The following is a 55,013-nucleotide window of genomic DNA, read 5'->3' as shown; positions in this document are numbered from 1 at the left end:
GGCGCGCCCCGCGGATGAGGTGCTTACCGTGCGCAGGCATGTAGCCGCAACCTATTGCGGCCCGTCGCGCGCCACGGAAGACAGGACGCCGCAAACCGAAGACATGGCATTGATCGAATCGCTGCTGATCCGCTTCGGCAACCCGGCATTCGGTGTCTAGCCGGGCAATCCGGACTAGCACCATCTCCCGGGCGCTCCCCGCGCCCGTGCCATCGCCGGGACCAGCGCTGGCTCAGCCAGGAAACCGCATACGCGGCATGCTGGCGCCAACGCGAGAGCCAACCGGGCGCAATTCGCCCTCCCAAGGTTGCGCTCCCAGGTCCAGCACGTAGTCCCCTTCGCCAGCCTTGTCATAGAGGTTGTCACGAATCGCTTGCCCAATCGCCAGCCGGCACAACGCCTCGAAGCTGTCGACCATTTCCCCCGTCAAGGCCGCCTCCTTGGCCTGAACCCCAAATGAACGCCTGCCGTCGCCGACGAAGCTGGTGAAGCGCACGCCCGTCGGATGGCTGGAGTCGAGAAAGCTGACGGCTACGTGGTAGGCGATGCCCTTGCCTTGCCCCGGTAGCGTGCAGAGGAAGTTGGATGGTGTAGCAACCTTGTTCATGACGTATGCGCTCGCGGGCCGGCGCAACTGCGCACGGCAGGTTTTGACAGGTAGACCGGCGTGCGGGCATTGCACGGCGCGGCCCGATTTCCTATTGCTTCCGATTGCTTCCGATTGGCTGGCAACTGCCAGGCCGGGCTACGATACACATCTGCACCGACAGCATAACGGCACGCGCGGGCAACGCCGGGCTGTTAAGCTGGATTTCCGGCGCCGCGTTACAGCGTGGCCACAGACTCACCGGGGATCAGCCCGTTAATAATATCTTCACCAAACTTCACGGCACCCCTGCGCGCCGTGCCGATATTCTCCCACGGCGTGCTTTCCAGGCGGAACACGCGAGTGCGTTCGCTGCCGGGCCGATGGCCCTCGCGGCAGATCACCACGGACGCATTGAAGCTGCGATCCGGCTTGGTCCTCGGCCAGGATTGCGCAGGCTGGATCTTGTACACCAGCGGATAGAGGTCGAATCCCTTGTAGCTGGCGGAAGGCGTATTGTTCATGTAGTGCTCCAGGCGGCTGGATGCCGCAACTGGCCTTGTGCCGGTTCGCTTGCGATGGCCTCAGCGACGTCGTGCGCCATCTCGATTTCAAGCGTCCTGGCGGACCAGGTAAGGCTCCTGGCATCAGGGATCTGCCAGTTTGCAGTCACCACGCGTTGCCTTACCGGCCAGATCCTGACATCTTGCCCGGTAATTTCGTCAAGGACCGGCTTTACGAAGGCAACGAGATCTAGCATGACGCCACATCCGCGAACGGCCCGCGCGCCATCGGCGCGACAGACAAGCGGGACATTCCGGGAATCTCGTCAACTGGCGACGATGCAGCGGTGGCTGGCAGCTTGGCCAAGCCATGGACAGGCGAGGACATGGCAGGCGCGCCTGCGTCATCCTCGTGCAGCGACGGACATTGCCGCATATCGCTTCATGCGTCAGAGCGATACGACGGATTGCCCGGGAATCGCGCCGTTGATGATGTCCTCGGCGTAACGAACGACACCACGGCGCGCAGCGCCGACATTGTCCCACGGTACCGTGTCGAGACGGAACGTTCGGGCTTGCTCGCCCTCGGGCTCGCCGCCTTCGCGGCAGATCACGACGGCGGCATCGAAGGTTCTGTCTGGCCTGCGTTCCGGCCAGGTGCGCACCACCGCATGCTTGTACACGAGAGGGTATAAATCGAACCCTTTGTAGCTGGCAATCGGATTGACGTCCATGATGCACTCCACAGTTCCACTGAGTCCCACTCTACTCCTATTGGGAGCAGCCTCATGACCTTTATTTTGGCCGCGCGGGCGGGACTGGTGCGGTAGCGGAGGCGGCGGCCGGGGCGGCTGAAGGCGTGGCTGCAGCATTGCCGACGGCGGCGGCGGCACTGGTAGCTACGGCGGTGTTAGCCGCAGCGGTGGCAGCCGTGGCGCCAGGCGCGGTCCGCGCGGGCTTTGCCGCCGCGGGCTCGGTCAGGGTCAGCAGCATGTCCGCGTACCAGGCCGAGTTCAGCCCAAGCACTTCGTCCTCCGCCAGGTCGCGCGAGCCAACATCGAAGCGGGCGGAGTGAATGCCGAGCAGCATCCACGGCAGGTCCAGCTTGTCACCCCGTCCATCGCGCATGCGCGAGACCACAAGCGCGCCGCTGGTGCCGCGATGGGTCCTGGCATCGGTCAGGAAAAACCCCTGGCCCTGGAAACGCAATCCGTAGGCGGATGCGACCACGGCCTGGCGTGCGACCGGTAAATGATGGAGCGCGTCATGAAAACCCAGGGGAAATCCAACGATCAACAGAGAATCGCCCACCTCAACGTGATCGGAAGGCTGCGCCAGATGCTCCGGCGTAAAGGCTCGGTACAGCAGCTTTGGCGGCAACGCCTTGCGCTCGAGCTCTACCACGGCGACATCGACCGGACCACCGCCGTCCTCGCCTTCACGCCAGACAGCAAGCCCGTCCCGGTACAGCGGAATCGAAAAGCCGATCGAGTCGGCCATGTTCTCCGGCTGGCTATGCAGTTCGATCTCGATGCGGTCAGGGTGGTGCTTGCTTGGCTCGTCGAATACCACATGGCGACTGGTCACCACGAAGAGCCGGCCGTCGCGCTCGAAGAAAAACCCGCTCGCATTGGTCAACGGCTGCTGGCCCTCGAAGGACGAGACCCGGACGGCAGCAAGAAGGATGGATTCGACCATAGGCATGATGATTGGGCGCAAACGCGCCGCGATGATTCCCGGTCGGTAAAAAAAAAGCCCCGCTAAGCGGGGCTTTTTTCTAGGCGATTCGAATCGGCTCGATTAGATCGGCTCGATCTTGGTCGCTGCGGGGCCCTTTTGGCCAACGCCTGCGACGTAACGCACTTTCTGGCCTTCTTGCAGCGACTTGAAACCGCCGCCTTGAATTTCCGAGAAATGCGCGAACAGGTCGTTGCCGCCTGCGTCAGGGGTGATGAAGCCGAAGCCCTTGGAGTCGTTGAACCACTTGACGGTACCGGTTTCCATGCTGGATATCCTTTAAACCTTAAAAGTTCTGGATGAGCCTGATGCTCACCAGGCATGACGATCAAGGAAGGAACATGGAGCAAACGAATCGCCGCTTGGAGGGGACGATCCATAACATCTGAGTAACCGCTTGAAAGATCCTGCACCAACATTTATACAGGCCTGGGATAGGCATGTCAACTTGCCAACGAAAAAAGTGGCGCATCGGTTGCGAATCCGGCCTTTTCCGCGCTGCGGGCGCCCCCGCGTGCGTGAACAGACACAAGCCTTGCAACGGCGGTTTATAGCCGCATGAACGTGCTACAGTCACCCACCTCCCGCCGCCGGATTCCACTGACACGCAGCGCATCAAGGTGCCACGCCGCCCCGCGATGACGGTCAGTACCTTTGTGTGCCAGGCCTGCGGCACTGGATGGATCTACCGCGACGGGAAGAATGTCGATGCCCAGGGCTGGCAACTCGCGCCGCAACAGGCGCCGGTCCCGGACCTTCAATGATGCAGCCACGCGCCCGCAACTGCTCGGCGCTATAGCACCACACCAACAAGATGGGCCCGACGGGCCCCGCACGCCCACTAGCTGGCAATCACCACCACTGCCGCATCGTTCACGCGAGACGGCGTCGCACGTACGCCCACCTGACCACGGCGGCGCGCGTCGCTCCGCGCGGCAACCCTCCAGGAACAGGATGATCCAGCGTATCGGACTATTTTTCACCGTAAGCCTGCTGCGTCTGCTCGCCGCCTTACCCTATAGCGTGTGCGCCCGCTTCGGCATGGGTCTGGGCGCCCTGCTCTACCGCATTCCCAGCCGGCGCCGCAGCGTCGTGCAGACCAACCTGCGGCTTTGCTTTCCCGACACGAGCGAAGCGCATCGCCATACCCTGGGCCGGGCGCACTTCAGCCATGTCATCCGAAGCTACCTGGAACGCGGTGTGCAATGGTATGGCGACGCCGGCAAGCTGAATGGCCTGGTCGAACTGGACTCCGCCATCGAGCTCGGCAACGCCGAGGCCGGCCCGACCATCTTCCTGGGATTCCATTTCGTGGCGATCGAGGCCGGCTGCATGTTCTACTCGATCAAGCATCCCGTGGCCTCGCTCTACTCGAAGATGTCCAATCCGTTGCTGGAACAACTCGCCCGGCAGCAGCGCGGCAGGTTCGGCACGGAGATGATTCCGCGCAATGGCAGCGTGCGCCAGGCCTTGCGCGCGCTCAAGTCGGGCACGCCGCTGATGCTCGCGGCGGATATGGATTTTGGCTTGCGCGACTCAGTATTCGTGCCGTTCTTCAACGTCTCCGCTTGCACGCTCACCTCGGTGTCTCGCCTCGCAGCGCTCAGCGGCGCGCGCGTCGTGCCCTTCACGACCGCTGTCCTGCCCGGCTACCGCGGATACAAGCTGAAGATTTTCGAAGCGCTGGCGGGCTACCCTAGCGGCGACGAAAAGGCCGATGCGCTGCGCATGAACGAGTTCCTGGAGCGACAGGTGCGCGCCATGCCGGAGCAATACTACTGGGTGCATCGCCGCTTCAAGCACCGCCCCGAGGGCGAGGCGCCTGTCTACTGAGATACCTGGGGCAGCGTGCATGCGCCGCCCGTTCTCCCATCAGTCTTCGTAGCCGTCCAGGCCCACGCGATAGAGCGTGGCGCCCACCTTCTCCAGCAGCGCGCGCGCTGCGTCGGAAAACGGCTCGCTGGCAAGCAGCGCGGCCAGGCCAGCCACGGCATCGTCCACCGATAGCTCCACCGTGTCGTCGTTGGCAATACGCTCGAAGGTGCTGATCACTACTGTCGGATCCATCCAGATTCCCCTGCAAATGTCGAACTCTGCCGCCCGGGCCTGATGCCCAGGCTAGCAAGCTGCGCGCATGGTAGCACCACCGCGCCGCCTGTCAGCGCTTTGGGGGCAAGGCGCGCAGGCGGCGATCCACTTCCAGCAGCGTGTCGCAATCGTCGCTTCGGTTGGCGAAGCGCTCGGCGATCGCACTGCATTTTTTACAAAGCGCGGCCCGCATGCGTCGGAGACAGTGCAAGATGAAGTGTTCTTGTTCGGTAACGACTGGCCGGGAATCCGGCGGCGACCACCGCCAGCGCGTGATTCACGCGGGCAAAGCGGTCTTGTCACGTCCTCCATGCAGGATTCATTCCTTTAGCCGCGATCCTGCCAACCCGCCGGGCACGATTCCTGCCACGCATTGCGCACAACGCGGCCATCCGCGCCAATGGTGCCCAAGATGCCGAACCCACTGGAAAAGTACCACCGGAAGCGCGACTTTGTCGTCACAGCGGAGCCCAAGGGCGCGCAAAGCCGGCGTACCGGCGCACTGTCCTTCGTCGTGCAAAAACACGCCGCCAGGCGCCTGCACTACGACTTTCGCCTGGAGCTCGACGGCACCCTGAAAAGCTGGGCGGTGCCCAAGGGCCCAAGCCTGGATCCGGCCGACAAGCGCATGGCGGTGCAAGTAGAGGATCACCCGCTCGACTATGGCTCCTTCGAGGGCGTGATCCCGCCGGGGCAGTACGGCGCCGGTACGGTCATCGTGTGGGACCGTGGCACCTGGGTGCCCATCGGCGACCCGCATGCCGGCTACCGGGACGGCAAGCTCAAGTTCGCCCTGAAGGGCGAAAAGCTCCACGGGCAATGGACCCTGGTGCGCATGCGCGGCAGGCAGGACCAGGATGCGAACAAGCCAGCGTGGCTGCTGATCAAGGAGCGCGATGGCGAGGCGCGTGCGGCCTCATCGTTCGACATTGTGGAAGCGATGCCCGACAGTGTGCTCTCGGGCAGGCAAATGCATGGCGCCGCAGCGGGGAATGCCGGCATGCCTCCCGCAGCGAAGGCCGCCGGCCTGCCGCTGATGCTGGCCCCGCAACTGGCCACCCTGGCCGACGAGGCGCCGCCGGACGATGGCGAATGGCTGTACGAGGTCAAGTTCGACGGCTACCGCTTGCTCGCGCGCATCGACGGCAAGGCGGTGCGCCTGTTCACGCGCAACGGCCGCGACTGGACGGCCAGGCTGCCCGGGCTGGCCAAGGCCGTCGGCGCGCTTGGCCTGCGCTCGGGCTGGCTCGACGGCGAGATCGTGATTACCGATGAACACGGCAGGACGGATTTCCAGGCGTTGCAGAATGCCTTCGAAAACGCGAAGGTCGACGCGGTCCGGTACTTCGTGTTCGACCTGCCCTACTGCAATGGCTTCGACCTGCGCGAGGCACCGCTATCTGCCCGCCGCGACCTGTTGCGGCGCATGCTGGCCGACAAGCCATCGGAGTCCTTGCGTTTCAGCGAGAGCTTTGAAGCCAGCGCTTCCGAGCTGCTGTCGGCCGCGCACAAGCTCGGGCTCGAAGGCATCATCGGCAAGCGCGCTGATGCGCCCTACGTGTGCGCGCGCTCGCGCTCCTGGATCAAGCTCAAATGCACGCTACGCCAGGAGTTCGTGGTGGTCGGCTATACCGATCCGGCGGGTTCCCGCCAGGGCATCGGTGCGTTGCTGCTCGGCGTGCATGACGAGCGCGGGCAGCTGCGCTACGCCGGCAAGGTCGGGACCGGCTTCGACGCCGATACGCTGTCTTCCTTGCAGCGCAAGCTCGATGCGCTGCGGCAGGACGCCTCGCCGCTGCAGACAGGCGCCGCGGGCAAGCCAGCGGGCAGGATGCCATCGCACTGGGTGAAGCCCAAGCTGGTGGCCGAGGTCTCGTTCGGCAACTGGACGCAGGAAGGACGCGTGCGCCATGCGGTGTTCCATGGACTACGCGCGGACAAGTCGCCCACGGCAATTTCGGTGGAGCGCGCGGTCCGGCTCGCGCCGAAGGGCGAGGTTTCAGCACGCGCCACCACGACGACCAAAGCCAAAGAGGCAAGAACCAATGCAAGGACAGCCCCCGCATCGGGCGTGCGCATCAGCCATGCCGAGCGCGTCATTGATGACGCGACGGGACTGACCAAGGGCGACCTGGTTGCATACTACGAGGCCATCGCTACGTTGCTGCTGCCGCATTTGCGCGGGCGGCCGGTGGCGCTGGTGCGCGGGCCCGGCGGCATCGGCGGCGAGCTGTTCTTCCAGAAGCATGCGGACACCCTGCGCATGCCCGGCATCAACACGCTCGATCCCGCGCTCTGGCCAGGGCACCCGCCTTTGCTCGAGATCGCCACGCAAGCGGGCATCGTCGCGGCGGCACAGTTCAACGTGATCGAATTCCATACATGGAATGCCAACAAGCGCAGGCTCTCCAAGCCAGACCGGGTGGTGTTCGACCTTGACCCCGGCCAAGGCGTGCCGTGGGAGCATGTGCGCGAAGGCGCTGCGATGATGAGGGCCGTGCTCGACGAACTTGGCCTGCGCAGCTTCCTGAAGACCAGCGGCGGCAAGGGCCTGCACGTGGTGGTGCCGATCTCGCCGCGTCACGACTGGGAGGTCGTCAAGGCGTTCGCCAAACAGCTGGTGACGCATATGGCCCAGACCATTCCCACACGTTTCGTGGCCAAGAGCGGGCCTCGGAACCGCGTCGGCAAGACGTATATCGACTATCTGCGCAATGGCTTCGGCGCCACCACGGTCGCCGCCTTCTCCGCGCGGGCACGGCCCGGGCTAGGGGTTTCCGTGCCGCTGGCGTGGGCTGAACTTGACACCATCACATCCAGCGCGCAGTGGACCATCACCAGCCTCCACGAGCGGATCGGCAAGCAGCCAGCAGATCCCTGGGCCGACTATGCCACCACCCGCCAAACGCTCACCGAGCCGATCAAGCTGCTGATGCCCTGAGCGCCGCGTCACCGGTTCGCGGGCAATGCGGCCAGGCCATCCAGCAGCGCCTTGTGGAACGCCTTTGGATCTTGCATCTGCGGCGCGTGCCCCAACTCGGGAAACTCGACCAGCCTGGCGTTCGGCAGCGCTTTCAAGGTGCGCTGTGCCAGCACCGGATAGTTGCCGATTCTCGCGCGGACCTCCGGCGGTGCGGCGTCCTTGGCAATGGCGGTGGTGTCCTTGTCGCCGATCAGCAGCAAGGTCGGTGTCTTCAGGGCGCCCAACTCATACACGACCGGCTGGGTGAAGATCATGTCGTAGATCCGCGCGGAGTTCGCGGCCACTTGCTGCTTGCCCGCGCCGCGGTTCATGCCCGCCAGCATCTGCACCCAGGGCTCGTACTCCGGGCGCCACGTGCCGACATAGTAGGTAGCCTGTTCGTAGCTGCGGATCTTGTCGGCATTGGTGGCGAGCTCGCGGGCATACCATTGATCGACCGACAAGGAAGGCACACCCAACGCCTTCCAGTCTTCCAGGCCGATCGGGTTGACGAGCGCCAGTTGCTCCGTCTGTTGCGGGTACATCAGCGCGTAGCGCATCGCCAGCATGCCGCCCGTGGAATGCCCGATCACCGTCGCTTCCTGGACGCCGACGAAGGCATGGGTGTTGCGCGCCAGTTGCTGGAAACTGTACTGATAGTGCGCCGGCTTGCTGGATTTGCAGAAACCAATCTGGTCAGGCGCAATGACGCGGTACCCGGCCGTGCTGAGCACCTTGATCGTGTCCTCCCAGGTTGCCGCGCAGAAGTTCTTTCCATGCAGCAAGACCGCGGTGCGGCCATTGGCGTGCTCGGGCTTGATGTCCATGTAAGCCATGTGCATCGCTTCGCCTTGCGAGGTGAACGCGAACTGCTGAACCGGCGCCGGATAGTCGAAGCCTTGCAGCTCGGGCCCATACGCGGGACCATCGTCAGCGCCAGCCAGCGCGACGGGCGAGACGGCAACGGCTGCCGCGGTGAACAAGGCAAACAGGAATTGGCGATGAAACGTCATGAGCGTGGTCTCGGCTATCGAAGAAAAAACGGACGGCGGCATTACGCGGCCAGCCGAGCGCGCTCCGCCGGCGCGGCAAAGTCCAGCACAGGCCCCGCCGGCACCACGCCGCTCGGGTTGATCGAGCGGTGGCTTTCATAGTAGTGCCGCTTGATGTGATCGATATTGACCGTCGCCGCGATCCCCGGCAACTGGTAGACGTCGCGCGTAAATCCCGACAGGTTCGGGTAATCGGCGATGCGCCGCAAGTTGCACTTGAAGTGCCCCACGTAGACCGCGTCAAAGCGCACCAGCGTTGTGAACAGGCGGATATCCGCCTCGGTGATCTGGTCCCCCAGCAGGAAGCGGCGCGTGGCGAGCCGCGCTTCGAGCCAGTCGAGCGTGTCGAACAGCGGCGTCACCGCCTCCTCATACGCGCCCTGCGTGGTGGCAAAGCCGGATTTATAGACACCGTTGTTGAGGGTGTCGTAGACGCGTGCGTTGATCTCGTCGATCTGCGCGCGCAGCGCTGCCGGATAGTAATCGCCCGCCTTGGCGCCAATGCCATCGAAGGCGGTATTGAACATGCGGATGATCTCCGACGACTCGTTGCTGACGATGGTTGCCCGCTGCTTGTCCCACAGCACCGGCACGGTGACGCGCCCGGTGTAGTCAGGATCCGCGGCGCTGTAGACCTGGTGCATGAGCCGTGCGCCGTTGACCGTGTCCGGCACCACGCCCGGGCCCTCGGCAAACGTCCAGCCCTCGCCAAGCATCAGCCAGTGCACCGTGGAGACGCCGATCATCTCCTCCAGTCCCTTGAGCGCGCGCATGATCAGGGTGCGGTGTGCCCAGGGGCAGGCCAAGCTCACGTACAGGTGATAGCGCCCGGCCTCGGCCTTGAATCCGCCCGCCCCGCTCGGGCCGGCGGCCCCGTCGGGGGTCACCCAGTTGCGAAAGGCGGCATCCTTGCGGACGAAGCGTCCGCCCGTGGATGCCGTGTCGTACCAGCGGTCTTGCCATTTGCCGTTGACGAGCAGTCCCATTTCGATACTCCTTCTGATGCGGTGAGGTACGCGTTCTTATTCGGCGCCGACGGGTTGCGACGGCGCATTGATGAAATGCACGATAGCCGGAATGGTCTGCCCTGGCGCTTCTTCCATCAGCCAGTGGCCCGAGCCCTTGACAATCACGCCTTGCACATTGGTGGCGACGAGGCGCGCCTGGTCGATCAGGAAATTGCCCGAAGCCTTCTCGCCCGCCAGCACCAGCATGGGCATCGGCAGCGGGTGTTTTGCCAGCGCCGCGAAGTCTTCGGCATCCTGCGGGAAGGCACGGAAGAACTCGAATCCCGCGCGCATCCGGCCCGGCCTGGCGTAGTTGGCGGCGTAACGCTGGCGGGCGGCTTCCGGCACCGAGTGCTTGGGGTCGGCGGCGAAGTCGTTCCAGAAGTGTTCAAAGTAGGTTCGCTCGCGGCCCTGCACCAGCTTTTCAGGCGTGTCGCCATAGAAGTTGAAGTGCCACTTGTCGCGCAGCAGCCAGACCTGTTGCCAGTCGCCCACGCCAGGCAGGAACGCATCCATCAGCGTTACGCTTTCCACTTCGTCCGGGTATTGCGCGGCGTAGGCATAGGCGACCATCAGGCCGATATCATGCCCGACGATGTTGATCTTGCGGTAGCCGAGCGTCTGGACCAGGGCATGAATGTCCTGCGCCAGGGTCTTCTTGTCGTAGCCCGACTGCGTAATCGCCGACCCGCCCGCGCCGCGCAGGTCCGGCGCGATGACGGTGCGCTTGTCGCCAAGCTGTGCCATCAGCGGCAGCCACATATGGCTGGATTCCGCATAGCCGTGCAACAGCACCACAGGCGTGCCGCTGCCGCGCCCGGACTGCAGGTAGTGCAAGTCGACGCCATTCGCGTTGATCGTGTGCTGCTGGACCGCCGCGTCGCCGACAGGTTCTGCGGCATGCGCGAGCGGCGCAAGCGCGCCGAACACGCCAAACATGAGCAATGCGGCGCCGGCGTACCGTGCCATACGGTGGATGAGGGCCATGACTATTCTCCGGTGATCGTGCCATGGCAGGACAAACTCTCCTGGCCGACGGCGCTTGCAAACAAAGGGGTTTCGGGAATCGGGTGAAGCACTGTGACGAATATTGCGCCGGCGCCTGTGTTTTGCCGTACGATTTTCCCGATGAACTCGTTCGACGGAGTTGAACATGTTGTCGGAAGACGAATTGGCCTTGCTGGAAGCCATCCGCGAGAGCGGCAGCCTCTCCCGCGCGGCGGCGCGTCTGGTCAAGGCGCCGTCGACCATCTCCCATGCCGCCCGGCAGCTCGAAGGACGCTTTGACGCCCTGCTGTTCGACCGCCGCCGCTACCGCCTGCAACTCACGCCTGCCGGCCATCTGCTGGCCGACGAGGCCGCGCGGCTGATGCAGGACGTATCGCGCATGACCCAGCGCGTGCGGCAGGTCGCCAGCGGCTGGGAAGACCGCCTGTGGATCGTCACGGACGAAGTACTGGAGTTTGAACTGCTGATGCCGGTGATCCGCAGCTTCGATGCGCTGAAATCCGGTGTGGCGCTGCGCCTGACCCACGAAGTCCTCAGCGGCACCTGGGAAGCGCTGCGCGATGGCCGCGCCGATGTGATCGTCGGCGGCGACCAACGAGCCGCCGGCCATTCCCGGCCTGCGCTGGTTCGAGCTCGGCGTGGTCGAATGGGTTTTTGCCGTGGCGCCGCGCCACCCGCTTGCCAGCGTGGACGAGCCGCTCACGCGCCAGCGCATCTCGTCGCACCGGGGCGTGGCCGTGGCCGATTCATCGCGCGGTACCGCAGGGCGGGCCTACGGCCTGGTGGGCGGGCAAGCCTCGCTGGCCGTGCCGACCATGCGCGCGAAGATACTGGCGCAGCGCGAGGGGCTGGGCGTTGGCTGGTTGCCGCGCCACCGCGTGGCATCGTTGCTCAAGCGTGGGGAACTGGTGGAAAAACGCACGGCGGATCCGCGCGAGCCCAACACGCTGTATGTGGCGTGGCGGGGCGACCATGAGGGCCGTGCGCTGGAATGGTGGCTGGATCAGCTGCGCCAGCCGCGGCTGGCCAAGCGCCTGGTGCAAGGCATGGACCTGTTTGCCTGAGCGCCCGAACGGGCAGCCCGCAGGATAACCAAGATCAGCAAGGTGCCATCTGAGCGGCTAGGCCAGGAGCTGCACACCGGCTGGGCGCTGACTTTTCCCAGCCAGTCCACGGCGTTGCCGTCGAGCGCCTGCGCAATGGCGATGCGCGTCATGCCCGTGGTTGGATAGCGCAATCAGCATACGATTATGAGGTGGTTTCATCAATGGCCCGAGAGAACTTCAACGACCTGCTCGCCTTCGCCATCGTGGCGCGCGAGGGCAGCTTTACCCGCGCGGCCGCGCAACTGGGCGTATCGCAATCGGCACTCAGCCACACGATCCGCGCCCTCGAGGCGAGACTGGGCGTTCGGCTGCTGACCAGGACGACGCGCAGCGTCTCCCCCACTGAAGCGGGCGAGCGCCTGTTCCAGACGGTAGCGCCGCGTTTCGAGGAAATAGAAGCCGAACTGGCGACCATGAGCGAATTCCGGGACAAGCCCGTGGGCACCATTCGCATCACCACCGCCGAGCATGCGGCCAACACCGTGCTGTGGCCGAAGCTGGCCAAGGTCATACCGGACTATCCCGATATCAAGGTGGAAATCACCATCGACTACGGGCTCTCCGACATCGTCGCGCAACGCTACGACGCGGGCGTGCGCCTGGGGGATCAAGTCGCCAAGGACATGATTGCCGTGCGCATCGGGCCGGATTTCCGCATGGCGGTAGTCGGCTCGCCCGCCTACCTCGCAACGCGCGCGCGGCCGCTGACGCCGCAGGACCTGTCCCTCCACGCCTGCATCAATCTGCGCCTGCCGACCCATGGCGGCCTGCTGGCCTGGGACTTCGAGAAGGATGGCCATCAGCTCAATGCGCGCGTCGAGGGCCAGTGGGTGTTCAACAACAGCAGCCAGATCCTGAGGGCGGCGTTAGCGGGATGCGGCCTGGCATTTCTACCGGAGGACCTGGTGCAGGAGCACATCGCCGGCAAGCGGCTCGAACGGGTGCTTGAAGACTGGTGCCCGGTATTTCCTGGCTACCACTTGTATTACCCGAGCCGCCGCCAGTCTTCGCAGGCCATGGCCGTGGTGATCGATGCGCTGCGCTACCGGACCTGACACGGCGTAGCTACAGGTTCCTCGTCCAGAGCTCCGCCACATCGGATCGTGCCGATTCCCGGCACCCGCAAGCGCAAGCGCCTGGAGAAGAATCTGGGGGCCGCCGACATCGCGTTCACAACTGGCGACCTTCGCGAGATCGATGGCGCGTTCTCGACGATCTCGGTGCAGGGCAAGCGGCTTTCGGAGGATCATACGAAACTGATCGACCGCTGAGCGAGCGAGAGACGTGGGCACGCGGCCACGCTCGCACAAGTTGCGGGCAACATGACAACCCTTTTCCGGGCCAACACCATGTCTCCTGTCTTGACGTTCAAGCTCATCCTCTTGTCACTGGTCGCGATCATCGGGCTTGAGCTGGTTGCGCGGCGCCTGCGCCTGCCCCCGGCCGCCGCGTTGCTGGTGGGCGGCGCGGCGATGGCGTTCGTGCCCGGCCTGCCGCGCGTCGAGCTCGATCCGGAACTTGTCCTCATCGTGTTCCTGCCACCGCTCTTGATGGACGGCGCGTACTTCACCGTCTGGGACGACTTCCGGCGCAACCTGAAGGGCATCCTGCTCCTGGCGATCGGCGCAGTCGTATTCACCACCCTTGTCGTGGGCTGCGTCGTGCACTGGATCGCGCCCGGGCTGCCGTGGGGCGCGTGCTTCGCGCTCGGCGCCATCGTGTCGCCGCCGGACGCCATCGCCGCCAAGGCCGTGCTGGAGCGGGTTGCGCTGCCACGCAGGGTGATGGTCCTGCTAGAGGGCGAAAGCCTGCTCAACGATGCCGTGGGCCTGGTCCTTTACCGGTTTGCCGTCGCTGCAGCGCTGACCGGCGCATTCAGCTTCCCGCATGCCATGGGCAGCTTCACCGTGCTCAGCCTCGGCGGCGTCGTGGTGGGCGCGATCATCGGCTATGCCGTCGTCAAGCTGTTGAGGTTCCTGGAGGACACCTATCTGGTCATTGTCGCCACCGCCTTGGCCGCATGGATCTGCTATGCCGTCGGCGAGGCGCTCAACGTATCCGGCGTGATGGCAACCGTGACCTACGGCATGATGCTCGGCTGGCATCAGCACGACATCGTCTCGGCGGCCGTCCGCATACGAGGCACCGCCTTCTGGCAAGTCGTGGTGTTCCTGTTCGAATCGCTGGTGTTCATCCTGATCGGCCTGTCGCTGCGCGATGTGATCGGGCGGATCGGGGGTGCCGGTGAAGCCCTCGCCGCGTTCGTCCCTGCTGTCGCGGCCATCCTTGGCGCGGTGGTGCTCTCGCGCTTCCTATGGATATTCGGCGTCGACGGGCTGGAGGCCACCTGGCGGCGCCTCGCGCGGCGTGACACACGCCGGCCCGACTGGCGCGCGGCAACCGTGAAAAGCTGGGCGGGCATGCGCGGCGTGGTGACCCTTGCCGTCGCCCTCGCGCTCCCGGCTTCCATGCCTGGGCGCGACCTGATCCTCGTGGCGTCATTCGCCGTCATTGTCTTCACGGTGCTGGTCCAGGGCGCGACCATCGGGCCGCTCATCGAGCTACTGAAGCTCGATACGACGGAGGCGCGCGATGCACGGTACCTGACCGAGCCGCAAGCCTGGGCGCGACTCGAGGCGGTGCAATTCGCCGCCGTCAGCACGCTGGCATACGACGCTGGCGGCAGGCTCGCGCATCCGCGACTGCTTGAGCAATATGGGTACCGCGCACGAATGAGCCGCGAGCATGAGGACGAAGCCGAACTGCCGCCCGAGGCGCGCCAATCGCATTACGACATTGTGCTGGCCGCTGTCGCCGCAGGACGCAAGGAGTTGCTGCGGCTGCATCGCGGCGGGCATCTGCACGATGAACTGCTGGTCGAACTTGAGCACGACCTGGACCTGCAGGAGGTGTCCGCCCTCCATGGTCGTGGCGCGTGACGGCACGTGACGGCGCGATGGCCTGCGCGTGATCGGAAACTAGAGTCCGGCCACAATGTGGCGAATGGCCGGGACGCCGTCGATTTCAATGGCACATCCAGTACCAGACTGCCAGACGCTGCCACTGCGCAACAGGTGCGGCGACAAAAAAAGCCCCTGAAATCCAGGGGCCCATTTTTCAACATCTTGTGTAGCAGCAAGCGCTCGCTAGATCAGCCAGCGAAGTTCTTGCTGGCGAAGTCCCAGTTCACGACGTTCCAGAATGCCTCGACATACTTCGGGCGGGCATTGCGGTAGTCGATGTAGTAAGCGTGTTCCCACACGTCGCAGGTCAGCAGCGGCTTGGCGTCGGTGGTCAGCGGGGTAGCGGCGTTGGAGGTCGAGACCAGGTCCAGCGAACCGTCGGCCTTCTTCACCAGCCAGGCCCAGCCCGAACCGAAGGTGCCGACCGCGGTCTTGGTGAATTCTTCCTTGAACTTGTCGAAGGAGCCGAACTTGGCGTTAATGGCATCAGCCAGCGCGCCGGTGGGCTGGCCGCCGCCGTTGGGCTTGAGCGAGTCCCAGTAGAAGGTGTGGTTCCAGACCTGGGCGGCGTTGTTGAAAATGCCGCCGGAGGACTTCTTGACGATCTCTTCGAGCGTCGAGTTTTCGAACTCGGTGCCCTTGATCAGGTTGTTCAGGTTGGTGACGTAAGTCTGGTGGTGCTTGTCGTGGTGGAACTCCAGGGTCTCCTTGGAGATGTGCGGAGCGAGCGCATCATGCGCGTACGGCAGCGGGGGGAGAGTATGTTCCATTGTTCTGTCTCTTTCTGTGGGGTTGAAGATCAGGAATTGTCGATTGTAGGGGACTTGCCATACCCGCGCAAACGCCGCAAACAAAGCCCCTTCGATCATATTAGTTTGATCGATATGCCAGTGCTGTCGGCGCCCGCGACGCGCGCCGGACTTAGAGTTCCGCCAGGCGCGGCTGCACGCTGGCGATGCTGGCGTCGGCCACGCCTTCGGCCAGGTGGACTTCGATCACCGCGCCCGCACGCAGCTCCGACGGCGAGCGCAGCGCGCGTCCGCGCTGGTCCAGCAGCACGGCGTAGCCGCGCTCCAGGGTGCGCTGCGGCGCCAGCAGCTCGAGCGAGCCGGCGGCACGCTGCCAGCGCTGGCCAGCGCGCTCATGCTGGCGTTGCGTGGCGTCGCGCAGGCGCAGCGCGGTGCGGCGCAGTTCGGCCTGGGCCTGGGCCAGGTCGGGCCGGCCAGCCGCCCAGCGCATGGCCAGCACTTGTTGGCGATGCCGTTGGGCTGCCACGGTATCGCGCAGCGCGGAGCGCAGGTGACGCATCAGGTTGTCGACCTGCAGGCGGCGCTCCTGCAGTTGCGCTTGCGGGCTGCGCAGGCGGCGCGCCAGCCAGTCCAGGTTTTGGGCGCGCCGGTCGAGCTGGCGCTGCATGCACTGGGCCAGCGCGTCGCGCGCGCGGCTGGCTTGCAGCAGCATATGGCTGCGGTCCGGGCTGACCAGCTCGGCTGCGCCGGTGGGCGTGGGCGCGCGCACATCGGCGACGAAATCGGCGATGGTGAAATCGGTCTCATGGCCCACGCCGGAGACCACCGGCACGGCGCAGCGCGCAATGGCCTGCGCCACGCTCTCTTCATTGAACGACCACAGGTCTTCGATGCTGCCGCCGCCGCGGCACAGGATCAGCACGTCGCATTCGTTGCGCTCGCTGGCGGTGTCGATCATGGCGGCGATCCTGGCGGCCGCGCCGGCGCCCTGCACCGGCACCGGGTAAACCACGACCGGCACATGGGGCGCGCGCCGGCGCAGGGTGCTGATCACATCGCGCAAGGCCGCGGCCTGCAGCGAGGTGATCACGCCAATGGTGCGCGCGTGGACCGGCAGGGGCCGCTTGCGCTCGGGCGCGAACAGCCCGGCCTGCGAGAGCTTTTCCTTCAGCCGCAAGAATGCCTCGTAGAGATTGCCAAGGCCGGCGCGGCGCATGCCCTCCACGCCCAGCTGCAGCTCGCCACGCGCCTCATACATCGACACCAGCGCCCGCACCTCGACCGCCTCGCCCTCGCGCGGCGTGAAGTCGACATGCTGGTTGCGCCCGCGGAACATCACGCAGCGGATCTGGGCGCGCGCGTCCTTGAGCGAGAAATACCAGTGCCCGCTGGCGGCGCGTGTGAAATTTGAGATTTCGCCCCGGACCCAGGTCAGCGGAAAACTACGTTCCAGTACCTGGGCAATCGCGTGGTTCAGCTCCCCGACGGGAATCGCCTCGCGCGCCCCGGGAGTGGCCATTGGCTGGGTTTCACGCGAAAAGTTGAGCGGTTCTGACATGGAGCACGGCCGGGCAAGCGGCGTGGAATTGACATGTCCACAGCATAACCGGTCTGTCAAGTCTCTTGGGGTGGGGGATGCAATAACCCCGCAAAGCCGCATGACTTGACACAAGCCTTTGATTCTTATGCGCTTTCGGCTGTCTTATTTTTTAGGCAATGTAAGCAAACCCCTTATGCGTCAAACACTTACCGGCTGCGCCCCCGGCTTGTTCACAAAGTTATCCACAGGAACTCTGGACAACCTCAAGTCGAACCCCCAACCTGTGGATAATTTCTTGCTACCCGCGAGAATGCCGCGTGCAGTGGCCAAAAGAGATCGCAAGGCCTCCTTGACGGGACATTGCGCTGTCCTGTCCTGGCCATGCGTGCCGGGACTGGAAAGCACCACACGAGTGGCCTTTGCCTACTTTTTAATCAGCTGGTATGAAGCGCTTTTCAATCAATGACTTAAGTGGCTTCTCAGGTAGTTGTCCACAACCCGTCCACAAGACTGTCCCGGCGGAATGTGGAAAGGGAGAGACATGACGGAATTTTTCGGTTTACGGCGTGCCAAAGCCCTCCCCGACGCCCATCTGGCGTGTTCTGCACATTATTTAGGCACCCTGTATACCTGTCTTTCCAATCAATGACTTAGCGTTCTTTTCAGGGCGCTGTCCACAAACGGTCCACAGCACTGTCCTGCTTTAATGTGGATAGACCGGGCTCTGGTTTTTGGGCGGTTCGCGCCCGCCCGGAGGCTGTCTTCGCCACCCGCTGCCTGCCCGTTTTTTAAGCTATCTGCAATTTTTCCTTATCAATCAGTGACTTGACCGTCTTGTCAGCCCTCTGTCCACAATTCATCCACAGCACTGTCCCAGTTCCATGTGGACATCCCGGCAGTCACCGCCCCGCTGCCTCGCGCGCACGATGCGCGGCGGACACACCGCGACGCTGCGTCTTGCCCCGCCCGGTGCTGCGGGTTAGAGTGGCGCCTGATTTTTTCGAACATTTTTTTCGAACATAGCCAGCGCGCGCACGGCCGCGGCGCCTGGCATGAGCACACAAGCCGTTGACTCGGGGTTCCACGTGTTTTCCATCATTCAAGCTGCCGGCTGGCCGATCTGGCCCTTGTTGCTCGCCTCGGTCATCGCCCTGGCGCTGATCGTCGAGCGTTTCCTCAGCCTGAAGCGCAGCAAGGTGCTGCCGCCCAAGCTGTATGACGAAGCCCTGTCGGTGGCGCACCAGCGCCGCGCTACGCCAGAGGTGGTCAACACGCTGGAGCAGAATTCCCCGCTTGGCCGCGTGCTGGCGGCCGGCCTGCGCCATGTGGTGCTGCAGCCCCATACCTCCCGCGATGCCGCCAAGGAAGTGGTCGAGGAAGCTGGGCGCGCCGTGGCGCATGAACTGGAGCGCTACCTGAATGCACTGGGCACGATCGCCTCGGTGGCGCCGCTGATGGGCCTCCTGGGCACCGTGATCGGCATGATCGAGATCTTCGGCAGCCAGGGTGGCGCCGGCGCCAGCCCCGAGCAGCTGGCCCATGGCATCTCGGTGGCGCTCTATAACACCGCCTTCGGCCTGATCATCGCAATTCCGGCACTGATCTTCTGGCGCTACTTCCGCCGGCGCGTGGACGACTACGTGGCCGAGCTGGAATTCCGCGCCACCGCCTTCCTGGACGCCATCCTGCCGCAGCGCCGCGCCTGATACGCCATGCACTTCCGATCCCGCCAGCGGCGTGAAGAACCGGAGATCAACCTCATCCCGTTGATCGACGTCCTGCTCGTGATCCTGATCTTCCTGATGATCACGACCACGTACTCGCGCTATACCGAGTTGCAGATCCAGCTGCCGACGGCCGACGCCGAAAAGGCGCAGCAGCGCCCCGGCGAGATCGTGGTATCCGTATCGGCCAAGGGCGTCTACTCGATCAACAAGCAGGTCATGGACCAGCAGGATGTGACCAGCCTGGCCCAGCGCCTGCGCGAGGTAGCCGGCCCGGCCGAGGGCCAGCCGCCCGTGCTGATCGTCAATGCCGATGCGCAGGCCACCCATCAGTCGGTGATCAATGTGATGGAAGCCGCGCGCCTGGCCGGGCTGCCGCGCCTGACCTTCGCCACGCAAAGCGCGCAGGCGCGCTGAGCGGCCAGGCGCGGGGATGCCAATCCCCCGCTGCGAGCCGCACCTTGCGGCGGGCGCCGCAAGGTGCCCATAATGGCTGGGTGGCTGGCTTGCGCCGGCCATCCATGACGCGATGACGCCATCATGCCGGCGCGCCGTGAGCACCGCCCCCCGGCCCCAACCCTGCCTTTCAACGCAACATTACCGCCCAGCCCTGCCTGCCACGCCCATGCCCGCTCCCCGCAACACCCTTGCCGACTTCGTGACCGCCCAGTGGCAACGCCGCGGCTGGTTCGCCTGGCTGATGCTGCCGCTGTCATGGGTGTTCGGCCTGGTCAGCGGCTGGCGGCGCCTGGCATACCGGCGCGGCTGGTACCGCTCGACGCGCCTGCCGATGCCCGTGGTGGTGGTGGGCAACGTGACCGTGGGCGGCACCGGCAAGACCCCCGCGGTAATCGCGCTGGCCCATGCGCTGGCCGAGTCCGGCCTGCGCCCGGGCGTGGTCTCGCGCGGCTACGGCGTCAAGCTCAAGCACCCGCGCCGGGTCAAGCCCACCTCGCAGGCCAAGGACGTGGGCGACGAGCCGCTCTTGATCGCGCGCGCCACCGACGTGCCGGTCTGGGTCTTCCCCGACCGCGCGCTGTGCGCGCAGACCATGCTGGTCTCGCATCCTGGCGTCAACGTGCTGCTGCTCGACGACGGCCTGCAGCATTACAAGCTGCAGCGTGACTTCGAGATTGTGATGTTCGATTCGCGCATGGGCGGCAACGGCATGCTGCTGCCCGCAGGCCCGCTGCGCGAATCGCTCTCGCGACAGCGCGACGCCACCCTGATCAACGACCCCGACTTCCGCGCCAGCCCCGACAAGCCGGATGTCTACGGCATGCGCCTGGTGCTGGACGACGCCTGGCAACTGGCCGACCCGACCATGGCCAAGCCTTTGTCCGCGTTTGCCGGTCAGCGCGTGCTGGCCGCCGCCGGCATCGGCAACCCCGAGCGCTTCTTCGCCAGCCTGCGCGCAGCCGGCCTCGCGCCGGACACCATGCCGCTGCCGGACCACTACGACTTCGCCGCAGACCCCTTTGCCGGCGATCCGGTCGCGCAAGCCGCCGATGCGATCCTGATCACCGAGAAGGATGCCGTAAAATGCGAGCGCCTCAGTGACCCGCTGGACCCGCGGATCTGGGTCGTCCCCACCACGCCCGTGATCGATGCGGGCCTGATCGAGAAAATTCGCCGCGCGGTCGCCGCGCACGCCCAGGCCGCTCCCGCAGCGCCGGGCGCAGCGACCGTCGCCGGCCACACCAAGGAAACGCAAGATGGACAACCGGCTGCTTGAAATCCTGGTCTGCCCGCTGTGCAAGAGCAAGCTGGAGCATGACCGCGCCGCCCAGGAACTGATCTGCCACGTGGACAAACTGGCCTATCCGATCCGCGATGGCATTCCCATCATGCTGGCCGATGAAGCGCGCCAGACCGTGCCGGGCCGGCTGGTCTCGCCGGAATAAGCGGCTCGCACCATGTCGCTGCCCGCTTTTACCGTCGTCATCCCGGCGCGCCTGGCCTCCACCCGGCTGCCCAACAAGCCGCTGGCCGATATCGGCGGCAAGCCCATGATCGTGCGCGTGGCCGAGCGCGCCCATGCCTCGTCGGCACAGCGCACGGTGGTGGCCACCGACGCGCCCGAAGTGGCGGCAGCCTGCGCGGCGCATGGCATCGATGCCGTGATCACGCGTGCCGACCATCCATCGGGCACCGATCGCCTGGCCGAAGTGGCCACGCTGCTGGGCCTGCCGGACGATGCCATCGTGGTCAATGTGCAGGGCGACGAGCCCTTGATCGAGCCCAGCCTGATCGACGAGGTGGCGCTGCACCTGGCCCACCATGCCGATTGCGCCATCGCCACCGCCGCCCATCCGATCGGCGATATCGCCGAGGTGTTCAATCCCAATGTGGTGAAAGTGGTGTGCGATGCCGCCGGCCGCGCGCTGTATTTCTCCCGCGCGCCGATTCCCTGGGCGCGCGACGCCTGGGCCGGCGTGCCGGCCGCGGCGGCAGCCACCGCCCAGGTCGCGTTGCCGGCCATGCCGGTATTGCGCCACATTGGCCTGTACGCCTACCGCGCCGGATTCCTGCGGCGCTTCCCCACGCTGGCGCTGTCGCCGGTGGAGCAGACGGAAGCCCTGGAGCAGCTGCGCGCGATGTGGCATGGCGAGCGCATTGGCGTATTGGAAACGGCGGCAGTGCCCGCGCCGGGCGTCGATACCCAGGCCGACCTGGACCGCGTGCGTGCGCTGTGGGCGCAGGCCATGGCGCAAGAAGGCCCCTGAGCGCACTTGGCGATGGCCGCCGGCCGCTGCGCTCGTCCATGACCTGCGACATAAGTCATGACAGATGTCACCGCAGCGGCAAGCCGATTTCGCGCCGCCTCATGGCATAATGCTTGACGATACAGAGCCGTCGGGCGCCCGGGCGTCCGGCCAAGGCTCGGTGGGGAGATGAAAAGTGAGCCCGTTCGGTACCCGCCCGCCGCCAGCGGCAGAGGCGTCAGCGTGCCGACCGTCAACAGACCAGACTCCGATCCGAGGTGCGCCGTCCTGACGGCGTGGTAAGCCTCGCGTCAAGTTTCGGCGTTACCCTCCTTCCATTCCCCCTGCCATACAAGATTCAAAACTCTGAGGACCCGTAATGCGTTTGATCCTGTTGGGCGCGCCTGGCGCCGGCAAAGGCACGCAAGCCCAGTTCATCTGCGAGAAGTTTGGCATCCCCCAGATCTCCACCGGCGACATGCTGCGCGCCGCCGTGAAGGCTGGCACGCCGCTAGGCGTGGCCGCCAAGAAGGTGATGGACGCAGGTGGCCTGGTGTCGGACGACATCATCATCGGCCTGGTCAAGGACCGCCTGCAGGCGGCCGATTGCAAGGACGGCTATCTGTTCGATGGCTTCCCGCGCACCATTCCGCAGGCCGAGGCCATGAAGGAAGCGGGCGTGGCGATCGACTACGTGCTGGAAATCGACGTGCCGTTCGATGCCATCATCGAGCGCATGAGCGGGCGCCGCGTGCACGTGGCATCGGGCCGCACCTATCACGTCAAGTACAACCCGCCCAAGACCGAAGGCGTGGACGACGCCACCGGCGAAGCGCTGATCCAGCGCGACGACGACAAGGAAGAGACCGTCAAGAAGCGCCTCGACGTCTACTCCCAGCAGACCCGTCCGCTGGTGGACTACTACTCCAAGTGGGCCGCCGGTGGCGATGCGTCCGCCAAGGTCGCCCCGCCGCAGTATCGCAAGATCGCGGGCGTTGGCAGCGTGGAAGATATCACTTCGCGTGTGTTCGACGCATTGAAGTAAGCCGCGCGCATCCTGCGCTGCAGATAAAAAAAGGCGACCCTCGGGTCGCCTTTTTTATTGCCGCCGCCATCCGCAACGATAGCATCGCCGAATTGACGTTTACGTAAACGTTATGCCAACATGCCGTATCTGCAGTTCGTGCGCTGCGACGTCAGCAGCGAGGCCGACGGGCAGGCTGCCGTGGCGGCAGCCACCGCGCTGGGCCGCCTGGCCGGGCTGGTCAATTGCGCCGGCATTGCCACGGCCAACAAGACCGTGGGCAAGAACGGCCCGCACCCGCTCGACGCCTTCGACAAGACCATCCGCGTCAACCTGATCGGCACCTTCAACATGATCCGGCTGGCTGCCGCGGCCATGGTGCAGAACACGCCCGACGCGGAGGGCGAGCGCGGCGTGATCATCAATACGGCGTCGGTGGCGGCCTTTGACGGCCAGATCGGGCAGGCTGCCTACGCGGCTTCCAAGGGCGGCGTGGTCGCCATGACGCTTGCCATCGCGCGCGACCTGTCGCGCGACGGCGTGCGCTGCATGACGATTGCCCCGGGGCTGTTCGAGACGCCGATGCTGCTGGGCATGCCGCAGGAAGTGCAGGACGCGCTCGGCAAGATGGTGCCGTTCCCGCCGCGCCTGGGCCGCCCGGCCGAATATGCGAAGCTGGTGGGATCCATCATTGCCAACACCATGCTCAACGGCGAGGTGATCCGGCTCGACGGCGCCATCCGCATGCAGCCGAAGTAAAACCGTCGGCGACCCGGATGGCGGCCAAGCCGCCACCCGGGTCATCTCTCAACCCGCCACATAAGCCGTCTTCACCGTCGTATAAAACTCGGCCGCGAAGGTGCCCTGCTCGCGTGGCCCTAGGCTGGAGCCCTTGCGACCGCCGAATGGGACGTGGTAATCGACACCAGCCGTCGGCACGTTGACCATCACCATGCCAGCTTGAGCGTGCCGTTTGAAGTGCTGTACGTGTTTCAGCGACGTCGAGCAGATACCGCTGGCGAGGCCGAACTCGGTATCGTTGGCCAGTTCCAGTGCATGTTCATAGTTCCTGGCGGGGATGACGGCGGCAACCGGCCCGAAGATCTCCTCGCGGCAGATCCGCATGTCGTTGCTGCAATCGGCGAAGATCGCCGGCGTCAGGTAGAAGCCCGGCGTGGCGCGTATTACGTGTTCGCCGCCGCACACCAACCTGGCGCCCTCCTCGCGCCCGATGGCAAGGTAGCGCAAGTCCTGCTCAAGCTGGTCGCCGCTTGCCACCGGGCCGATGTCGGTGCCGGCGTCGAGGGCGTGGCCGATCCTGAGCGCGGCCGTGCGCTCCTGCATCCGTTCGACGAAACGGGCATAGACGCCCTCTTCCACGATCAGCCGGCTCGAGGCGGTGCAGCGCTGCCCGGTGGAGAAGAATGCGCTTTGCACGGCGCACTCCACCGCCACGTCGAGATCGGCATCATTGAGCACCACCATCGGGTTCTTGCCGCCCATTTCGAGCTGGACCTTGGCCAGCCGTTGGGCGGCCGCCTGGGCCACGCGCCCGCCCGTGGCCACGGAGCCGGTGAAGGAAATCGCGGCGATACGTCTGTCGTCAAGCATGGCCTGGCCCACTTGCGAGCCGCGCCCGATCGCCAGGTTGAATGCTCCCGCCGGCAATCCCGCGCGGCTGATGATCTCAGCCAGCGCCCAGGCGCAGCCCGGCACGAGCTCCGCAGGTTTGAACACGACCGTATTGCCATACGCCAGGGCTGGTGCGATCTTCCAGGCGGGAATCGCCATCGGGAAGTTCCATGGCGCGATGATGCCCACCACCCCGACCGGCTCGCGCGTGACTTCGATTTCCACGCCGGGCCGTACCGAGGCCAGCTTGTCACCGCGTTGGCGCAAAGCCTCCCCGGCGAAGAACTTGAAGATATTCCCGGCGCGGGTGACCTCGCCGATGCCTTCCGGCAGGGTCTTGCCTTCTTCGCGCGACAACAGCAGGCCGAGTTCCTCGCGCCGCGCCAGGAGCTCGGCACCGATCTTGTCAAGCGCATCGGCGCGTTGTTGCGGCGTGCTGGCGGCCCACCGCGGCACGGCGGCATGGGCGGCGGCGATGGCCTGGCCGGCCTGTGAGACATCGGCCAGCGCGTAGTGGCCGATGATGTCGGTGGTGTCGGACGGATTGACGTTGGCGTGAGTGGATGCGCCGTCGAGCCATTGGCCGTCGATATAGTTCTTATGCAGGGTCATGTCAGGTGTCTATGTGTCTAGCAATGAGAGTTCCACCTGCTTGAGGCGGTGCACGATGCCCTTGACGAATTCCAGCGTGACATTGGACAGCACACGCTGGCATGGCGTGATGATGCCAACCGTCAGCGCGTTGATATTGGGTTCGTCGAAGGGGCGCCAGACCACTTCGCCGCTTGCGATCTCATCAATGAAAGCGAGTTTGGAGAAAAAGGAAATGCCCCGCCCCGAGGCAACCAGGCGCTTGAGCAGGAGGGTGGAATTGCAGGTAACGCTGGGGGTCATCAGATCCCAGAATTCCATGAACCTGGGAGACACCACGCCCTGGATCGGCGAGCGTCCTTCCAGGCGCAGGAAGGCGTGGCTGCGGCAATCGGCAAAGCTGATCCGGTCCTTCTTCGCCAGCGGATGGGAAGAGGCCATCACTACGCCCGGCGGCAGCGCGACCTGGGCCACGACGTTCAGCCCCGCCGGCAGCTTGGCGATAAAGGTGACGCCGACATCGAACTCGCCACCCAGGACTTTTGGCGCAACATCCCAGGGGGTGATGGCGGCGATGGCGTAAGTAACTGCCGGATATAGTTCCGAATAGTCCTCCACCGCTGCAGGAAGGAAATCGACAAACAGTGAGTCCATCGCCGCAACCGATACGTGGCCCCTGCGCTCGTCCTTGAGCTCATCGAGTTCGCTGCGCATCAAGTGAAAATCGTTGAGCGTCGCTCGGATATGCTGCAGCATCCGCTCGCCCGAAGCGTTCAGCCGGATTCCGTTGGGCAGGCGGTCGAACAGCTCGGTTCCCATCTCGGCCTCGAGCTTGAGAATCTGCCGGTTGACGGCGCTGGAGGCGACATAGAGGTTCTGCGCCGCCTTGCGGATCGACCCGCACCGCGCGACCTCGACGAAGTACTTCAGGATGCTGGCGTGCATGCTCTCCTCGATCAGTTCACGGGCTACGGTTCGCTGCGCACAGGATACGCCTCGACCACGGGGTGGTCGCAGACCTGCGGCCCGACGTAGTCGGCGCCGCCCGGCGAGCCGACGCCACTCACATGCCGGGCAAAAAACTCCCTGTTCACAGCGGCGAACACGGCCTGCTCCGCCGGCAACTCCGCTTCGTCATGGATGGCTTCGGTTGGGCACACGGAAACGCAGATGCCGCAGCTGATGCATTCATCGGGGTGGATATATAGCGTGCGCACGCCCTCGTAGATGCAATCGACGGGGCAGCATTTCACGCAGGCGCCGTCCTTGACATCGATGCAGCCAGAGGCAATGACGTAGGCCATCAGCGCCCGCTCCATTGCGGCTTGCGCTTTTGCTGGAAGGCCAGCACGCCTTCGCGCGCGTCCTCGGACTGCAGCGCGTCGACCAAGGCGGGCAGCCGCAGAGCCTGGGCGTCGGCCGGCGACAAGGTCGAGGTGCGGCGCACAACCTGTTTGATCGCCTGCTGCGACCGCGGCGCGCACGCCAGCAGCGCATCGATCCAGACTTGCACCGCCGCATCCAGTTGCGCGCGTGGCACCACTTCGTTGATCAGGCCGATCTCGGCAGCTTCGCGTGCCGGCATGCGGCGCCCCGTCAGCAGCATGGCCATGGCCTTGCGGAACGGGATCTGACGCTGCAGCAGGGTCATGCCGCCGTCGAGCGGCATGCGTCCCACCAGCGCTTCGGGCAAGCCAAAGCTGGCCTCCTCGCAAGCGACCACGATGTCGCAGCCCAGCACCATCTCGAAGCCGCCGCCGAGCGCGAAACCGTTGACGCGGGCGATGACGGGTATATTCAGCGACTCGCGCAGCGCGATGCCGCCGAATCCGCCCGGCCGCGCGGCACCCCAGTATTCCAGGCCGGTGGTGGACGGGTTCTTCATATCGGCGCCCACGCAGAAGGCGCGGTCGCCCGCCCCCGTCAGCACGATAACGCGGACATCGTCGCGCCGCTCCAGCTCCGCCCAGATGCGTTGCAACTCGGCCTCGGTGGCGAGATCGACCGCGTTCATCACCTCGGGTCGCGACAAGGTCACCGTGGCGACAAAATTCTCGACTTGCAGATGGACGCTCATTCCGCCTCTCCTTGCACGGCCACCATCGCGGGCATGCCCTCTAGTTCGCGCAGCACGTCATCGTTATGCTGACCGAGCCGCGGCGGCGGGCGGCGCAGGCTGACGCGAGCGCGCGACATGGTGATAGGACTGCCGACGAACTTGACTTGCCGACCCTCGCCCGCGCCTTCCAGCAGCAGCTGGTTGTGCAACGTCTGCGGATCCACCAGTGCTTCGCGCAGGTCTCGCACCGGCGCGCAGAGAATGTCCTGCGCTTCCAGGCGGGAGAGCCAGTGGTCGCGCGTATTGGCGGAAAAACGCTCTCGCAGCACCGCTTGCAGCCCGGCCTTGTTGCTGAATTGCTGGGTCAGGTCGCAGTAGCGCGGATCGGCGGACATGTCCTCGATCCCGAGCGCCGCGCAAATGTCGCGCAGCGGGTTCTGCTTGAACGCGCCCACCATCACCAGCGGCCCCGTCTGCGTATCGAACACGCCGGACAACGGCATGGCCGCCCAGTTGACCTCGGAATCGTCCATCATGATCATGGCCGCTTCCTGCATCTGCATGGCCAGCATGGAGTTGTACAGCGACACGCTGATCTTCTGGCCCTCGCCAGTGCGGGCGCGGTCCAGCAAGGCCAGCAACACGCCCTGCACCATATGCATGCCGGCGGAGTAGTCGGCCAGTGCGGTCGGGTAGACCGAGACCGGCACCGAATCGTCGGCCCGGCGCGCCATCACGCCGGTGATGGCCTGGGCCAGCACGTCCTGGCCGCCCTTGTGCGCATACGGCCCGGACTCGCCGAAGCCGGTGCCGACCGCGTAGATGATGCGCGGGTTCAACGCGTGGCATGCCTCGTAGCTCAAGCCCATGCGATCCATCACGCCCGCACGGAAATTATTGACGACGACATCGGCGCCGGCGATCAGGGTCTTCACGTGTGCCATCTGCTCCGGATCCCGCAGGTCAAGCGCAATGCTGCGCTTGTTGCGGTTCAGGCTGCAGAAGATGGGGTTGTCCGCGCCGGCAACCGGCTCGAAGGTGGAGCGGCTGAGATCGCCGGAGCCCTTGCGCTCTACCTTGATGACGTCGGCACCGTAGTCGGCCAGCGTCTGCGTGCACACCGGGCCCATCATCACCTGGGTGAAATCGATGACCCGGATGCCGCTCAGGGGCAGGTCTTGCGCCATATTGTTGTTCTCCATGTCTTATGCTGCCTCCGCCTGCTGCACATAGGCCGCCAGCGCGGGAATATCGGCGTTGCGCCCAGTCTGGTCGCCGGGATCCGCGCCCTGTGCGCGCAAGGCCTTCTGCACGGCCCGCACGTCGACGTCGCGCACAGAAACGTTGGCGTTGAGCGCCAGCGCCGCTGCGACGCCGGCGGCTTCGCCCATCGCCATGCAGGGCGGGATCTCGCGCGAGATCTTCTGCGCCTGCGAGGTCGCCGAGTAGTGGCGGCCGGCCACCAGCAGGTTGTCCACCTGCTTGGGCAACAGCGCGCGGTACGGCATGTAGTAGTCGCGGCCGCGCGCGATGCTGTCGTCAAAGCGCACCCGCTGCGCCACGTCTTCCTTGGACATCACGTACTCGCCTTCGAGCAGCCGGGTCTGCCGCACGCCCGTCTGCGGTGCGACGTCGATCACGTAGCATTGCTCGAAGCCGGGCAGCTTCTCGCGCACGAACTCGACCACGGCGTGGATATGCTGGCGCCCCTGGATTTCGGCCCGCGTCAGGTCTTCCGCCTTGAGGCCGTCGATGCCAGCCATGTGCGGGCAGTTGCACCACACCACGCCAGGCAGCGGCGTCTTGAGCCACCACAGGCCCCACGAGCCGCCGAGGATGCGCTTGATCTGGCGGTCGAGCTGCGCGTAGGCCTCTGGCTCTTCGCGCTCGAAGCGCTCGGCGGCGTCCGTATCCACGCCGCCCAGGCGGAACACCGTGGTGGTGATGTAGCTGCCGCCGGCATGCGGCGCACCCGCGGAGGCCGCGACATCGAGGTCACCGGTGGCGTCGATCACCACGTCGGCGAGGATGGCTTCACGCCCGCTCTTCGTTTCGCAGATCACGCCCTTGACCTGGCCGTCCTCCACCAGCGTCTGCGAGAACCACGAGTGCAGCCGCAGCTTGACGCCGGCTAGCTGCACCATGTCGAGCGCGACGCGCTTGTAGGCGTCGGGGTCGAAGGCCGCGGCGAAGCACACCGGATGCGGCGTCTTCTGGCTGTGGAAATCGAACGTGCCCCAGCGGCCCCAGCGCCGATAGGCGGCCGGGTCTTCGCCCCATTCGTTCGCGCGGGGAAACTTGGCGAGGCCCAGCGCCGCCATGCGTTCGATCATGGTCATGCAGTTGCCGCGCACCGAGATCTCCTGCAGGTGGCTGTCCCACATATCGTCCAGCACCAGCACCATGCCGCCCGAAGCGAGGCCGCCCAGATGGTTGTAGCGTTCGAGCAGAATCGTCTCAGCGCCGTTCCTTGCTGCGGCTAGCGCGGCCGACAACCCGGCCGGGCCGCCGCCCACCACCACCACGTTCGCTGTGGCCGCAACGCGCACATCGCGCGCCGGTTGCTGAATCCAGTCATTGATCTTGTTCATTTGTATCCTCGGGATTGTTGTTGTCGTGCAGCGCTCAGTGCGATTGCTCAGGCTGCCACGTGATAAGCCAGCGTTCGACCAGTGCGATCACCAGGAAGAAGGTGCCGGACAGCGCCGCGCACATGATGATTGCCGCGTAGAGCAAGGCGGAGTCAAAGGCGTAAGTGGCCTGGATGATCATGGCGCCGACGCCCACCGTGGCCCCGATCCATTCGCCGACCACCGCGCCGATCACCGACATCGACGCGGCGATGCGAAGCGCAGAGAAGAGATACGGCAGCGAATTGAGCAGGCGCAGCTTGAAGAAGATCTCGCGCTTGCTGGCCGACAGGACCCGCATCAGTTCCAGCGACTGCGGATTGACGGCTTCCAGCCCGCGCACCATGTTCACCAGTGTGGGGAAAAAGCACACGATGGCAGCGATGGTGATCTTCGGCTCGATCCCGTTGCCCATGATCAGCACCAGGATCGGCGCCTTGGCCACCACCGGGATCGAGTTGATCATGACCGCCACCGGGTAGAAGATCTCCTGCAGCGTCTTGTTATGGACAAACACGGTCGCCAGCAGGATGGCGAGCAGGTTGCCCAACAGGAAGCCGCCGACCGCTTCGATGGCGGTGGGGATCAGGTTCTGCAGCAGGACGTCGCGCTTGTCGAAGAATGTCTGCAGCACCAGCCCGGGAGACGGCGCGATGAAGGGCTTGATATCGAAGCCCGCCACCACGGCCCACCAGGCAAACAGCAGCCCCGCGATGCCAAGCGCGGGCAAGACGCGGGCACGCCAGACGCGCCGCCGGCGGCTGGCATAGTAAGCGTGCGCCTCGGCATCCGCGCCGGCAACGGGCAGGTTCAGCTTCATTTCCGATGTGCTCATCAGCAAGTCTCCAGCACGCGGCGCAGATGCGCGGATAGTGTTACGAACTCGGGGGTTTCACGCACATCCAGGGTGCGCTCTTCAGGCAGCGTCACCGGGACGATTTCCTTGACCCGGCCGGGATTGGCTGCCAGCAGGAGCACGCGCTGGCCGAGGAATGCCGCTTCATGGATGCTGTGCGTGACGAACAGGATCGTCAGTCCCATTTCCTTCCAGACCCGCCGCAATTCCTCGTTCAGCCGGTCGCGCGTGATTTCATCCAGCGCACCGAAGGGCTCGTCCATCAACAGCACCTTCGGATCGCTGACCAGCGCGCGGGCGATCGCGACGCGCTGGCGCATGCCACCGGACATCTCATGAGGCAGCGCATCCTCGCGCCCCTTCAAGCCAACCAGTTCCAGCAGCTCGCGTGGCGTTGCCTTACCCGCGCGCGCCTTGCCATTGGCGACCTCAAGCGGCAGCTCGACGTTCTGCAACGCCGTGCGCCAGGGCAGCAGCGCCGCATCCTGGAACACGAAGCCAATGTCGCGGCGGGCCCGCGCGACCGCAGGCGGTTCGTTGAGCACGCGGATGGCGCCGCGACTGGGCTTGACCAGGTCCGCCACCACGCGCAGAAAGGTGGACTTGCCGCAGCCGGAGGGTCCGAGCAGCGTCAGGAATTCCCCCGTTGCCACATCGAGGCTCAGGCCCTCGATGGCCGTCGTGCTGCGGCGGTCGGTGAAGAAGCGGACATTGATATCGCGGCAGCTGATCGAGAGTCCGGTGCCGGTGGAGGCTGGAACGCCGGCGCGTGCGGCCGGGCGTGGATCGGATAACGTGGCTTGCATTGCTTACACCACCAGTCGTGACGATTTGGTGGCCTGCAGGATGTCGAGCGTCATGACATCCTCCACCTTGGGAGCGCGCGCGCGGAATTGGCCGAGCTCTGCGTACAGGGAAATCTGCTCCTGCCACACCGTGGGGTCCATGCTGCCCCAGCCCTGCGTGCCGCTCGCTTTGTTGAGGGCATAGCCCATCAGGACGTCGATCGATGCGCGCTCATCTGCGTGGTTCAGGCTCGGGAATTCCTTGAGCAGCAGGTCGATGGCCTGGTCGCGGTTCTTGTTGGCATAGAGCCAGCCGCGCGCGGTCGCGCGCAAAAAGCGCTGCAGCACTTCCGGATGCTTGCGCAGCGTATCGGTATGCGCGTAGTAGGGCAGCGCATAGAGCCGGACGCCGGAGTCCCAGAGGCTCAGGTCGACACGATCTGCACCGAGTGCCTTCAGTGCGGACAGGTTGGTCTGCCAGCCGGCTACTGCGTCGACGCGACCGCTCAGCAGGGGCATCATGTCGGCGCCGATCGGCACGACATTGACCTGGCTCTCGGCGATCTGGTGCTTGACCAGCAGCGCCTTGAGCAGCACAAGTCCGGTGGCCTGGATGCCGATGCGCTTGCCGATCATGTCCTGCGGCGTGCGGATCGGGGTCTTCTTCAGCGAGAAGAAGGCGTAGGGGTGTTGCTGCAGGCCCACGGCAAAACATTTGACCGGCAGCCCTTCCGATACCGCCAGCATGACGGACGGACTGGACGAAATCTGTCCGGCCTCGCCGCGCCCGGAGGCCACGATGGCCACCCCGTCGACATTGGGGCCGCCGGGCAGGATCTTGAAGTCGATGCCTTCCTGCTCGTAGTAGCCAAGCCGCTTGGCCACGACTTCGCCCACCTGGTTGCCGCCAGGGATCCAGCCCAATTGCATATTCACCGCCGCGCGATCGGCTGCGAACGATCTCACCGACAGCAGTGTGCCGGTGGCCAGCCCGGCGGCCAGCAGGGAAGCCTGCAGCACACGCCTGCGGCTCGGGTCGTCTAACCGTGACATCTTGATTTCCATGGGTCTCCACCTCGTTTTTCGGATCTGTCCGCCAGCGCTCAAATCTCGTGACCGCTGTATTTTGATGACGAGGGAGTGCTCGAACAAGAACCGTTTTTCGAGCATGTGCGATGCCAAAATTAGAGCGCACAACACCAGTGCGGCATGCCCGATGCGGGTGCTGGCGATGCTTTATTGCGGTGCAAAAAGACGGACACTCCTTAATGGGCAGAGCGAAAAATTCGCTCGGCGGTAGCCAAAATCTGTGCTTCCCGCGACGGTTTTCCTGCGCAGACAATCCACTCAAATCTCACCGATAAAGAGATCAATGAGGGAGCAGGCATGGATAGCCGTTGCGCAGTCGATTCGATTGGCTTACTTCACTCCGGAGCTGGCTCGCGTGTCTTTGCACGCCACGCCGGTCCCGGCGAGCACCTTGGCCGGCTAGCCATCCCAGCCAGCTTCCCGCTCCCCGCGGACATGGCCAGGTTCGTTTCCTAGCGACAGCGCCGCCCGCACCTATTCCCGTCCAGTTCTTCTCTCTTCCGGATCCCTGCGCACCCGCGGTGCGCGCGGGAGGACCGCTTTTTTACTTTTTTTCTAATGACAGGAAGGTCTCTATGAAGCGAAGTGCCATCGTCGCCACGACGGTATTGCTGGCGTGCTCGGCATCCCACGCGGAAAGCGGGGTGAATCTGTACGGGCTGATCTCGACCGGCATTGTTTATGCCAACAACCAGAACAGCCATTCCAGCTTCCAGATGGCCAACGGGCCGATGCAAACGCCTCGCTGGGGACTAAGGGGCGAGGAAGATCTGGGTGGCGGCAACAAGGCCATCTTTACGCTGGAAAGTGGTTTTTCCGTCATCAATGGCACGGCTTCGCAGGGTGGGCGGATGTTCGGCCGGCAGGCCTTCGTCGGCATGTCGTCCCAGGATCTGGGCACCGTTACATTAGGCCGGCAGTACGATCTCTCGGCGGCGACGCTGTGGTCATTCGAATCGGCAACACAGTTCGCCGCCTATGGCACGCACATCGGCGACAGCGACAACGTGTTCAACACGTTCCGCCTCAACAACACCATCGCCTACAAGAGCCCTTCATACGGTGGCCTGCAGTTTGCCGGCATGTTCAGCCTCGGCGAAAAGCCTGGGGACTTCCATTCGAATAATGCGTATAGCCTCGGCATATCCTATAAGCGCAACGATCTTTCGCTGGGCGTGGCCTATGAGGAGGTGAACACGCCGAACAGCCCGAGTAACCAGTCGGGTGCGGTGGTTGGCGACTACGGCTTCACGACCCCCTTCCTGACAAGCCTCGCTACCGGCGCAAAAGTGGACAAGCAGCGGATCCTGGGGGCGGGCGGTGCCTACCAGTTCGGTCCGGTGGGCGTATCGATGCTGTACACCAACGTGCGTTTCAACTACCTCGACAACACGCGGCTGACGGTCAACAACGGCGAAGTTTCCGTTACCGACTACATCACGCCGAACCTGATGGTTGGCGCTGCCTATATCTATACCTGGGGCGACTACCGTCCGATGGACAACAGCCCGAAATGGCACCAGGTCAACCTCGGCGCCGACTACTTCCTTAGCAAGCGCACCGACGTGTTCCTGGTCGGCATCTATCAGCACGCAGCCGGCGACGCCGCGTACGCGCAGATCTACACGCTGTCGCCGTCGTCGACCAAGACCCAGGTGTCAGCAGTGGCGGGGATACGACATAAGTTCTAAGGCGCGGCGCTTGCACGCTGGCCGCCCTTCACGCCGGCATCAGCATCACCAGCGTCAGGCCCGGCGCGGCGGCCGGCACCAGCGTGAGCTGCTCGAAATGCAGCAGCCCGCGCAACGGATGCCGAAAGCCGCGCCGCCCGCCCTGCCGCTCTTCCACATCCTGCGACAGCCAGTCGGCGCGGAACACCGGGCTCTGGGCAATCAGCCCCTCCACCAGCGCGCGCATCGGCGGATCGTCGGCATGGCGAATGCTGTGCGCGCGAAACTCCGCCACCAGCCGTGCCGCCCGGTGCGGCCAGTCCTCTACCAGTGCTTGCAAAGCCGGCGACAGAAACATGCTGCGCAGCAGGTTGCGATCCGCGCTGGCGGGGTCGAGCCAGCCCACGAACAGGTCCGCGGCGGCGGCATTCCAGGCCAGCGCGTTCCATTGCCGGTCCAGCAGGTAGGCCGGGCCGTTGATGGCCTCCACGCTGGCGAGAACGGTGGCAGGCGCGTGCTCGTCCTGCGCCTGCATCGGGTCGCGCCGGCCAGCCAGCTCGAACAGGTAGGCCCGCTCCGCGCGCGACAGCCGTAGCGCACCGGCCAGGCTGGCGAGCGCGCGGGCCGACAGCGCCACCGGCCGGCCCTGCTCCAGCCACGTTACCCAGGTAGCGCTCAGGCCAGCGAGCTGCGCCAGCTCCTCGCGCCGCAGGCCCGGCGTGCGGCGCCGCCGTCCCGGTGCCAGGCCAACCTCGGCCGGGGCGAGGCGCTCGCGATGCGCCCGCAGGAAGCGGCCAAGCACGGCTTCACGCGTGAGTTCGGGGGGCTTGGCGGGATCGGCAGGCGCGTATTCTGTCATGGAGGGCTGAGCGGTCAATGCCGGCAGCAAGGCGGAAGCTGGTGCGTTTTATACCAGGATAAAACCCTGACTTGTACCGGGAAAACAGCCTGCTACAGTACGTCGAACCCGCTACGCGGGCAAGTCCCCGGTCCCCGCTTTTTGCAGCCTCCGGTCACCAGAACCCACCAGCGGCCGTTGCCGCCAGGAGAGCCCCATGCAACAACAAGAACTCGTTGCCGCCCAGTTCGGCGCCACTGCCAGCGCCTACCTCACCAGCGCGGTCCACGCCCAGGGCGCGGACCTGCAGCAGCTTGCGCAGGAACTGGCTGCGCTGCCGGCGGCGCGGGTGCTGGACCTGGGCTGCGGCGCGGGTCATGCCAGCTTTGCCGCCGCGGGGGTCGCAGCCGAAGTGACGGCTTACGATCTGTCGACCGAGATGCTGGCGGTGGTGCAAGGCGCGGCGCGCGACAAGGGGCTGGCGAATATCCGCACCCGCCAAGGTGCCGCGGAATCGCTGCCCTTCGACGATGCCAGCTTCGATGCGGTGATCTCGCGCATGAGCGCGCACCACTGGCGCAACGTGCCGGCGGCGCTGGCGGAAATGCACCGGGTGCTCAAGCCTGGCGGCAAGGCCGTGCTGATCGATATCGCCGGCTCGGACGACCCGCTGCCGGACACCTGGCTGCAATCGGTGGAGTTGTTGCGCGACCCGTCGCATATCCGCGACTACACCGGCACCGAGTGGAAGGCGATGCTGGAGACCGCAGGCTTCACGGCTAGCGTCTCGCCGGCCTGGCGCATCGAACTGGAGTTCGCCACCTGGGTGCAGCGCATGCGCACGCCGCCGGTGGCGGTGGCTGCCATCCAGCACCTGTGGCAACTGGCGCCGGCGGAAGTACGCGACCACTACCTGGTCAAGGCCGACGGCAGCTTTGCGCTGGAAGCGGTAATGGTTACGGCGATGCGCAGCTAAGCCCGGCTGCGGCCAGCGGCTACGGCATGGCCGGTTCGGCCGGCAATGGCAGGCTCTGCACCATCTGCCACACGGCCGCCGCCGCGGGCGACAAGGAACGGTCTTCCCGGCAGACCATGACGATACGGCGCTCCTCGCGCGGCGCGAGCGGCCGCCAGACCAGCGGCGACGCCGCCGGCAGCGGCAGCGAGAACGAGGGCAGGACCGAGGCGCCGATGCCGGCTTCGACCATGCCGAACACGCTGGCCGAATGGCCCAGCTCCTGCACCACGCTGGGCGCCACGCCGTGGCTGGCGAAGATGCGATCGATCAGCGGCCGGCTGCCCGAGGCAAAATCCAGCAGCACCAGCGGCATGCCGTCCAACGCGGACCACGGCACCGAGTCGGCATTGGCCAGCGGGTGATCGCGCCGGCACACGAAGCAGAACGGATCGGTCGCCAGCGGCACGATGGTCAGGCCTTCTCGCGCCAAAGGATCGATCAATACGCCAAAGTCCACGGCCCCCGCGCGAATCTGCTCGAGACCATCGGCCTGCACGTTGTCGCGCACGCTCAGGCGAATCTCCGGGTACTGGCGCGCGCAGGTGGACACATAGAGCGGCATCAGGCGCGCAGAGATCGTGGGCGCGCTGGCAATCACGACGCGCCCCCGATAGCGCTCGCCAAGCTGGCGCGTTTCTTCCAGCGTGTCGTCCAGCTGGCCAAGCAGGCGCTCGATGGCAGGGGCCAGCGCCTGGCCCGCATCGGTCACCACCACCTCCCGCGTGGTGCGGTCGAGCAAGCGCACGCCAAGTGCCTCTTCCAGCTCGGCAACGCCCCGGCTGACCGCGGGCTGTGTCAGGCCAACGGCATCCGCGGCACGGCTGAAACTGCCATGCCCGACCACGGCGAGGAAGACGCGCAACTGGCGCAGTGTGTAATTCATGCGTCTATGAGATGAATGAATGCGATAAATGAATTTGCATTCTAGGCTTCGGTGGCGTCCAATACTAGGCGAAACCCTTATCCAACCTTGCTGTCATGTCCGCCATCCTCTCATCCTTCAAGAAAATCTACGACCTCATCGACGGCTTCGTATTGATCATGCTGAGCGCCATCGGCATCGCGCTGCTGGCCCCGCAAATCGGCGCTGGCGACGGCCCGCTGCACCTGGGCATGGTCACCAACCTGGGCGTGGCCCTGGTCTTCTTCCTGCACGGCGCCGCGCTGTCGCGCGACAAGCTGGTGGCGGGCGCGCGCCACTGGCGCCTGCACTTCGGCCTGCGCAACATGCTGCCCGCCGAGCTGCTGCTGGGCGTGTTCTACCTGTGCGCATTGCCGTCCACCGTGTCGTCGTCCGTGGCGATGACCTCGATGGCGCGCGGCAACGTGCCCGGCGCGATCTTCAATGCCACCATCTCGGGCCTGATCGGCATGGCCGTCACGCCGCTGCTGATGGGGCTGGTGATCAGCGCCAGCGGCGCCTCGATGCCGCTGGGCAAGGCGCTGACCGGCGTGGCGCTGCAGCTGCTGCTGCCATTCGCGCTGGGCCAGCTGGCCCGTCCGCTGATCGGCAGCTGGCTGGCCAAGAAGAAGCAGATCACCAACAAGATCGACCGCGGCGTGATCGTGCTGATCGTGTACTCGTCCTTCTGCGATGCCACCGCCGCCGGCCTGTGGCACAAGTACAGTTGGGAAACCATCGGTGCCGTGATGGCGCTCGCCGCCGTGCTGCTGGTGGTGATCCTGGCCACCACCACCTTCACCGCGCGCCGCCTCGGCTTCTCGGTGGAAGATGAGATCACCGCGGTGTTCTGCGGCTCCAAGAAGAGCCTGGCCAACGGCATCCCGATGGCCAAGATCTTGTTTGCCGGCCACCCGGCGCTGGGCCTGCTGGTGCTGCCGCTGATGGTCTACCACCAGCTGCAACTGATCGTGTGCTCGGTGATTGCCTCGCGTTACGCCAGCCGCGACGCACTGCCCGACGGGGCCACCGCCCGCGCCTGAGTGTCAGCGCGTCAGCGCGCTGCATGGCAAACGGCCGGCAACGATGTTGCCGGCCGTTTTGCTTTCAGGCGCCGCCTCTTACACCGACGGATTCTTCGCCAGCGGCGGATTGCGCGCGAAGTAGTTCTTGATGCCACGCAGGATGGCGTTGGCCAGTTGCTCCTGGTGGCTCTCGTCGTTGAGCTTGCGCTCTTCCTCGGGATTGCTGATGAAAGCGGTCTCGACCAGGATCGACGGGATGTCCGGCGCCTTCAGCACGGCAAAGCCCGCCTGCTCCACGCTGCCCTTGTGCAGCCGGTTGACGCCGCCGATCTCCGCCAGCACGGCCTTGCCCACCTGCAAGCTGTCGTTGATCTGCGCGGTAGTGGACAAGTCCAGCAGCACCCGCGCCACCTGCGCATCCTTGTTGCCCATGTTGGCGCCGCCGATCAGGTCGGAGGCGTTCTCCTTGTTGGCCATCCAGCGCGCCGCGGTGCTGGACGCGCCACGCTCGGACAAGGCAAACACCGAGGCGCCCTTGGCTTCCGGCGAGAGGAAGGCATCGGCATGGATCGACACGAACAGGTCGGCCTGCACCCGGCGCGCCTTCTGCACGCGTACGTTGAGCGGCACGAAGAAGTCCGCGTCGCGCGTCATCATGGCGCGCATATTGGGCTGGGAATCGATCTTGGCGCGCAGCCGCTGCGCGATCTGCAGCACCACGTCTTTCTCGCGCGAGCCGGACGCGCCGGTGGCGCCGGGATCCTCGCCGCCATGGCCGGGATCGATCGCGACGGTCAGCAGGCGGCGCATCTTGAAGGAACGGTCCGCCGGCGGGTTGTTGGCGGGCAGGGCCGCAGGCGGGTTGTTCTGTGCCAGCGGCGGTGCCGATGGTGCAGAAGGTGAGGAAGGCACGGGCGGCCTGGGCTTGACGGCTGCCATCGGCGGCAGGGCCGGCACCGGGTTGGCGCCCTTGTCCTCGAACTTGCGCACCAGTGCGCCAATGGCGTCTTCCTCGCCGGAGGCCGGTGCGCCGGACACGCCGTCCGCACCGGCCGGGGGCTGCGTGGCGGCAAACCTGCGCTGCTTGTCCTCGGTGTCGCGCACCAGCGTCCACAACGGATCCGGCGGGTTGACGGGGTATAGGTCAAACACCAGGCGGTTGCGGTAGCTGCCGATCGGCGCCAGCGTGAACACCTGCGGCGAGACGTTTTCCTTCAGGTCGAACACCAGGCGCACCACGCGCGGCCGGTTCTGGCCCACGCGCACAGTCTGGATATAGGGGTCGTTGGAGGTGATCTTTGCCACCAGCTCGCGCAGGGTGGGCGAGAGATCGAGGCCATCGATGTCCACCACCAGCCGGTCGGGGCCGTGGATCATCTGGTGGACGGCGGCCAGCGGCTCGTCGGATTCGATGGTGACGCGGGTGTATTCCTCGGCGGGCCAGACCCGCACCGCGACGATGCCGGCGCCGAAGGCGATCTGCGGCCCGGCCAGTGTGAGCACCACGGTGCCGGCGCTGGCCTTGAGGCACTGCGCCAGCCATTTGCGGCGGGCCAGCTGGATATCGTCGGGTCGGTCGGTGGCGAGTCGCTTGATCAGCATGCGCAAAGCAGGGTAAGTCCAGTCTGAGTATAGGCACGAAGCGTTACGATACGGTGTTCGGCCGCTTCGTCGGCGTCACTTGTGTCCGATTGGAGCAACAGGTGAAGGTCTGGTTCCCCGAGCAAGTGCCCGGCTTTCTCCGGCCACTCCACCAGGCTCACGGCCGGCTCGGCAAAACAATCACGAAAACCAGCATCGGCCCACTCCTCCGGATCGGCGAAGCGGTACAGGTCGAAGTGGTAAGCGGTCAGCGGTGAACCATCCGCGCGCGTGACCGAATACGGCTCGCACAGCGTGTAGGTGGGGCTGCGCACCTTGCCCGCGTGGCCAAGCGCGCGCAGGATGGCGCGCGACAGCGTGGTCTTGCCGGCGCCAAGATCGCCGGAGAGCTGCAAATGCACGGTCTGGGGCGGCAGCTTGCGCACGACGCCGGCCAGTGCCGCGCCCAGCCGGGCGGTGGCCGCTTCGTCGGGCAGGTTAAGTGTGCGTTGTTGGAGCAGGGGCATTGCGTACAATTCGGGAATGATCGACCGAGCAGCCCAGGCGCCAGCCGCCTCGCCCCCTCCTGCCAGCAGCGCCGTCCCTGGCGTGGCGCCTGGCCTTGCGCCGTCCATTGCCCATACAGGCACGGACGCCGCCGGGCTGGCAGCGCTGGTGGGCTTGATCCGGACCTGGGGCACGGAACTCGGCTTCGACGCGGTCAGCATTGCCGACGTGGATCTCAGCCGGGCTGAAGCAGGATTGTTGGCGTGGCTGGCGCAGGGCTACCACGGCGAGATGGATTATATGGCGAACCACGGCTTGCGGCGCGCCCGTCCTGCCGAACTGGTGCCCGGCACAGTGCGCGCCATCGTGGCGCGCATGCCGTATCTGCCTGCCGCGGTCCCCAACGACTGGCGCGCCCACGAACTCGCCCGGCTCGACGACCCCGCCACGGCCGTGATCTCGCACTATGCGCGGGGCCGCGATTATCACAAGGTGCTGCGCAACCGCCTGCAGCAACTCGCCAGCCGCATCGAAGCCGCCATCGGCCCGTTCGGCTATCGCGTCTTCACCGACTCGGCGCCGGTGATGGAGGTAGCGCTGGCCGCCCAGGGCGGGCTGGGCTGGCGCGGCAAGCACACGCTGCTGCTCGACCGCGATGGCGGCTCGATGTTTTTCCTTGGCGAGATCCTGGTCGATGTGCCCTTCCCCGCCGACGCACCGGTTTCCGACCATTGCGGACAATGCCGCCGCTGCATCGATATCTGCCCGACCCAGGCCATCCTGGAGCCTTACCGGATCGACGCGCGCCGCTGCATCTCCTACCTGACCATCGAACACAAGGGCGCCATCCCCGAGGCTTTGCGCGCGCCGATGGGCAACCGCGTGTACGGCTGCGACGACTGCCAGCTGGCCTGCCCGTGGAACAAGTTCGCCCACCGCGCCACGCTGCCGGACTTCGACGTGCGCAATGGCTTTGACGCGCCCGACATGGCCGAACTGTTCGGCTGGACGGAAGCGGAATTCAACCAGCGGCTGGAAGGCAGCCCGATCCGCCGCATCGGCCATGAACGCTGGCTGCGCAACCTGGCGGTGGGGCTGGGCAACAGCCTGCGCGCGGCCATCGCCAGTGGCGACGTGGCGCTGGCCACGCGCATCCGCGCCGCCCTCGGCGCGCGCCTGGCCGACGCCAGCCCGCTGGTGCGCGAGCATATCGAGTGGGCGCTGCGCCAAGCGCCAGCGCGCGCCGAAGCGCCCCTTAGCTGACCAAAGACAACCAGAACGGCGTAGTGACGATGGCCGCCACGGTCATGACCGAGATCGTCGCCGCCACCATCGGCCCGTTGCCGCCCATGCGCACGGCCAGTATGTAGGCGCTCGACGCGGTCGGCAGCGAGGCAAACAGCACCACGATCTGCGACTGCAGCTCGGTCAGCGGCAGCAAGCGCCCCACCGCCCAGGCGAAGCACGGCATGGCCACCAGCTTGACACCGCTCCACCACGCCACCGGCCCGATCGCGCCCGTCACGCCGCGCATCTGCAAGCCCGCGCCGACCGTCATCAGCCCCAGCGCGGTGGACGCGGAACCCAGCCGGGCCAGCGTCATGCCCACCACCTCGGGCGGATGCAGGCCAAGCAGGTTGGTCAGCAAGCCACCGGCGGTGGCCAGGATCAGCGGGTTGCGCGCCAGCTCGCGCCACAAGCGGGTTTCACCGTGGCGGGCCAGCGCCCATACCGCGGCCACATTGCACAGCGGCACCGTGCAGCCGACGATCACCGCCATCATGGCCAGGCCCTCGCTGCCGCCCAGGCGCGCGGCCAGCGCCAGCCCGATATAGGAATTGAAGCGGAACGCGGTCTGCAGGCCGGAAGCGAAATCGAGCGGCGCCGGGCGCATCGCCCATTTGACGGCGTAACCGCCCACCATGCCGAAGGCGGTGGTCATCAGCGCCAGGCCAAGCATGGCCGAGGTGGAGGAGAAATCGAACTTGGCGCTGTTGGTGGACTGCAGCAGCAGCGCGGGAAAGAGCACGAAGTACACCAGCCGCTCCACGCCAGCCCAGAACGCGCGGTCGAACGGGGAATAGCGCACCAGCAGCCAGCCGATCAGGATCAGGCTGAAATCGGGCACCAACAGGAGAGCAGAAGACATCGCTTGTTTTTAGTTATTGTGATGGCCCCCACGCACGCCAAGTGCAGCCTAGGGCAGATACCAATTGGTATTGTTTCAGAAATCGAGGACGATGGCACGTTCCGTCGTACCGTCCAGCCTTTATGTTTTCCCGTCGTACCCCCTTCGCGCGCGAAAGGCTCGCCCGCCGCGCAAGCCTCTTGGCGCTCACCCTCTGCATAGGCGCCGCCCTGGCCTTGCCGCCGGCACCCGCGCGCGCCAACGAAATCGAGGGCATGCGAATCGACGACGCCACCCGGGTCGGCGGCAAGGAACTACAGCTGAACGGCACCGGCCTGCGCTCGATGTTCATCATCAAGGGCTATGTGGCCGCGCTTTACCTGCCGGAGAAGGCGCGCAACGCGACCGTGGTGCTGGGCGACCACGGCCCCAAGCGCCTGCAGATCCGGCCGCTGCGCGAGGTGCCATCCGATGCCTTCATCAAGGCCCTGAACGAAGGGATCCGCGAGAACCACAGCGAGGTCCAGTTCCAGAAGCTGTCGGACCGCCTGCTCCAGCTGCGCCAGACCATGGAGCAGATGGGTACCGCCCGCAAGGGCGATGTGATCAATTTTGATTTTTCGCCCGATGGCGGCACCGTGGTCGCCATCAATGGCACGCCGCGCGGCAAGCCGATCCCGGGCGAAGATTTCTACCAGGCCGTGCTGCGCATCTTCCTTGGCGACCATCCGGTCGACCGGGATCTCAAGCGCGGGCTCCTGGGCGGTTAGCCCCCGGGCGGCCGGAAGCCGCCCGCCAGAACTCACGCCGCCGGCTTCAAGGCCCCGCCACCGCGGACGCGTCGCCGGCGTTCTTTACCTTGGGCGGATATCCCCGCCCGGTCTTTTGACGGGAGACACGATCTCATGCAGACCAGCAAAATCGCCCTGGCCCTCGGCCTGGCAACAGCGGCCTCCGTGGCGCAGGCGCAAAGCTTCCCGACCAAGCCGATCCGGCTGATCATCCCGTTCGCGCCCGGTGGCACGACGGACATCGTGGGCCGCGGCGCGGCCGACCAGATGAGCCGCATCCTTGGCCAGCCCGTGGTGGTGGAAAACCGCGCCGGCGGCGGCGGCTCGATCGGCGCCGACGCCATCGCCAAGGCCGCGCCCGACGGCTACACCATCGGCATCTCCACGGTCTCGACCATGGCGGTCAACCCGGCCTGCAACCCCAAGCTGTCATATGACCCGATCAAGGACTTCAAGCCCATCACCAACCTGGCCAACGTGGCCAACGTGATCGCGGTCAACCCGAACTTCCCCGCCAAGGACTACAAGGAATTCCTGGCGGTGCTCAAGGCCAATCCGGGCAAGTATTCGTACGCGACCTCCGGCACCTGCGCCTTCGGCCACATGCTGGGCGAGCAGTTCAAGGTCTCGACCAAGACCTTCATGGTCCATATCCCCTACCGTGGCGCGGGCCCGGCGCTGAACGACGTGCTGGCCGGCCAGGTGCCGATCATGGTCGACAACCTGCCCTCGTCGATGCCCTACATCAAGGCCGGCAAGCTGCGCCCGATCGTGGTGGCCTGGAACAAGCGCATCGATTCGCTGCCGAACGTGCCGACCTTCGGCGAACTGGGCCTGAAGGAGCCGAACGACCCGGCCTGGTACGGCCTGGTGGCCCCGGCCGGCACGCCTGACGACGTCATCAAGAAGCTGAACGAAGCCGCCGTCAAGGCATTGCATGACAAGGACTTCCAGCAGCGCCTGCGCACCGCCGGCGCCGAACCTTCGGGCAACACCCCGGCGGAGCACTCCGCCGAGATCAAGAAGGAGTTCGAGAAGATGAAGACGCTGGTGAAGGTGCAGAACATCAAGCTGGAGCAGTGATGGTGGTGTCAAGGCTGCGGCACTAGCCAAAGCCGGCGAGCGGGCCAAACCCGCGCGCCATGACGATGGTTGTCCCTCCCTCGCCCGCACGCGGGAGAGGGAGGGACAACGCAGATCCGGCTTCGTCAGGCCAAAGCCACCGCCTCGCCCAGTAACACCTTCACCTCGTCCACCGTCGGCGAATACGCACCCGCACGCGTGGCGGCCACCGCTGCCGTAGCTGCGGCCCATCGCGCTTGCCGCGCCAGCGTTGCCTCGGGGTCCCGCAGCAATCCCGCCATCCATCCGCCCATTGCAGCGTCTCCGCAGCCAACGGTATCAACCACATCGACGGCAAAGACCGGCTGTTCACAAGCCTCAAGACCATGCAATAGCGTCATGCCGTGCGCACCGCGTGTCAGCAACAAGCGCGCCTGCGGGGCCAGCGCCCTGAGCGCGGCCAGCGCGGCGGGTGCGTCCAGTGCCGGATACAGGCCGCGCAGGTCTTCGTCCGATACCTTGATGTAGTCCGCCAGGCCAGCCATGTGCGCGAACGCGGCCTGGTACTCTGGCGCGTGCATGGGTGTGCGGAAGTTCGGATCGAAGGCGATGCGTTTGCCCGCGGCCCTGGCCTGCGTGGCTTCCGTGCACAGGCGCGCGGCGAGCGGCTGGCGCGCCAGGCTAAGCGAGCCGAAGTGCACGGTGCGCGCGGCCTGGCGCCAGCCCGCCGGCAAGCGCTCGGGATCGAAGTAGAGATCGGCACTGTCATCGCCGACGAAGAAATACTGCGGCGGGTGCTGCGCGCCGACGAACGCCAGCAACGGCGAACGCTCCACGCGCTGCAGGAAACGCAGGTCCAGGCCGGCTTCGGCACTGGCTTCGGCCAGTTGGTCGCCCAGCGTATCGCAGCTGATCGCGCCGGCGAAGGCGGTTGGGATGCCCAGCCGCGCACCCACACGGGCCACGTTCCAGCACGAGCCGCCGGGCAGGCCTAGCCAGTCCTGCCCGCCCTGGTGGACCATATCGGTCAATGCCTCGCCGAAGACGACGTAGGCTGGCCATGATGTCGTTGTCATTGCATCCTCGTTCTCGTATTTCCGGATGAGCGCGGTGCCGCGCGTCAGCCTTGCCAGGCCGATGCGGCGGCCAATGCGCGCCGGATCAGGCCGGCGGTGGACGCATCATGCGGGCGGGCGGGCCCGCCGTCGAGCTCGCAGGCGATCGGCGCGGCAAGCTGCTTGCCGAGCTCCACGCCCCACTGGTCGAACGAATTGATATTCCACAGCACGCCCTGCACGAAGGTGCGGTGCTCCGAGAGCGCGATCAATGCGCCCAGGTGATACGGATCGAGCCGCTGCAGCAACAGCGTATTGCTGGGGCGGTTGCCCTCGAACACCATGTGCGGCACCAGTGCCTCGTCCTGCACGCCGAGCGCCCTGACCTCTTGCGCGGTGCGGCCGCGCAGCAGCGCCTCGCCTTGCGCAAAGCAGTTGGCGAGCAGCTTGCCGTGGTGGCCCGGCATCGGGTGCACCGGCTCCAGCGCGGCGATGAAATCCACCGGCATCCAGTGCGAGCCCTGATGCACCATCTGGAAGTAGGCGTGCTGCCCGTTGGTGCCCGTGGTGCCCCATACCACCGGCGCGGTGCCTTGCGCGGCGGCGGCGCCGTCGAGCTGCACGGACTTGCCGTTGCTCTCCATCTCGAGCTGCTGAAGGAAGGCCGGCAGCAATTCGAGCGGCTCGCAGTACGGCGCCACGCAGCGGCTCCCGGTGCCGAGGAAGCTGCGATACCACACGTCTAGCAGGCCAAGGATCATCGGCATGTTCCGCGGCGCGTCGGCCTCGGCGAAATGCCGGTCCATGGCGCGAGCGCCGTCGAGCAACTGGCGAAAGCGCGCAAAGCCAACGGCCAGCGCAATCGACAGCCCCACCGCGGACCACAGCGAAAAGCGCCCGCCCACCCAGTCCCAGAACGGGAACATGTTGACAGGGTCGATGCCAAACTCGGCCACCGCTTGCCGGTTGGTGGAGACCGCGACAAAGTGGCTGGCCAGTTGTGCCTGCGGCACGCCATGGTGCAGGAACCAGGTGCGCGCGGTGTGCGCATTGGCCACCGATATTGATCACGTCGGTGATCTGGCGCCCATTCCAGCCGCGCCACGTGCCGCCGCGCACCGCGTCGGCAAAGCGTTCCATCTGCGAGAGCACCGCGGCCACGTCGCCGGCCACCGCCACGCCCTGCGCGTGAAAGCCGTCCTCCGGCCACGCGCGCAGCGCCATATGCAGCGCGGCACGGCGCTCGGTGGTGTTGACCGCTTCGCCGCGGTACATGGCATCGCGCCGCGCGCTCACGCCGGCCTCTTCGGCCAGTGCGAAGAGCAGCGCCATGGTGGTGTCGGTGACGCGGTTCTTGGCGTAATCCAGCGTGAGGCCGGCCGCCTCGGCCACGAAACCGGCGCCGCGGTCCTCGCCCTGCGGGCCGTCGAACCAGTCGCGCAGGTGGGCATGGCGGATGACCTGCGCATGCTCTTCAAGCCGTTGCCAGGTGCTCAGGAAATCGGACTTCTGGGACATCGGGAACATTGAATCAACTCCTGTACTCGCGCGCCGCGCCGGCAACCGCCGCTGCGGCGCTATGCTTCAGACTTGCCTCACAGCTCTTCGTGCCACACCGCGCCATCGCGCGAGGGCAGCGCGCTCGACGCGGCCGGCCCCCAGGTGCCGTCGGTGTAGAGCTTGAGCGCGAGATTGCTCTGCGCCCAGGCCTGCTGGATCGGCGCGACCCAGCGCCAGGCCTGCGCCTGCTCGTCGCGCCGCACGAACAGCCCGAGCCGCCCACGGATCACGTCCAGCAGCAAGCGCTCGTAAGCCCCGGTCTTGCGCTCATTGCGATTGCCCTGGCCGCGCGGCAGCATGCGTTGCAGGTCCAGCGTGGCGGGCTGCAGCGCTTGCGTGTCGCCGGGATGCTTGACCAGGAAATGCAGGCGGATGCTCTCCTCCGGCTGCAGCGTGATCACCAGCCGGTTGCCGGGCTCGTGGTCCAGCGGGCGCGGGAACAGCGAGTAAGGCACATCGCGGAACTGGATCACGATCTCGGCCACGCGCGACTGCATGCGCTTGCCGGTACGCAGGTAGAACGGCACGCCGGCCCAGCGCCAGTTGGCAATCTCGGCCTTGATGGCGACGAAGGTCTCGGTCTGGCTGTCGGGCGAGATGGCTGGCTCGTTCACATAGCCCGGCACGGCGTCGCCGGCCGCCGCGCCACGGCAGTATTGCCCGCGCACCACCTTCTCGGCGACTTCGTTCAGCTCGATGGGCTTGAGCGCCTTGAGGATCTTCAGCTTCTCGTCGCGGATCGCGTCCTCCGACAGGCTCGCCGGCGGCTCCATCGCCACCATGCACAGCAATTGCAGCAGGTGGTTCTGCACCATGTCGCGCAGCGCGCCGATGCCGTCGTAGAACGCGCCGCGCTTTTCCACGCCGATTTCCTCGGCAATGGTGATCTGCACATCGCGTACCCATTCGCGCCGCCACAGCGGCTCGAACAGTACGTTGCCAAAGCGCATCGCCATCAGGTTCTGCACCGACTCCTTGCCCAGGTAATGGTCGATGCGGTAGATCTGGTCTTCGGCGAAGTGGCACGCCACCGCGGAGTTGATCGCATCGGACGAGGCCAGGTCGTGGCCCAGCGGTTTTTCCAGCACGATGCGCACGCCTGCGTGGTTAAGGCCGGTGCGGGCCAGTTGCTCGCAGATCGGCACGAACAGGTGCGGGCCGGTGGCCAGGTAGAACACCACCACCGGCGCGGCGCGCTCGCGCACCAGTTCGGCGAGCGCATCGAAGCCTGCCGGCGCGTTGGCGTCCACCTGCAGGTAGAGAATGCGCGCGAGAAAGGCCTGCCAGACTTCAGCCGCGGCGGCGGCGGGCAGCGCCGGACGCACCTTGGCCTCCAGCATGGCCAGGTAGGCGTCCTGGCCGAGCGGCTGGCTGCCGAGCGCGAGGATGCGCCCGCGCGGGTGCAGCGAGCCGACGCAATGCGCGTCAAACAGCGCCGGCAGCAGCTTGCGCGTGGCCAGGTCGCCGGTGCCGCCGAACAGCACGAAGTCGAACTCGGGGACTGCGCCTACAGCATTGTTTGGCATGGTTTCACCAGTCGGTTGGTCGGTTGGTCGGTTGGTCGGTTATGGGGGATTCGGTTGTAAATCGAGCGCGGACCGCTGCCCAGCTAGCGCGGCGCGGCCCAGCCCTTGTACTCGTTCACATTAGCTCGCGTAACCAGTGTGGGCGGCAGCAACACGGTGCGGTTTGCGGGCGCCTGGCCATGCATCAGCCCCACGCCGATCTCCACCGCGGTGCGGGCGATGGCCCACGGGTCCTGGCTGGCCGAGGCCTGCACCAGCGTGTTGGCCTTGAGCGCGGCCTCGATATCGGGCGCGCCGTCGACGGACGCGATCAGGATGCCGCGGCGGTTCAGCTGGCGCGCGGCCAGGTCGGCGCCGACAGCCTGCGGGTCATTGATGGTAAAGACCGCGTCAACCTTGGGAAAGCGGGTCAGGTAAAGCTGCATGACGTTGAGGGGCCACCCTCGCGCGAGCCCTTGCCATCCTGGTCATCGGAGAGCACGTGGATGCCGGGGTGCTTGCCCAGCACCGCCTTGCAGCCTTTCACGCGATCCAGCACGGCGGACACCGGCGGGCCATTCTGGATGATGAGGTTGCCGCGCCCGCCCAGCCGCTCGGCGAGGAAGGCGCAAGCCAGCTCGCCGGCTTGCGTGTTGTCCGTCTGCACCGTGGCATCGGCGCCCGCCGCCGCCACGTCCACCGCTACCACCACGATGCCGGCCTTGCGGGCCTTCTTCACCGCGGGCTCGATGGCGCGCGCGTCGGCCGCGTTGATCAGGATCAGGTCCACCTTCGACACGATAAAGCTGTCGATATGCGAGAACTGCTTGTTGAGGTCATAGTCGGCGGACAGCACCGTGACCTTGGCGTCCGGGTTGATCTTCTTGGCCGCGGCTTCGGCGCCGTGCGCCAGCGCGACGAAGTACGGGTTGCCGAGCGAGCCGAGCGTGACGCCGACTTTTTTCAGCGGCCGTTGCGCGGCTGCGCTCGCCGGTACGGCGTCCGGCGCGCTCAGTGCGGCTGCGCCGGGGCACAGCAGGCTCATTGCCGTCATCGCCAGTGCCGCCAGGTATTGCTTGGACATATCGTGTCTCCAGTAGCCGGTGGTAGCCGGGGTCAGGTCGCGCACGCCTCACGTGCGCGCCGAGCCCTTGCGGCGATAGCTGTCGAGCGCCACCGCACCGATGATCACCAGGCCCTTGATGATGTATTGCCAGATATCGGACACGCCCAGCAGCACCAGGCCGTTGGACAGCACCGCGATGATCAGCGCCCCGACCAGCGTGCCGGCGATGGAGCCGGTGCCGCCCACAAAGCTGGTGCCGCCCAGGATGACTGCGGCGATGGCATCGAGCTCGTACGACTGGCCAAGCTGCAGCCCGTTGGCCGCATACAGGCGCGCGGAGGACATCACACCGCCCAGCCCCGCCAGCAGCCCGGACACCGCGTATACGAACAGCAGCACGACCCACACCTTGATGCCGGACAGGCGCGCCGCCTCGGCATTGCCGCCCACCGCGTAGATCTGCAAACCCAGCACGGTACGGCGCAGCACGAACCACGACACCGCCACCACGGCCAAGGCGATGATCACCAGCCAGGGCACGCCCAGCACTTCGCCGTTGCCGATAAAGGCAAAGCCGATATCCGGGTTGTAGATCGTGCTGTCGTTGCCGACCAGCCGCGCCAGCCCGCGCACCGCCGTCAGCGTGCCCAGTGTGACGATGAACGGCGGCAGTTTCATGAAAGCGACCAACGCGCCATTGACGATGCCGAACATCAGGCCGCACAAGAGCGCGGCCGGCACGCTCAGCATGCCGAGCTGCGGCATCAGCGACGCCAGCATCGCCACCACCGCTGAGATCGACAGGATGGAGCCCACCGACAGATCGATGCCGCCGGTCAGGATCACGAAGGTCATGCCCGCGGCCAGCACCACGTTGATGGCGGCTTGCTGCGCGATGATCGACAGGTTCTGCCAGCCGGCGAAGTTCTCGGTCAGCACCGTGAAGCCGATGCACAGCAGCACCAGCACCGGCAGCATGCCAAGCGCACGCAGGCGCTCCTGGGTAGTGAGGCGGCCGAGGGTGGGCGCGGGCAATGAAGCGCCAGTGGAAGTGGCGGGACGTGTGATGGATTCATGCATGGTTGTCTCCTGCGCCGGCGGCTGCGGGAAGTTGCAGGCCGGTGTCGATATTTCCGTTTCTTGCGGGCGGCGCACAGGCTGCGCCCCGCCTCAATGCAGCGTGATGCCGGTTGCGTTGCCGGCGGCGGGCAGCGGCACGTCCGCCCATGCGGGCGCCGGTGGCGCGGCCGCGCCGGTGGCCAGCGCGATGATGCGTTCCTGGGTTTCGGCCGCGCTGCTGGCGGGGCGCACCTCGCCGGCCAGCGCGCCCTCGCGCATGACCAGCACGCGGTCGCACAGGCCCACCACTTCGGGCAGCTCGCTGGAGATCATCAGGATCGCCACGCCGCTCTGGGCCAGCGCGTTGATCAGCCGGTAGATTTCCGACTTGGCGCCGATGTCCACGCCACGCGTGGGCTCATCCAGGATCAGCACGCGCGGCTGGATTTCCAGCAGCCGCGACAGCATCACCTTCTGCTGGTTGCCGCCCGACAATGCGCCGACGTTGACCTGCGCATGCGCCACGCGGATGCCCAGCGTGTCGATGGCCTCGGTCGTGCGGCGGCGCGCGGCGGGCCGGTTCAGGCGGCCAAGGCCTAATGCGTCGCGCGCGGCCACGATCAGGTTGATGTTCTCGTGCACGCTCTGGTCCAGGAACAGGCCCTGCAGCTTGCGGTCCTCGGTCAGGTAGGCAATGCCGGCATCGATGGCCTGGCGCGGGCCGCCAGCTGGCAGCGTGACCAGCCCGCCGGGGCCGGCCGGGTTGGCAATCCGGACCTCGCCGCGCGTGCGCACGTCGGCGCCGAACACCAGCCGCGCCAGCTCCGTGCGGCCCGCGCCGACCAGGCCCGCCAGCCCCAGCACCTCGCCGGCACGCAGGTCGAAGCTGCAGCCCTTGACGCGCCGGCCGTCGGCCACATCGCGCACGGACAGCATCACGTCACGCTCGACCGCCTGGCCGTGCGTCTTGGTGTAGAAGCCTGACAGGTCGCGCCCCACCATCATCTTGACCAGCGCCGCCTGCGACAAGTGCGCGCGGTCCAGCGTGCCGACGAAGCAGCCGTCGCGCAGCACGGTCACGCGATCGGCCAGCTCGTCGATCTCGGCCATGCGGTGGCTGATATACAGGACCGCCATGCCTTCGCCGCGCAGCTGGCGGATCAGCGCGAACAGGCGATCCGTCTCGTGCGTGGACAGCGGCGTGGTGGGTTCGTCCATCACCAGGATGCGCGCCTCGAAGTGCACGGCCCGCGCGATTTCCACCAGTTGGCGCTGCGCGATCGACAGGCTCGCCACACTGGCAACGGGCGAGAAATCCGCGCCGAGCCTGGCCAGCGTGGGCGCGCAGGCGCGCGCCATGTCGCCTCGCGCCACCAGCCCGCGCCGCTGCAGGGCGCGGCCCAGGTAGATGTTCTCGGCCACGCTCAGGTTGGGCGCCAGGCTGAGCTCCTGGTAGATCACCGCCACGCCGAGGTCGCGCGCGGATTGCGGGCCGTCGATCAGCACCCGTTGCCCGTCGATATGACATTCGCCGCCGGGGTCCGCGGTGTAGGCGCCGGACAGGATCTTCATCAGCGTCGACTTGCCGGCGCCGTTCTCGCCCATCAGGGCGTGGACCTCGCCGGCGTAGGCTGTGAGCTCGACATTGCGCAGCGCGCGCACGCCGGGGAACGTCTTGCAGATATTGCGCAGCGCCAGCAGCGGCGCCTTGGTGGACGAAGCGGACGAAGCGGACAGATCAGACGATGGCATGGTTGGCCTCCGGAATCATGGCCGATGCGCCTTTGAGCATGTCGGCCCGCGGCGAGAAATTCATGAACATCGGCAGCGACGCGGCACCGACCGCGCCGGCGTTGGCACCAAAGCAGCCGCGCACCACGCGTGGCGCTCGCCGTGCCTCGGGCGCGCCGTCGTCCAACGCGCCTTGCAGGCGCTCGATCAGCGCCTGCACCAGGCCGCCGTCGATATCGGCGTCAAGGATGATCAGCGGCACGTCGAGCACCGCCAGGGCGGATTGCATGGCGGGCGCCAGCGCGTCGATGCAGTCGTCCAGCCACTCCGCCACCGCCGGGTGCTGGCCGCGCACCTGCGCTTCCAGGTCGGCGTGGCCGTCGATGGCCACGCCGTGGTGGCGCAGGTGGCGCGTCAGTGCGTTGAGCGAGGCACGCGCCAGCAGGATGTCGCGCCGCTTGGCCGTGCGCGGCGCGGAGGCCAGGGTGCTGGGCTGCACCGGCATCATGCCGATATCGCCGGCATTGCAAGCGGATCAGGCTGGCCGGCTGGCCGCGCTGCCCGTCCTGGCGGCGGCCGGCCACATGGATCAGGCCATCCTCCGTGAGCGTCTGCACGATGCTGCCCACCGCCGTGTTGGTAAGCTGCGCGATGCGGGCGAGATCCGCCTTGGACGCCTCCCCGGCATGCCGCAACGCCAGCAGGAGCGCGCGCTCGTTGTACAGCCGCAAACTGGCGGAATTCACGCCGCGGCCGGCCTTGGCACTGTTCATGTCGTCTCCGAATGTTGTTATGGGTGTCGCTTGCATCACACTACGCGCTGGACTGCGGCGGCGGTGCATCGGGCTTTGGCATTAATTAATTCAGTTTGAATTAAATAATGCCGAGAGGCAGAACTCAAGAAAGGGGAAACCCCAGTCAAGCGGTTGCATGGACCTCTCCGATGCGCCCTCCACGCCACAGCGCATCCCGGTGGCGCCGCCATGCTCTAAAATCCAGGCTCGCCCTTTCCATCCCTGCCATGGACTCCATCTTCGACGCCGTCCTCCAAGCCCCTTTCGGCAAGATCGGCGTGCGCACCGACGGCGAATTCGTCCGCGAGATCGTCTACCTGCCCGAGAGCATGCGGCTCGTCGAGCCGGCCAACGCGGTCACGCAAAGCCTGGCACGGCAGCTGGAGGCCTACTACGCCGATCCGGACACACGCTTCGACATTGCGCTGGCGCCAGTCGGCAGCGCCTTCCAGCGCCGGGTCTGGCAAGCGATCTCGAACGTGCCGCGCGGCAAGGTCACCACCTATGGCGCGGTGGCGCGGCAGATCGCCAGCGCGCCGCGCGCGGTCGGGCAGGCATGCGGGGCGAACTTCTTCCCGCTGGTGATTCCCTGCCATCGCGTGGTTGGCGCCAGCGGCATCGGCGGCTTTGCCAATCACGACGGCGACGGCTTCTTCCTTGACATCAAACGCTGGTTGCTGCGCCATGAAGGGGTGATGCTGGCATGAACGACATTGCGCGGATTGACGACGGCGACGACAGCGGCCAGATCGACGACGTCGAAAACGGCAACGGCACCATCGGCACCGAGGACAGCCCCGCCCTGCTCGCCGACCTGGCCCTGGTCGACCGCTTCTGCGACGCGCTGTGGCTCGAAGACGGCCTCGCGCAGAACACCATCGACGCCTACCGGCGCGACCTGGCGCTGCTGTCGCGCTGGCTGCATGCCTCGGGCACCTGCGCGCTGCTGGCGGTGGACGACACTGCCCTGAACGGCTACTTCGCCTCGCGCCACCTGGAAACCCGCGCCTCGTCGGCCAACCGGCGGCTGACGGTGTTCAAGCGCTTTTTCCAGTGGGCGCTGCGCGAGCACATGATCACGACCGATCCCTGCTTGCTGCTGCGCCCGGCCAAGCAGCCGCCGCGCTTTCCCAAGACGCTGACCGAAGCCCAGGTCGAGGCGCTGCTGGAGACACCCGACACCGCCACGCCACTTGGCCTGCGCGACCGCACCATGCTGGAACTGATGTATGCCAGCGGCCTGCGCGTGTCCGAGCTGACGCAGATGAAGACCATCGAGATCGGCCTGAACGAGGGCGTGGCGCGCGTGGTGAGCGGCAAGGGCAACAAGGAACGCCTGGTGCCGTTTGGCACGGAGGCCGGCGACTGGCTGCGCCGCTACCTGGCCGAAGGCCGTCCCGCGCTATTGGGCGAGCGTGCCTGCGAAGCGCTGTTCGTCACCCAGCGCGGCGAGGGCATGACGCGCCAGGCCTTCTGGCACCTGATCAAGCGCCACGCGCGCGAAGCCGAAATCTACGCACCGCTGTCACCACACACCTTGCGGCATGCCTTTGCCACCCATCTGCTCAACCACGGCGCGGACCTGCGCGTGGTGCAGTTGCTGCTGGGGCACGCCGATATCTCCACCACGCAGATCTACACGCACGTGGCGCGCGAGCGCCTGCGCGAACTGCACCAGCACCACCATCCGCGCGGCTAGGTTGACCGCGCGGTCATTGCGACCTGTCATCCATCATGAGCAAGACCAAACACGTTTCGGAAACCCCCGCCACCCAGTTCCTCAAGCAGCATGGCGTTGCCTTTGGCGAGCATGCCTATGACTACGTCGAGCATGGCGGCACCGGGGAATCGGCGCGCCAGCTTGGCGTGGCGGAGCACACGGTCATCAAGACCCTGGTCATGGAAGATGAGAAAGCCCAGCCGCTGATTGTGCTGATGCATGGCGACTGTTCGGTGTCGACCAAGAACCTGGCGCGGCAAACCGGGCGCAAGAGCGTGCAACCGTGCAAGCCGGAGGTGGCGCAGCGGCATAGTGGGTATCTGGTGGGAGGGACGTCGCCGTTCGGGACGCGCAAGCGGATGCCGGTTTTTGTTGAGGCAGGTGTGTTGGCGCTGGAGCGGATCTATATCAATGGGGGCCGCAGGGGGTATCTGGTTAGTATTGATCCGCAGGTTTTGAAGACGTTGGTGGGGGCGGAGGTGGTGGAGTGTGGGTTGAGGGATTGAGGGATTGAGGTGATGGGATGATGGGGTGGTCGCTGTTTCTTTGAGCGGCGTTGGCTCTTGCACCCAAAGGCCGTACGACATCCCCCTGCGGGGGCTGCCG

The 55,013-nt window shown here is 66.0% G+C and carries 51 protein-coding genes and 5 pseudogenes (1 of these 56 running past the window's edge); 24 read left to right on the top strand and 32 right to left on the bottom strand.

The window, feature by feature from the left end; genetic code table 11:
- Window positions 1-160: the 3' portion of a hypothetical protein gene (locus OR16_RS10555; RefSeq protein WP_006157956.1), read on the top strand. 95 nt of this gene lie to the left of the window's left edge; only the last 160 of its 255 coding nucleotides appear in the window; the start codon falls outside the window, past its left edge; the stop codon is at window positions 158-160.
- A gap of 72 nt (window positions 161-232) precedes the next feature.
- Here OR16_RS10555 and OR16_RS10550 read toward each other — a convergent pair whose 3' ends face one another.
- A complete protein-coding gene (locus tag OR16_RS10550; RefSeq protein ID WP_006157955.1) occupies window positions 233-607 on the bottom strand; it encodes a hypothetical protein in 375 nt (124 codons plus the stop codon).
- A 218-nt stretch (window positions 608-825) separates the two neighbouring features.
- Window positions 826-1,110, bottom strand: a complete 285-nt coding sequence (locus OR16_RS10545; protein ID WP_006157954.1) for a hypothetical protein — start codon at window positions 1,108-1,110, stop codon at window positions 826-828.
- A gap of 20 nt (window positions 1,111-1,130) precedes the next feature.
- Between OR16_RS10545 and OR16_RS44005 the strand changes: the two genes are divergently transcribed.
- Entirely contained in the window at window positions 1,131-1,343 is a 213-nt protein-coding gene (locus OR16_RS44005; RefSeq protein WP_158001343.1) for a hypothetical protein, read from the top strand.
- 195 nt (window positions 1,344-1,538) lie between these two features.
- Here OR16_RS44005 and OR16_RS10535 read toward each other — a convergent pair whose 3' ends face one another.
- From OR16_RS10535 to OR16_RS10525, 3 genes are all read right to left on the bottom strand, one after another.
- The gene (locus OR16_RS10535; protein ID WP_006157952.1) at window positions 1,539-1,823 is read right to left on the bottom strand and encodes a hypothetical protein; all 285 of its coding nucleotides are present in this window, start codon (window positions 1,821-1,823) and stop codon (window positions 1,539-1,541) included.
- 61 nt (window positions 1,824-1,884) lie between these two features.
- Window positions 1,885-2,793: a S1C family serine protease gene (locus OR16_RS10530; protein ID WP_337459823.1), complete on the bottom strand. Its 909-nt coding sequence runs from the start codon at window positions 2,791-2,793 to the stop codon at window positions 1,885-1,887.
- Between the two features lie 96 nt (window positions 2,794-2,889).
- Entirely contained in the window at window positions 2,890-3,093 is a 204-nt protein-coding gene (locus OR16_RS10525) for a cold-shock protein (RefSeq protein ID WP_006157950.1), read from the bottom strand.
- 687 nt (window positions 3,094-3,780) lie between these two features.
- Between OR16_RS10525 and OR16_RS10520 the strand changes: the two genes are divergently transcribed.
- Window positions 3,781-4,659, top strand: coding sequence for a lipid A biosynthesis lauroyl acyltransferase (locus OR16_RS10520; RefSeq protein ID WP_006157949.1), 879 nt, complete (start codon window positions 3,781-3,783; stop codon window positions 4,657-4,659).
- Between the two features lie 39 nt (window positions 4,660-4,698).
- On the opposite strand, the gene OR16_RS10515 is transcribed toward OR16_RS10520, so the two are convergent.
- Window positions 4,699-4,893, bottom strand: coding sequence for a hypothetical protein (locus OR16_RS10515; protein WP_043419220.1), 195 nt, complete (start codon window positions 4,891-4,893; stop codon window positions 4,699-4,701).
- A 421-nt stretch (window positions 4,894-5,314) separates the two neighbouring features.
- On the opposite strand from OR16_RS10515, the gene ligD reads away from it, so the two are divergent.
- The gene (gene ligD / locus OR16_RS10510; protein ID WP_006157947.1) at window positions 5,315-7,855 is read left to right on the top strand and encodes a DNA ligase D; all 2,541 of its coding nucleotides are present in this window, start codon (window positions 5,315-5,317) and stop codon (window positions 7,853-7,855) included.
- An 8-nt stretch (window positions 7,856-7,863) separates the two neighbouring features.
- Here ligD and OR16_RS10505 read toward each other — a convergent pair whose 3' ends face one another.
- The 3 genes from OR16_RS10505 to OR16_RS10495 are packed head-to-tail and all read right to left on the bottom strand — an operon-like array spanning window position 7,864 to window position 10,922.
- Window positions 7,864-8,889 carry an alpha/beta fold hydrolase gene (locus OR16_RS10505; protein WP_006157946.1) on the bottom strand — a complete coding sequence of 342 codons (1,026 nt, stop codon included), beginning with the start codon at window positions 8,887-8,889 and terminating at the stop codon, window positions 7,864-7,866.
- A 41-nt stretch (window positions 8,890-8,930) separates the two neighbouring features.
- Window positions 8,931-9,914 carry a glutathione S-transferase family protein gene (locus tag OR16_RS10500; RefSeq protein WP_006157945.1) on the bottom strand — a complete coding sequence of 328 codons (984 nt, stop codon included), beginning with the start codon at window positions 9,912-9,914 and terminating at the stop codon, window positions 8,931-8,933.
- A gap of 36 nt (window positions 9,915-9,950) precedes the next feature.
- The gene (locus OR16_RS10495; RefSeq protein WP_006157944.1) at window positions 9,951-10,922 is read right to left on the bottom strand and encodes an alpha/beta fold hydrolase; all 972 of its coding nucleotides are present in this window, start codon (window positions 10,920-10,922) and stop codon (window positions 9,951-9,953) included.
- A gap of 166 nt (window positions 10,923-11,088) precedes the next feature.
- Between OR16_RS10495 and OR16_RS10490 the strand changes: the two are divergent.
- The 4 genes and pseudogenes from OR16_RS10490 (at window position 11,089) to OR16_RS10480 (ending at window position 14,988) form a co-directional block, all read left to right on the top strand.
- Window positions 11,089-12,007, top strand: a pseudogene (locus OR16_RS10490) (LysR substrate-binding domain-containing protein).
- A gap of 203 nt (window positions 12,008-12,210) precedes the next feature.
- Window positions 12,211-13,104 (top strand): LysR family transcriptional regulator, encoded by an 894-nt coding sequence (locus OR16_RS10485; RefSeq protein ID WP_006157943.1) that lies wholly within the window; start codon window positions 12,211-12,213, stop codon window positions 13,102-13,104.
- 48 nt (window positions 13,105-13,152) lie between these two features.
- Window positions 13,153-13,320, top strand: a complete 168-nt coding sequence (locus tag OR16_RS44000) for a hypothetical protein (protein WP_006157942.1) — start codon at window positions 13,153-13,155, stop codon at window positions 13,318-13,320.
- A gap of 78 nt (window positions 13,321-13,398) precedes the next feature.
- Window positions 13,399-14,988: a Na+/H+ antiporter gene (locus OR16_RS10480; protein ID WP_043419245.1), complete on the top strand. Its 1,590-nt coding sequence runs from the start codon at window positions 13,399-13,401 to the stop codon at window positions 14,986-14,988.
- 212 nt (window positions 14,989-15,200) lie between these two features.
- On the opposite strand, the gene sodB is transcribed toward OR16_RS10480, so the two are convergent.
- Both sodB and xseA read right to left on the bottom strand, forming a co-directional pair.
- The gene (sodB, locus tag OR16_RS10475) at window positions 15,201-15,782 is read right to left on the bottom strand and encodes a superoxide dismutase [Fe] (RefSeq protein WP_006157940.1); all 582 of its coding nucleotides are present in this window, start codon (window positions 15,780-15,782) and stop codon (window positions 15,201-15,203) included.
- A gap of 151 nt (window positions 15,783-15,933) precedes the next feature.
- Window positions 15,934-17,319 carry an exodeoxyribonuclease VII large subunit gene (xseA, locus tag OR16_RS10470; protein ID WP_043419217.1) on the bottom strand — a complete coding sequence of 462 codons (1,386 nt, stop codon included), beginning with the start codon at window positions 17,317-17,319 and terminating at the stop codon, window positions 15,934-15,936.
- 1,067 nt (window positions 17,320-18,386) lie between these two features.
- On the opposite strand from xseA, the gene OR16_RS10465 reads away from it, so the two are divergent.
- The 7 genes and pseudogenes from OR16_RS10465 to OR16_RS10435 all read left to right on the top strand — a co-directional run.
- Window positions 18,387-19,007 carry a MotA/TolQ/ExbB proton channel family protein gene (locus tag OR16_RS10465; RefSeq protein WP_006157938.1) on the top strand — a complete coding sequence of 207 codons (621 nt, stop codon included), beginning with the start codon at window positions 18,387-18,389 and terminating at the stop codon, window positions 19,005-19,007.
- A gap of 6 nt (window positions 19,008-19,013) precedes the next feature.
- On the top strand, window positions 19,014-19,442 hold the full coding sequence (locus OR16_RS10460) for an ExbD/TolR family protein (protein ID WP_006157937.1): 429 nt from the start codon (window positions 19,014-19,016) through the stop codon (window positions 19,440-19,442).
- A gap of 208 nt (window positions 19,443-19,650) precedes the next feature.
- Window positions 19,651-20,760, top strand: coding sequence for a tetraacyldisaccharide 4'-kinase (gene lpxK / locus OR16_RS10455; RefSeq protein ID WP_006157936.1), 1,110 nt, complete (start codon window positions 19,651-19,653; stop codon window positions 20,758-20,760).
- Window positions 20,741-20,929: a Trm112 family protein gene (locus OR16_RS10450; protein ID WP_006157935.1), complete on the top strand. Its 189-nt coding sequence runs from the start codon at window positions 20,741-20,743 to the stop codon at window positions 20,927-20,929. The genes lpxK and OR16_RS10450 overlap by 20 nt, the downstream gene beginning before the upstream one ends.
- Window positions 20,930-20,941: 12 nt before the next feature.
- Complete coding sequence (gene kdsB / locus OR16_RS10445; RefSeq protein ID WP_006157934.1) at window positions 20,942-21,751, top strand: 3-deoxy-manno-octulosonate cytidylyltransferase; 810 nt, start codon at window positions 20,942-20,944, stop codon at window positions 21,749-21,751.
- A gap of 358 nt (window positions 21,752-22,109) precedes the next feature.
- Window positions 22,110-22,775 (top strand): adenylate kinase, encoded by a 666-nt coding sequence (gene adk, locus OR16_RS10440; RefSeq protein WP_006157933.1) that lies wholly within the window; start codon window positions 22,110-22,112, stop codon window positions 22,773-22,775.
- A 132-nt stretch (window positions 22,776-22,907) separates the two neighbouring features.
- Window positions 22,908-23,513 (top strand): annotated as a pseudogene (locus tag OR16_RS10435) (SDR family NAD(P)-dependent oxidoreductase); the annotation flags it as partial.
- Between the two features lie 48 nt (window positions 23,514-23,561).
- Here OR16_RS10435 and OR16_RS10430 read toward each other — a convergent pair.
- Genes OR16_RS10430 through OR16_RS10390 form a run of 9 tightly spaced genes read right to left on the bottom strand, consistent with a single transcriptional unit; the run spans window position 23,562 to window position 32,360 of the window.
- The gene (locus tag OR16_RS10430) at window positions 23,562-24,992 is read right to left on the bottom strand and encodes an aldehyde dehydrogenase family protein (RefSeq protein WP_043419242.1); all 1,431 of its coding nucleotides are present in this window, start codon (window positions 24,990-24,992) and stop codon (window positions 23,562-23,564) included.
- A gap of 15 nt (window positions 24,993-25,007) precedes the next feature.
- On the bottom strand, window positions 25,008-25,922 hold the full coding sequence (locus tag OR16_RS10425) for a LysR family transcriptional regulator (protein WP_006157930.1): 915 nt from the start codon (window positions 25,920-25,922) through the stop codon (window positions 25,008-25,010).
- A 23-nt stretch (window positions 25,923-25,945) separates the two neighbouring features.
- Window positions 25,946-26,281, bottom strand: a complete 336-nt coding sequence (gene fdxA / locus OR16_RS10420) for a ferredoxin (RefSeq protein WP_043419240.1) — start codon at window positions 26,279-26,281, stop codon at window positions 25,946-25,948.
- A complete protein-coding gene (locus OR16_RS10415) occupies window positions 26,281-27,054 on the bottom strand; it encodes an enoyl-CoA hydratase-related protein (protein WP_006157928.1) in 774 nt (257 codons plus the stop codon). The genes fdxA and OR16_RS10415 overlap by 1 nt, the downstream gene beginning before the upstream one ends.
- Window positions 27,051-28,238 (bottom strand): CaiB/BaiF CoA transferase family protein, encoded by a 1,188-nt coding sequence (locus tag OR16_RS10410; RefSeq protein WP_006157927.1) that lies wholly within the window; start codon window positions 28,236-28,238, stop codon window positions 27,051-27,053. The genes OR16_RS10415 and OR16_RS10410 overlap by 4 nt, the downstream gene beginning before the upstream one ends.
- Before the next feature lie 3 nt (window positions 28,239-28,241).
- Window positions 28,242-29,627, bottom strand: coding sequence for an FAD-dependent oxidoreductase (locus tag OR16_RS10405; protein ID WP_006157926.1), 1,386 nt, complete (start codon window positions 29,625-29,627; stop codon window positions 28,242-28,244).
- Between the two features lie 34 nt (window positions 29,628-29,661).
- Window positions 29,662-30,501 (bottom strand): ABC transporter permease, encoded by an 840-nt coding sequence (locus tag OR16_RS10400; protein ID WP_006157925.1) that lies wholly within the window; start codon window positions 30,499-30,501, stop codon window positions 29,662-29,664.
- Window positions 30,501-31,328 carry an ABC transporter ATP-binding protein gene (locus tag OR16_RS10395; RefSeq protein ID WP_006157924.1) on the bottom strand — a complete coding sequence of 276 codons (828 nt, stop codon included), beginning with the start codon at window positions 31,326-31,328 and terminating at the stop codon, window positions 30,501-30,503. Before OR16_RS10395 ends, OR16_RS10400 begins: the two co-directional genes overlap by 1 nt.
- Window positions 31,329-31,331: 3 nt before the next feature.
- The gene (locus tag OR16_RS10390; protein WP_043419237.1) at window positions 31,332-32,360 is read right to left on the bottom strand and encodes an ABC transporter substrate-binding protein; all 1,029 of its coding nucleotides are present in this window, start codon (window positions 32,358-32,360) and stop codon (window positions 31,332-31,334) included.
- Between the two features lie 611 nt (window positions 32,361-32,971).
- Here OR16_RS10390 and OR16_RS10385 point away from each other — a divergent pair.
- Window positions 32,972-34,087, top strand: coding sequence for a porin (locus tag OR16_RS10385; RefSeq protein WP_006157922.1), 1,116 nt, complete (start codon window positions 32,972-32,974; stop codon window positions 34,085-34,087).
- Window positions 34,088-34,115: 28 nt separating this feature from the next.
- Here the strand turns inward: OR16_RS10385 and OR16_RS10380 are convergent, their stop codons facing one another.
- On the bottom strand, window positions 34,116-34,925 hold the full coding sequence (locus OR16_RS10380; protein WP_006157921.1) for a helix-turn-helix transcriptional regulator: 810 nt from the start codon (window positions 34,923-34,925) through the stop codon (window positions 34,116-34,118).
- 196 nt (window positions 34,926-35,121) lie between these two features.
- Between OR16_RS10380 and OR16_RS10375 the strand changes: the two genes are divergently transcribed.
- Entirely contained in the window at window positions 35,122-35,880 is a 759-nt protein-coding gene (locus OR16_RS10375) for a class I SAM-dependent methyltransferase (protein ID WP_006157920.1), read from the top strand.
- A 19-nt stretch (window positions 35,881-35,899) separates the two neighbouring features.
- Here the strand turns inward: OR16_RS10375 and OR16_RS10370 are convergent, their stop codons facing one another.
- A complete protein-coding gene (locus tag OR16_RS10370) occupies window positions 35,900-36,805 on the bottom strand; it encodes a LysR family transcriptional regulator (protein WP_006157919.1) in 906 nt (301 codons plus the stop codon).
- 95 nt (window positions 36,806-36,900) lie between these two features.
- Here OR16_RS10370 and OR16_RS10365 point away from each other — a divergent pair, with 95 nt between their 5' ends.
- Entirely contained in the window at window positions 36,901-37,866 is a 966-nt protein-coding gene (locus OR16_RS10365; protein WP_006157918.1) for a bile acid:sodium symporter family protein, read from the top strand.
- A 78-nt stretch (window positions 37,867-37,944) separates the two neighbouring features.
- Here OR16_RS10365 and OR16_RS10360 read toward each other — a convergent pair whose 3' ends face one another.
- The gene (locus tag OR16_RS10360) at window positions 37,945-39,450 is read right to left on the bottom strand and encodes an N-acetylmuramoyl-L-alanine amidase (protein WP_006157917.1); all 1,506 of its coding nucleotides are present in this window, start codon (window positions 39,448-39,450) and stop codon (window positions 37,945-37,947) included.
- Window positions 39,444-39,956 (bottom strand): tRNA (adenosine(37)-N6)-threonylcarbamoyltransferase complex ATPase subunit type 1 TsaE, encoded by a 513-nt coding sequence (gene tsaE, locus OR16_RS10355; protein ID WP_006157916.1) that lies wholly within the window; start codon window positions 39,954-39,956, stop codon window positions 39,444-39,446. Before tsaE ends, OR16_RS10360 begins: the two co-directional genes overlap by 7 nt.
- Before the next feature lie 16 nt (window positions 39,957-39,972).
- Between tsaE and queG the strand changes: the two genes are divergently transcribed.
- Window positions 39,973-41,199: a tRNA epoxyqueuosine(34) reductase QueG gene (gene queG / locus OR16_RS10350; RefSeq protein ID WP_043419215.1), complete on the top strand. Its 1,227-nt coding sequence runs from the start codon at window positions 39,973-39,975 to the stop codon at window positions 41,197-41,199.
- Here the strand turns inward: queG and OR16_RS10345 are convergent.
- Window positions 41,192-42,085 (bottom strand): AEC family transporter, encoded by an 894-nt coding sequence (locus OR16_RS10345; RefSeq protein WP_006157914.1) that lies wholly within the window; start codon window positions 42,083-42,085, stop codon window positions 41,192-41,194. The genes queG and OR16_RS10345 overlap by 8 nt on opposite strands.
- Window positions 42,086-42,207: 122 nt before the next feature.
- Here OR16_RS10345 and OR16_RS10340 point away from each other — a divergent pair, with 122 nt between their 5' ends.
- Entirely contained in the window at window positions 42,208-42,834 is a 627-nt protein-coding gene (locus OR16_RS10340) for a chalcone isomerase family protein (RefSeq protein ID WP_081488737.1), read from the top strand.
- A 135-nt stretch (window positions 42,835-42,969) separates the two neighbouring features.
- Window positions 42,970-43,938, top strand: coding sequence for a tripartite tricarboxylate transporter substrate binding protein BugE (locus OR16_RS10335; protein WP_006157912.1), 969 nt, complete (start codon window positions 42,970-42,972; stop codon window positions 43,936-43,938).
- Window positions 43,939-44,063: 125 nt separating this feature from the next.
- Here OR16_RS10335 and OR16_RS10330 read toward each other — a convergent pair whose 3' ends face one another.
- The 7 genes and pseudogenes from OR16_RS10330 to OR16_RS10300 form a co-directional block, all read right to left on the bottom strand.
- A complete protein-coding gene (locus OR16_RS10330) occupies window positions 44,064-44,993 on the bottom strand; it encodes a carbohydrate kinase family protein (RefSeq protein ID WP_006157911.1) in 930 nt (309 codons plus the stop codon).
- 44 nt (window positions 44,994-45,037) lie between these two features.
- Window positions 45,038-46,490 (bottom strand): annotated as a pseudogene (gene pgi / locus OR16_RS10325) (glucose-6-phosphate isomerase).
- A gap of 77 nt (window positions 46,491-46,567) precedes the next feature.
- The gene (zwf, locus tag OR16_RS10320) at window positions 46,568-48,058 is read right to left on the bottom strand and encodes a glucose-6-phosphate dehydrogenase (protein ID WP_006157910.1); all 1,491 of its coding nucleotides are present in this window, start codon (window positions 48,056-48,058) and stop codon (window positions 46,568-46,570) included.
- 83 nt (window positions 48,059-48,141) lie between these two features.
- Window positions 48,142-49,082, bottom strand: a pseudogene (locus OR16_RS10315) (ABC transporter substrate-binding protein).
- A gap of 87 nt (window positions 49,083-49,169) precedes the next feature.
- Complete coding sequence (locus OR16_RS10310; RefSeq protein ID WP_006157909.1) at window positions 49,170-50,183, bottom strand: ABC transporter permease subunit; 1,014 nt, start codon at window positions 50,181-50,183, stop codon at window positions 49,170-49,172.
- Window positions 50,184-50,273: 90 nt separating this feature from the next.
- Entirely contained in the window at window positions 50,274-51,914 is a 1,641-nt protein-coding gene (locus tag OR16_RS10305) for a sugar ABC transporter ATP-binding protein (RefSeq protein ID WP_006157908.1), read from the bottom strand.
- Window positions 51,901-52,666: pseudogene (locus tag OR16_RS10300) on the bottom strand (hypothetical protein). Before OR16_RS10300 ends, OR16_RS10305 begins: the two are co-directional and overlap by 14 nt.
- Window positions 52,667-52,923: 257 nt before the next feature.
- Here OR16_RS10300 and OR16_RS10295 point away from each other — a divergent pair.
- From OR16_RS10295 to OR16_RS10285, 3 genes are read left to right on the top strand one after another with little or no spacing between them, the layout of a single operon-like run.
- Entirely contained in the window at window positions 52,924-53,394 is a 471-nt protein-coding gene (locus OR16_RS10295; RefSeq protein WP_192816422.1) for a methylated-DNA--[protein]-cysteine S-methyltransferase, read from the top strand.
- Window positions 53,391-54,386, top strand: coding sequence for a site-specific tyrosine recombinase XerD (gene xerD / locus OR16_RS10290; RefSeq protein ID WP_006157905.1), 996 nt, complete (start codon window positions 53,391-53,393; stop codon window positions 54,384-54,386). Before OR16_RS10295 ends, xerD begins: the two co-directional genes overlap by 4 nt.
- Before the next feature lie 35 nt (window positions 54,387-54,421).
- A complete protein-coding gene (locus OR16_RS10285) occupies window positions 54,422-54,913 on the top strand; it encodes an aminoacyl-tRNA deacylase (protein ID WP_006157904.1) in 492 nt (163 codons plus the stop codon).
- The last annotated feature ends 100 nt before the right edge of the window (window positions 54,914-55,013 follow it).

Source organism: Cupriavidus basilensis OR16, from assembly GCF_000243095.1.
Taxonomy (GTDB): domain Bacteria; phylum Pseudomonadota; class Gammaproteobacteria; order Burkholderiales; family Burkholderiaceae; genus Cupriavidus; species Cupriavidus basilensis_D.
This window is presented reverse-complemented; position numbering and strand designations above follow the sequence as displayed.

Excerpts from the sequence above, each read along its gene's own strand:
- OR16_RS10550 (WP_006157955.1), bottom strand. The coding sequence starts at position 607 with ATGAACAAGGTTGCTACACCATCCAACTTCCTCTGCACGCTACCGGGG.
- OR16_RS10545 (WP_006157954.1), bottom strand. The coding sequence starts at position 1,110 with ATGAACAATACGCCTTCCGCCAGCTACAAGGGATTCGACCTCTATCCG.
- OR16_RS44005 (WP_158001343.1), top strand. The coding sequence starts at position 1,131 with ATGCCGCAACTGGCCTTGTGCCGGTTCGCTTGCGATGGCCTCAGCGAC.
- OR16_RS10535 (WP_006157952.1), bottom strand. The coding sequence starts at position 1,823 with ATGGACGTCAATCCGATTGCCAGCTACAAAGGGTTCGATTTATACCCT.
- OR16_RS10530 (WP_337459823.1), bottom strand. The coding sequence starts at position 2,793 with ATGCCTATGGTCGAATCCATCCTTCTTGCTGCCGTCCGGGTCTCGTCC.
- OR16_RS10525 (WP_006157950.1), bottom strand. The coding sequence starts at position 3,093 with ATGGAAACCGGTACCGTCAAGTGGTTCAACGACTCCAAGGGCTTCGGC.
- OR16_RS10520 (WP_006157949.1), top strand. The coding sequence starts at position 3,781 with ATGATCCAGCGTATCGGACTATTTTTCACCGTAAGCCTGCTGCGTCTG.
- OR16_RS10515 (WP_043419220.1), bottom strand. The coding sequence starts at position 4,893 with ATGGATCCGACAGTAGTGATCAGCACCTTCGAGCGTATTGCCAACGAC.
- ligD (WP_006157947.1), top strand. The coding sequence starts at position 5,315 with ATGGTGCCCAAGATGCCGAACCCACTGGAAAAGTACCACCGGAAGCGC.
- OR16_RS10505 (WP_006157946.1), bottom strand. The coding sequence starts at position 8,889 with ATGACGTTTCATCGCCAATTCCTGTTTGCCTTGTTCACCGCGGCAGCC.
- OR16_RS10500 (WP_006157945.1), bottom strand. The coding sequence starts at position 9,914 with ATGGGACTGCTCGTCAACGGCAAATGGCAAGACCGCTGGTACGACACG.
- OR16_RS10495 (WP_006157944.1), bottom strand. The coding sequence starts at position 10,922 with ATGGCCCTCATCCACCGTATGGCACGGTACGCCGGCGCCGCATTGCTC.
- OR16_RS10485 (WP_006157943.1), top strand. The coding sequence starts at position 12,211 with ATGGCCCGAGAGAACTTCAACGACCTGCTCGCCTTCGCCATCGTGGCG.
- OR16_RS10480 (WP_043419245.1), top strand. The coding sequence starts at position 13,399 with ATGTCTCCTGTCTTGACGTTCAAGCTCATCCTCTTGTCACTGGTCGCG.
- sodB (WP_006157940.1), bottom strand. The coding sequence starts at position 15,782 with ATGGAACATACTCTCCCCCCGCTGCCGTACGCGCATGATGCGCTCGCT.
- xseA (WP_043419217.1), bottom strand. The coding sequence starts at position 17,319 with ATGTCAGAACCGCTCAACTTTTCGCGTGAAACCCAGCCAATGGCCACT.
- OR16_RS10460 (WP_006157937.1), top strand. The coding sequence starts at position 19,014 with ATGCACTTCCGATCCCGCCAGCGGCGTGAAGAACCGGAGATCAACCTC.
- lpxK (WP_006157936.1), top strand. The coding sequence starts at position 19,651 with ATGCCCGCTCCCCGCAACACCCTTGCCGACTTCGTGACCGCCCAGTGG.
- OR16_RS10450 (WP_006157935.1), top strand. The coding sequence starts at position 20,741 with ATGGACAACCGGCTGCTTGAAATCCTGGTCTGCCCGCTGTGCAAGAGC.
- kdsB (WP_006157934.1), top strand. The coding sequence starts at position 20,942 with ATGTCGCTGCCCGCTTTTACCGTCGTCATCCCGGCGCGCCTGGCCTCC.
- adk (WP_006157933.1), top strand. The coding sequence starts at position 22,110 with ATGCGTTTGATCCTGTTGGGCGCGCCTGGCGCCGGCAAAGGCACGCAA.
- OR16_RS10425 (WP_006157930.1), bottom strand. The coding sequence starts at position 25,922 with ATGCACGCCAGCATCCTGAAGTACTTCGTCGAGGTCGCGCGGTGCGGG.
- fdxA (WP_043419240.1), bottom strand. The coding sequence starts at position 26,281 with ATGGCCTACGTCATTGCCTCTGGCTGCATCGATGTCAAGGACGGCGCC.
- OR16_RS10415 (WP_006157928.1), bottom strand. The coding sequence starts at position 27,054 with ATGAGCGTCCATCTGCAAGTCGAGAATTTTGTCGCCACGGTGACCTTG.
- OR16_RS10410 (WP_006157927.1), bottom strand. The coding sequence starts at position 28,238 with ATGGAGAACAACAATATGGCGCAAGACCTGCCCCTGAGCGGCATCCGG.
- OR16_RS10405 (WP_006157926.1), bottom strand. The coding sequence starts at position 29,627 with ATGAACAAGATCAATGACTGGATTCAGCAACCGGCGCGCGATGTGCGC.
- OR16_RS10400 (WP_006157925.1), bottom strand. The coding sequence starts at position 30,501 with ATGAGCACATCGGAAATGAAGCTGAACCTGCCCGTTGCCGGCGCGGAT.
- OR16_RS10395 (WP_006157924.1), bottom strand. The coding sequence starts at position 31,328 with ATGCAAGCCACGTTATCCGATCCACGCCCGGCCGCACGCGCCGGCGTT.
- OR16_RS10390 (WP_043419237.1), bottom strand. The coding sequence starts at position 32,360 with ATGTCACGGTTAGACGACCCGAGCCGCAGGCGTGTGCTGCAGGCTTCC.
- OR16_RS10385 (WP_006157922.1), top strand. The coding sequence starts at position 32,972 with ATGAAGCGAAGTGCCATCGTCGCCACGACGGTATTGCTGGCGTGCTCG.
- OR16_RS10380 (WP_006157921.1), bottom strand. The coding sequence starts at position 34,925 with ATGACAGAATACGCGCCTGCCGATCCCGCCAAGCCCCCCGAACTCACG.
- OR16_RS10375 (WP_006157920.1), top strand. The coding sequence starts at position 35,122 with ATGCAACAACAAGAACTCGTTGCCGCCCAGTTCGGCGCCACTGCCAGC.
- OR16_RS10370 (WP_006157919.1), bottom strand. The coding sequence starts at position 36,805 with ATGAATTACACACTGCGCCAGTTGCGCGTCTTCCTCGCCGTGGTCGGG.
- OR16_RS10365 (WP_006157918.1), top strand. The coding sequence starts at position 36,901 with ATGTCCGCCATCCTCTCATCCTTCAAGAAAATCTACGACCTCATCGAC.
- OR16_RS10360 (WP_006157917.1), bottom strand. The coding sequence starts at position 39,450 with ATGCTGATCAAGCGACTCGCCACCGACCGACCCGACGATATCCAGCTG.
- tsaE (WP_006157916.1), bottom strand. The coding sequence starts at position 39,956 with ATGCCCCTGCTCCAACAACGCACACTTAACCTGCCCGACGAAGCGGCC.
- queG (WP_043419215.1), top strand. The coding sequence starts at position 39,973 with ATGATCGACCGAGCAGCCCAGGCGCCAGCCGCCTCGCCCCCTCCTGCC.
- OR16_RS10345 (WP_006157914.1), bottom strand. The coding sequence starts at position 42,085 with ATGTCTTCTGCTCTCCTGTTGGTGCCCGATTTCAGCCTGATCCTGATC.
- OR16_RS10340 (WP_081488737.1), top strand. The coding sequence starts at position 42,208 with ATGTTTTCCCGTCGTACCCCCTTCGCGCGCGAAAGGCTCGCCCGCCGC.
- OR16_RS10335 (WP_006157912.1), top strand. The coding sequence starts at position 42,970 with ATGCAGACCAGCAAAATCGCCCTGGCCCTCGGCCTGGCAACAGCGGCC.
- OR16_RS10330 (WP_006157911.1), bottom strand. The coding sequence starts at position 44,993 with ATGACAACGACATCATGGCCAGCCTACGTCGTCTTCGGCGAGGCATTG.
- zwf (WP_006157910.1), bottom strand. The coding sequence starts at position 48,058 with ATGCCAAACAATGCTGTAGGCGCAGTCCCCGAGTTCGACTTCGTGCTG.
- OR16_RS10310 (WP_006157909.1), bottom strand. The coding sequence starts at position 50,183 with ATGCATGAATCCATCACACGTCCCGCCACTTCCACTGGCGCTTCATTG.
- OR16_RS10305 (WP_006157908.1), bottom strand. The coding sequence starts at position 51,914 with ATGCCATCGTCTGATCTGTCCGCTTCGTCCGCTTCGTCCACCAAGGCG.
- xerD (WP_006157905.1), top strand. The coding sequence starts at position 53,391 with ATGAACGACATTGCGCGGATTGACGACGGCGACGACAGCGGCCAGATC.
- OR16_RS10285 (WP_006157904.1), top strand. The coding sequence starts at position 54,422 with ATGAGCAAGACCAAACACGTTTCGGAAACCCCCGCCACCCAGTTCCTC.